The sequence below is a fragment of the Stappia sp. G46H5W genome (genome assembly GCF_058448995.1).
Map to the genome: position 1 here is coordinate 836088 of NZ_JBZFLL010000002.1, position 57302 is coordinate 893389.

At 63.8% G+C, this 57302-nt stretch carries 56 protein-coding genes and 1 tRNA gene (2 of these 57 cut by a window edge); 31 read left to right on the plus strand and 26 right to left on the minus strand.

Annotated features, from left to right (window positions below; translation table 11 throughout):
- Positions 1–401, plus strand: the final stretch of a protein-coding gene (locus ACVJ6E_RS09535) for an O-acetylhomoserine aminocarboxypropyltransferase (RefSeq protein ID WP_120268041.1). The gene continues 883 nt to the left of window position 1, outside the view; the window shows 401 of its 1284 coding nt (coding positions 884–1284); its start codon lies off the left edge, out of view; it ends in the stop codon at positions 399–401.
- Between the two features lie 76 nt (positions 402–477).
- Here the strand turns inward: ACVJ6E_RS09535 and ACVJ6E_RS09540 are convergent, their stop codons facing one another.
- A complete protein-coding gene (locus ACVJ6E_RS09540; protein WP_491676434.1) occupies positions 478–1581 on the minus strand; it encodes a COX15/CtaA family protein in 1104 nt (367 codons plus the stop codon).
- Positions 1582–1801: 220 nt separating this feature from the next.
- Between ACVJ6E_RS09540 and ACVJ6E_RS09545 the strand changes: the two genes are divergently transcribed.
- Positions 1802–2020, plus strand: a complete 219-nt coding sequence (locus tag ACVJ6E_RS09545; protein WP_371811377.1) for a DUF2842 domain-containing protein — start codon at positions 1802–1804, stop codon at positions 2018–2020.
- Here ACVJ6E_RS09545 and ACVJ6E_RS09550 read toward each other — a convergent pair.
- Positions 1995–3005: a polysaccharide deacetylase family protein gene (locus ACVJ6E_RS09550; protein WP_199681039.1), complete on the minus strand. Its 1011-nt coding sequence runs from the start codon at positions 3003–3005 to the stop codon at positions 1995–1997. The genes ACVJ6E_RS09545 and ACVJ6E_RS09550 overlap by 26 nt on opposite strands.
- 286 nt (positions 3006–3291) lie before the next feature.
- Here ACVJ6E_RS09550 and ACVJ6E_RS09555 point away from each other — a divergent pair, with 286 nt between their 5' ends.
- On the plus strand, positions 3292–4446 hold the full coding sequence (locus ACVJ6E_RS09555; RefSeq protein WP_158592640.1) for a GNAT family N-acetyltransferase: 1155 nt from the start codon (positions 3292–3294) through the stop codon (positions 4444–4446).
- 99 nt (positions 4447–4545) lie between these two features.
- Here ACVJ6E_RS09555 and ACVJ6E_RS09560 read toward each other — a convergent pair whose 3' ends face one another.
- Entirely contained in the window at positions 4546–6774 is a 2229-nt protein-coding gene (locus ACVJ6E_RS09560) for an exopolysaccharide transport family protein (RefSeq protein WP_158592641.1), read from the minus strand.
- 170 nt (positions 6775–6944) lie between these two features.
- Between ACVJ6E_RS09560 and ACVJ6E_RS09565 the strand changes: the two genes are divergently transcribed.
- The 12 genes from ACVJ6E_RS09565 (at position 6945) to ACVJ6E_RS09620 (ending at position 18000) form a co-directional block, all read left to right on the plus strand.
- Positions 6945–7502 (plus strand): polysaccharide biosynthesis/export family protein, encoded by a 558-nt coding sequence (locus tag ACVJ6E_RS09565; RefSeq protein ID WP_120268045.1) that lies wholly within the window; start codon positions 6945–6947, stop codon positions 7500–7502.
- Between the two features lie 125 nt (positions 7503–7627).
- Complete coding sequence (locus tag ACVJ6E_RS09570; RefSeq protein WP_120268046.1) at positions 7628–8866, plus strand: glycosyltransferase; 1239 nt, start codon at positions 7628–7630, stop codon at positions 8864–8866.
- Positions 8863–10419, plus strand: a complete 1557-nt coding sequence (locus tag ACVJ6E_RS09575) for an undecaprenyl-phosphate glucose phosphotransferase (protein WP_371811376.1) — start codon at positions 8863–8865, stop codon at positions 10417–10419. The genes ACVJ6E_RS09570 and ACVJ6E_RS09575 overlap by 4 nt, the downstream gene beginning before the upstream one ends.
- Positions 10416–11684 (plus strand): O-antigen ligase family protein, encoded by a 1269-nt coding sequence (locus tag ACVJ6E_RS09580; RefSeq protein WP_120268047.1) that lies wholly within the window; start codon positions 10416–10418, stop codon positions 11682–11684. Before ACVJ6E_RS09575 ends, ACVJ6E_RS09580 begins: the two co-directional genes overlap by 4 nt.
- 72 nt (positions 11685–11756) lie before the next feature.
- Positions 11757–11833, plus strand: a tRNA-Pro gene (locus tag ACVJ6E_RS09585).
- Positions 11834–12040: 207 nt separating this feature from the next.
- Positions 12041–12781 (plus strand): DUF930 domain-containing protein, encoded by a 741-nt coding sequence (locus tag ACVJ6E_RS09590; RefSeq protein WP_147421834.1) that lies wholly within the window; start codon positions 12041–12043, stop codon positions 12779–12781.
- A gap of 110 nt (positions 12782–12891) precedes the next feature.
- Complete coding sequence (locus tag ACVJ6E_RS09595) at positions 12892–13182, plus strand: ribbon-helix-helix domain-containing protein (RefSeq protein WP_120268050.1); 291 nt, start codon at positions 12892–12894, stop codon at positions 13180–13182.
- 167 nt (positions 13183–13349) lie between these two features.
- Complete coding sequence (locus ACVJ6E_RS09600) at positions 13350–13745, plus strand: VOC family protein (protein WP_120268051.1); 396 nt, start codon at positions 13350–13352, stop codon at positions 13743–13745.
- Between the two features lie 30 nt (positions 13746–13775).
- Positions 13776–14300 carry a twin-arginine translocation signal domain-containing protein gene (locus ACVJ6E_RS09605; protein ID WP_120268052.1) on the plus strand — a complete coding sequence of 175 codons (525 nt, stop codon included), beginning with the start codon at positions 13776–13778 and terminating at the stop codon, positions 14298–14300.
- Positions 14301–14314: 14 nt separating this feature from the next.
- Positions 14315–15886, plus strand: coding sequence for a GMC family oxidoreductase (locus tag ACVJ6E_RS09610; protein WP_120268053.1), 1572 nt, complete (start codon positions 14315–14317; stop codon positions 15884–15886).
- A gap of 225 nt (positions 15887–16111) precedes the next feature.
- Positions 16112–17365, plus strand: a complete 1254-nt coding sequence (locus ACVJ6E_RS09615) for a PQQ-dependent sugar dehydrogenase (protein WP_120268054.1) — start codon at positions 16112–16114, stop codon at positions 17363–17365.
- Positions 17366–17367: 2 nt separating this feature from the next.
- The gene (locus ACVJ6E_RS09620; RefSeq protein WP_208996645.1) at positions 17368–18000 is read left to right on the plus strand and encodes a c-type cytochrome; all 633 of its coding nucleotides are present in this window, start codon (positions 17368–17370) and stop codon (positions 17998–18000) included.
- 24 nt (positions 18001–18024) lie between these two features.
- Here the strand turns inward: ACVJ6E_RS09620 and ACVJ6E_RS09625 are convergent, their stop codons facing one another.
- The 6 genes from ACVJ6E_RS09625 to ACVJ6E_RS09650 form a co-directional block, all read right to left on the minus strand.
- Entirely contained in the window at positions 18025–18681 is a 657-nt protein-coding gene (locus ACVJ6E_RS09625; RefSeq protein ID WP_120268055.1) for a MerR family transcriptional regulator, read from the minus strand.
- 27 nt (positions 18682–18708) lie between these two features.
- Positions 18709–19029, minus strand: coding sequence for an integration host factor subunit alpha (locus ACVJ6E_RS09630; RefSeq protein WP_120268056.1), 321 nt, complete (start codon positions 19027–19029; stop codon positions 18709–18711).
- A 170-nt stretch (positions 19030–19199) separates the two neighbouring features.
- Positions 19200–20171 (minus strand): beta-ketoacyl-ACP synthase III, encoded by a 972-nt coding sequence (locus tag ACVJ6E_RS09635; protein ID WP_185926494.1) that lies wholly within the window; start codon positions 20169–20171, stop codon positions 19200–19202.
- 2 nt (positions 20172–20173) lie between these two features.
- On the minus strand, positions 20174–21235 hold the full coding sequence (gene plsX, locus ACVJ6E_RS09640) for a phosphate acyltransferase PlsX (protein WP_120268058.1): 1062 nt from the start codon (positions 21233–21235) through the stop codon (positions 20174–20176).
- Positions 21236–21553: 318 nt separating this feature from the next.
- Complete coding sequence (locus tag ACVJ6E_RS09645) at positions 21554–22111, minus strand: DUF177 domain-containing protein (protein ID WP_120268059.1); 558 nt, start codon at positions 22109–22111, stop codon at positions 21554–21556.
- Positions 22112–22135: 24 nt separating this feature from the next.
- A complete protein-coding gene (locus ACVJ6E_RS09650) occupies positions 22136–22675 on the minus strand; it encodes a ubiquinol-cytochrome C chaperone family protein (protein WP_120268060.1) in 540 nt (179 codons plus the stop codon).
- Between the two features lie 141 nt (positions 22676–22816).
- Between ACVJ6E_RS09650 and ACVJ6E_RS09655 the strand changes: the two genes are divergently transcribed.
- Complete coding sequence (locus ACVJ6E_RS09655; protein WP_120268061.1) at positions 22817–23254, plus strand: outer membrane protein assembly factor BamE; 438 nt, start codon at positions 22817–22819, stop codon at positions 23252–23254.
- 142 nt (positions 23255–23396) lie between these two features.
- Here ACVJ6E_RS09655 and ACVJ6E_RS09660 read toward each other — a convergent pair whose 3' ends face one another.
- The 14 genes from ACVJ6E_RS09660 to ACVJ6E_RS09725 form a co-directional block, all read right to left on the minus strand.
- Positions 23397–25532 (minus strand): sodium-translocating pyrophosphatase, encoded by a 2136-nt coding sequence (locus tag ACVJ6E_RS09660; RefSeq protein WP_120268062.1) that lies wholly within the window; start codon positions 25530–25532, stop codon positions 23397–23399.
- A gap of 315 nt (positions 25533–25847) precedes the next feature.
- Complete coding sequence (nusB, locus tag ACVJ6E_RS09665) at positions 25848–26375, minus strand: transcription antitermination factor NusB (protein WP_120268063.1); 528 nt, start codon at positions 26373–26375, stop codon at positions 25848–25850.
- Positions 26376–26377: 2 nt separating this feature from the next.
- Entirely contained in the window at positions 26378–26824 is a 447-nt protein-coding gene (ribH, locus tag ACVJ6E_RS09670) for a 6,7-dimethyl-8-ribityllumazine synthase (RefSeq protein ID WP_120268064.1), read from the minus strand.
- A gap of 203 nt (positions 26825–27027) precedes the next feature.
- Positions 27028–27630 carry a riboflavin synthase gene (locus tag ACVJ6E_RS09675; protein WP_120268065.1) on the minus strand — a complete coding sequence of 201 codons (603 nt, stop codon included), beginning with the start codon at positions 27628–27630 and terminating at the stop codon, positions 27028–27030.
- Between the two features lies 1 nt (position 27631).
- Positions 27632–28756 (minus strand): bifunctional diaminohydroxyphosphoribosylaminopyrimidine deaminase/5-amino-6-(5-phosphoribosylamino)uracil reductase RibD, encoded by a 1125-nt coding sequence (ribD, locus tag ACVJ6E_RS09680; RefSeq protein ID WP_120268066.1) that lies wholly within the window; start codon positions 28754–28756, stop codon positions 27632–27634.
- Positions 28757–28775: 19 nt separating this feature from the next.
- Entirely contained in the window at positions 28776–29252 is a 477-nt protein-coding gene (gene nrdR / locus ACVJ6E_RS09685) for a transcriptional regulator NrdR (protein WP_067214791.1), read from the minus strand.
- An 85-nt stretch (positions 29253–29337) separates the two neighbouring features.
- Positions 29338–30648: a serine hydroxymethyltransferase gene (gene glyA / locus ACVJ6E_RS09690; RefSeq protein ID WP_120268382.1), complete on the minus strand. Its 1311-nt coding sequence runs from the start codon at positions 30646–30648 to the stop codon at positions 29338–29340.
- A gap of 187 nt (positions 30649–30835) precedes the next feature.
- The gene (locus tag ACVJ6E_RS09695) at positions 30836–31039 is read right to left on the minus strand and encodes a DUF6898 family protein (protein WP_209006189.1); all 204 of its coding nucleotides are present in this window, start codon (positions 31037–31039) and stop codon (positions 30836–30838) included.
- Between the two features lie 97 nt (positions 31040–31136).
- The gene (locus ACVJ6E_RS09700) at positions 31137–32456 is read right to left on the minus strand and encodes a L,D-transpeptidase family protein (protein ID WP_491676435.1); all 1320 of its coding nucleotides are present in this window, start codon (positions 32454–32456) and stop codon (positions 31137–31139) included.
- Positions 32457–32743: 287 nt separating this feature from the next.
- Positions 32744–33256, minus strand: coding sequence for a transcriptional regulator LdtR (ldtR, locus tag ACVJ6E_RS09705; RefSeq protein ID WP_120268067.1), 513 nt, complete (start codon positions 33254–33256; stop codon positions 32744–32746).
- A gap of 265 nt (positions 33257–33521) precedes the next feature.
- Positions 33522–34418, minus strand: coding sequence for a 3-hydroxyisobutyrate dehydrogenase (gene mmsB / locus ACVJ6E_RS09710; protein ID WP_120268068.1), 897 nt, complete (start codon positions 34416–34418; stop codon positions 33522–33524).
- A gap of 123 nt (positions 34419–34541) precedes the next feature.
- Positions 34542–34952 (minus strand): DUF6163 family protein, encoded by a 411-nt coding sequence (locus ACVJ6E_RS09715; protein ID WP_120268069.1) that lies wholly within the window; start codon positions 34950–34952, stop codon positions 34542–34544.
- A 51-nt stretch (positions 34953–35003) separates the two neighbouring features.
- Entirely contained in the window at positions 35004–36065 is a 1062-nt protein-coding gene (locus ACVJ6E_RS09720; RefSeq protein ID WP_120268070.1) for an enoyl-CoA hydratase/isomerase family protein, read from the minus strand.
- An 84-nt stretch (positions 36066–36149) separates the two neighbouring features.
- Positions 36150–37289 (minus strand): isobutyryl-CoA dehydrogenase, encoded by a 1140-nt coding sequence (locus tag ACVJ6E_RS09725; protein ID WP_120268071.1) that lies wholly within the window; start codon positions 37287–37289, stop codon positions 36150–36152.
- A 271-nt stretch (positions 37290–37560) separates the two neighbouring features.
- On the opposite strand from ACVJ6E_RS09725, the gene hemB reads away from it, so the two are divergent.
- Positions 37561–38529 carry a porphobilinogen synthase gene (hemB, locus tag ACVJ6E_RS09730; RefSeq protein WP_491676444.1) on the plus strand — a complete coding sequence of 323 codons (969 nt, stop codon included), beginning with the start codon at positions 37561–37563 and terminating at the stop codon, positions 38527–38529.
- 27 nt (positions 38530–38556) lie between these two features.
- Here hemB and ACVJ6E_RS09735 read toward each other — a convergent pair whose 3' ends face one another.
- Positions 38557–39951, minus strand: a complete 1395-nt coding sequence (locus ACVJ6E_RS09735) for an aminotransferase-like domain-containing protein (protein ID WP_120268073.1) — start codon at positions 39949–39951, stop codon at positions 38557–38559.
- Positions 39952–40052: 101 nt separating this feature from the next.
- Here ACVJ6E_RS09735 and ACVJ6E_RS09740 point away from each other — a divergent pair, with 101 nt between their 5' ends.
- The 5 genes from ACVJ6E_RS09740 to ACVJ6E_RS09760 all read left to right on the plus strand — a co-directional run bounded on the left by ACVJ6E_RS09740 (position 40053) and on the right by ACVJ6E_RS09760 (position 45313).
- Positions 40053–40673 (plus strand): LysE family translocator, encoded by a 621-nt coding sequence (locus ACVJ6E_RS09740; RefSeq protein ID WP_120268074.1) that lies wholly within the window; start codon positions 40053–40055, stop codon positions 40671–40673.
- 42 nt (positions 40674–40715) lie between these two features.
- Positions 40716–41939, plus strand: coding sequence for a threonine ammonia-lyase (locus ACVJ6E_RS09745; protein WP_120268075.1), 1224 nt, complete (start codon positions 40716–40718; stop codon positions 41937–41939).
- An 87-nt stretch (positions 41940–42026) separates the two neighbouring features.
- Positions 42027–42521 (plus strand): RDD family protein, encoded by a 495-nt coding sequence (locus ACVJ6E_RS09750; protein ID WP_491676436.1) that lies wholly within the window; start codon positions 42027–42029, stop codon positions 42519–42521.
- 160 nt (positions 42522–42681) lie between these two features.
- Positions 42682–44517 (plus strand): SLC13 family permease, encoded by a 1836-nt coding sequence (locus ACVJ6E_RS09755; RefSeq protein ID WP_185925069.1) that lies wholly within the window; start codon positions 42682–42684, stop codon positions 44515–44517.
- A 25-nt stretch (positions 44518–44542) separates the two neighbouring features.
- Complete coding sequence (locus ACVJ6E_RS09760) at positions 44543–45313, plus strand: arginyltransferase (RefSeq protein ID WP_120268077.1); 771 nt, start codon at positions 44543–44545, stop codon at positions 45311–45313.
- Between the two features lie 10 nt (positions 45314–45323).
- Here the strand turns inward: ACVJ6E_RS09760 and ACVJ6E_RS09765 are convergent, their stop codons facing one another.
- Positions 45324–45980 carry a uracil-DNA glycosylase gene (locus ACVJ6E_RS09765; RefSeq protein ID WP_491676437.1) on the minus strand — a complete coding sequence of 219 codons (657 nt, stop codon included), beginning with the start codon at positions 45978–45980 and terminating at the stop codon, positions 45324–45326.
- Between the two features lie 7 nt (positions 45981–45987).
- Positions 45988–46581, minus strand: a complete 594-nt coding sequence (locus ACVJ6E_RS09770; RefSeq protein ID WP_120268078.1) for a LabA-like NYN domain-containing protein — start codon at positions 46579–46581, stop codon at positions 45988–45990.
- Between the two features lie 453 nt (positions 46582–47034).
- Between ACVJ6E_RS09770 and rpoZ the strand changes: the two genes are divergently transcribed.
- The 9 genes from rpoZ to parC all read left to right on the plus strand — a co-directional run.
- Positions 47035–47442, plus strand: a complete 408-nt coding sequence (gene rpoZ, locus ACVJ6E_RS09775) for a DNA-directed RNA polymerase subunit omega (RefSeq protein ID WP_120268079.1) — start codon at positions 47035–47037, stop codon at positions 47440–47442.
- 115 nt (positions 47443–47557) lie between these two features.
- Complete coding sequence (locus ACVJ6E_RS09780) at positions 47558–49771, plus strand: RelA/SpoT family protein (RefSeq protein WP_120268080.1); 2214 nt, start codon at positions 47558–47560, stop codon at positions 49769–49771.
- Positions 49772–49820: 49 nt separating this feature from the next.
- Positions 49821–50414, plus strand: coding sequence for a DUF2062 domain-containing protein (locus tag ACVJ6E_RS09785; protein WP_120268081.1), 594 nt, complete (start codon positions 49821–49823; stop codon positions 50412–50414).
- Positions 50415–50532: 118 nt separating this feature from the next.
- Positions 50533–51282, plus strand: a complete 750-nt coding sequence (locus ACVJ6E_RS09790; RefSeq protein WP_120268082.1) for a pyridoxine 5'-phosphate synthase — start codon at positions 50533–50535, stop codon at positions 51280–51282.
- A gap of 225 nt (positions 51283–51507) precedes the next feature.
- On the plus strand, positions 51508–52260 hold the full coding sequence (gene lepB, locus ACVJ6E_RS09795) for a signal peptidase I (RefSeq protein WP_067214747.1): 753 nt from the start codon (positions 51508–51510) through the stop codon (positions 52258–52260).
- A gap of 24 nt (positions 52261–52284) precedes the next feature.
- Positions 52285–53001, plus strand: a complete 717-nt coding sequence (gene rnc, locus ACVJ6E_RS09800; RefSeq protein ID WP_120268083.1) for a ribonuclease III — start codon at positions 52285–52287, stop codon at positions 52999–53001.
- A gap of 35 nt (positions 53002–53036) precedes the next feature.
- Positions 53037–53951, plus strand: coding sequence for a GTPase Era (gene era, locus ACVJ6E_RS09805; protein WP_120268387.1), 915 nt, complete (start codon positions 53037–53039; stop codon positions 53949–53951).
- Between the two features lie 763 nt (positions 53952–54714).
- A complete protein-coding gene (gene recO, locus ACVJ6E_RS09810) occupies positions 54715–55497 on the plus strand; it encodes a DNA repair protein RecO (RefSeq protein ID WP_120268084.1) in 783 nt (260 codons plus the stop codon).
- Between the two features lie 63 nt (positions 55498–55560).
- On the plus strand, positions 55561–57302 hold the 5' portion of the coding sequence (parC, locus tag ACVJ6E_RS09815; protein ID WP_120268085.1) for a DNA topoisomerase IV subunit A. Its footprint extends 508 nt past the window's final position; 1742 of the gene's 2250 nt are visible here — the first part of the coding sequence; its start codon is at positions 55561–55563; the stop codon falls past the right edge of the window.

Consider the following 57302-nt stretch of genomic DNA (forward strand, 5'->3'; position numbering starts at 1 on the left):
TGCAGCGCCACAGCGACAACGCGCTGAAGGTGGCCCAGCATCTGGCCAGCCACGACAAGGTGGCATGGGTCTCCTATGCAGGCCTGCCGGGCGATGCGAACCACGCCAGGCAGCAGAAATACATGCCGAAGGGCGCGGGTGCCGTCTTCACGTTCGGCGTCAAGGGGGGCTATGAGGCCGGCGTTGCGCTTGTGTCGAACTGCCAGATCCTGTCGCATCTCGCCAATATCGGCGACACGCGCTCGCTGATCATCCACCCGGCATCCACCACCCACCGTCAGCTCACCGACGAGCAGAAGACGGCGGCAGGTGCCGGTCCGGATGTGGTGCGCCTTTCGATCGGCCTCGAGGATGCAGAAGACATCATCGCCGATCTCGACCAGGCGCTGGCCACGGTTTGAGCGAACGTCGCTTCCCAGAAACGAAAAAGCCGGGCATCACGCCCGGCTTTTTTTGTGGCTGTGTCGATTGGTTGCGTCAGGAGCGAGCGGGCTCGGCGAAGCGTACCCGCGCCCAGAACTCAACGACCGCCATCATCACGATCACGATGAAGCCCTGATGGGAGAGCGCCAGCCAGAATGGCACGTGACCGAGCAGCGTGCCGATGCCGATCAGCATCTGGACGAAGAGGATCGCCACGACGGCATGCGCTGCCCCTCGCAGATGGCGCGCGGCCTCGCTCCGATAGACCGCCCACATGGCCCAGAGCGCAAAGCCGACGATCAGATAGGCGGTCATGCGATGCTGGAACTGGACCGTCAGAACGTTCTCGAAGTGATTGATCCAGGCCGGAACCATGGTCCACAGGCCCGAGGGAATGAACTGTCCGTCCATCAGCGGCCATGTGTTGAAGGACAGGCCCGCCTTGAGGCCGGCGACCAGCCCGCCGAGAAAGATCTGCAGCACAAGCAGGCCGAGCATGAGCTTTGCCGTCCCCGAGAACGGACGCGATGCCTGCGGGCTCGCCGAGGCGCGATCAGCCGGGATCAACGCGAGATATCGGGCCAGGGCGAAGAGATAGATGAAGATCAGGCAGGCCAGCGTCAGGTGCGTTGCAAGGCGATACTGGCTGACATCGACGCGCTCGGCGAGGCCCGATACCACCATCCACCAGCCGACCACGCCCTGCATGCCCCCGAGCACGAATCCGCCGACGAGCCAGGGCAGCAGCCATCGCTCGATCCGCCCGCGCCACCAGAACCAGACAAGCGGTACGAAGAACGCAAGGCCGATGACGCGACCCAGCAGGCGATGCCCCCATTCCCACCAGAAGATGAACTTGAACTCCTCAAGCGACATCCCCTTGTTGATCAGCTGGTACTCGGGGATCTGGCGGTATTTCTCCAGCTCCTCCTCCCACTCTGCGACGGAAAGCGGAGGGATGACGCCGTGGATCGGCTTCCACTCGGTGATCGACAGGCCGCTGTCGGTGAGGCGGGTTGCACCGCCGACCACGATCATGGCGAAAATCAGCACGCAGATCGCGTAGAGCCAGAAACGAATGGCCTTCCGGTCGGAGGCGATACGAGCGGTGGCATCGTCCAGCGGAGCGGAGAGCGGGGCTGCCATCGTGTCGGACATGGGGAGTTACCGTGCCGTGATATGGGAGGCGGCACAGAGCGTGCCGCAAGCCTGAGCGGGGTTATAGGCACGGGGCGCGGAAGACAAGGGCTTGACGAGCGGGGGCGCTGTGACACATGCACTCATGCGACGCTGACAAGAGCGAACCCTACCCGCTCAATGTCGAGAGGCGGGCACAATGCCCCTGCCCCACCGGTCCGGAGACGAGATGCGAAACCCCGTGCGTAAATTCATCGGCATGTTGGTGCTGGTCATCTTCGTGATCTCATACGCTTTTACGGCGATGGTGATCGGCGACATGACGTTGCAACACTCGTCGCGCGTTGTGCAGCTGCTATATTTCGGTATCGCAGGCATTGCCTGGACGATTCCGGCCGGCGCCATCATCTGGTGGATGGAGCACGGCTTCCGGATCAGCCGCAGGCGGGATGCGGATTGATCGTGTCCCGAAGGCGGCGCGCCGCATTATAGACCGGGAACGGCGCACCGGTCAGGTATTGCGAAACGATCGCCGCGCTCTGGAAATAGCCGTTGAGCGAGATGCGCGGCAGGGCCATCGGCTCCAGGTCCGGGGACAGAACGCCGGGACGGGTCGTGACGGCAGCAGCAAAGCCGAGCTCGCGGATTACCTCCATCGACTGGACATTGACCGCCGCCTCGTACCCATAGGGATAGGCGAAGACGCAGGGGTGAACGCCGAGCTCCTGTTCGAGACGTTCCAGCCCCTTGGCAACATCCCGTCGCATGCGATCGCGCGTCAGGCGCGCCAGCGCATAATGATCGTGGGTATGCGCCCCGACCGAAAACAGCGGGTCGCGCAGCATGTCGCGCAATTCGTCCCAGCTCAGGATCAGCTCCTCTGCAAGTCCTGGCAGGTCGACCCCGTGGATGGTTGCCAGCCGGCGCAGTTCCAGGCGCTGGGAATCTTCACCAAGATCCCGCGTGAACCAGTGCAGGAGGTGACAGAACACCTTCTCCTTGTCCGCGTCGGTGCGGGCGGAAAAGCGGCGCATGCTGGCGCCCACCGGCACCTCCACTTCATCCGCCGTCGTGACGATCCTCTCGAGCGCTTCCCACCAGATCTCAGAACTGCGATCGGCAAAGCCCGAGGTCACGAAAATGGTGAAAGGCGCCGAATGGCGCTTCAGCACCGGCCAGGCATGAACGAGATTGTCGCGGTACCCGTCGTCGAAGGTCAGCGCGGCGAAGCGCTTGCCGTCGTAGTTCGGCTCGCGCATGCGTTTGACGGCTGTCTCCAGGGAGACGATCTCCATGCCCGCGGAGCGGATCTGCCGGATCGTGCGGTCGAGAAATTCAGGTGTGATTGTGAGATGGGCATTGGGGGCAAAGCCCTTCGGCGCCTCGGCCGGCCGTACGCTGTGCAGTGTGAAAATGACGCCCCGGCCGCCGGTGAATGGCGACAACAGACGGCCCACCCCGCTCCAGTGCAAGAGCTTGCAGCCTCCAGCCAATAGGTGACGCCGCAGATCCATCTTCTCAAAATGCCTCTTTCCGGCGAATACGTACCGGTTTTTTCAACTGGGGGAAGCATATCGACGTTTTCTTTAGAACTCCTTGCTAGTCAGGTCGACAATCGAACGAGTGGCAATCAGGTCAACAACGACGAGAGCATGGCGGATGGGGAACGCAATGATCAGGTCGGTCGGACTGTTCCGGTCGGATGACTGGGATACGATGGACATTGAAGCGATGAGGCTGGATGCCATGCTCGAAAATGGCGAGTTCGCCGTACGCACGCATCGCAACCCGGCGGATGCCGCCTGCGCCTGGCGCCATCTGGAGGAGAACGCCTTCGGCACGCTGTTCACCAGCTACGAGTGGCTCGCCTCCTGGTATGAGCATGTGGGGCGCCCACGCGGCATCGAGGCGGTCATTGTCGTCGGGGAGATCGAGGGCGAGCCCGCGTTCCTGCTGCCGCTCGCCGTGATGAAGGCATGTGGCGGCGCCGTTCGGCTCGGCCGATTCCTCGGTGACTTTCACGGCAACCAGAACAGCGGTCTCTGGCGGCGGGATGTCTTTGCCGGCATTCACGGCAAGAGCCTGCGCAAGGCGTTGCTGCGCATCGGGCGCGAGCACCGTATCGATCTCTTCGACCTCAAATACGTTCCGGCCACCATGGATGATCGCGTCCATCCGCTGATCGACCGGCATGCCACCGAGAGCCTGAACGCGGTTCACGCCTTTCCGCTGCAGTCCGATTTTGAGGCGCTCTACAAGGAGCGCCGCAGCGCCAGTGCCCGCAAGAAGCTGCGGGTGAAGGAAAAGAAGCTCGCGGAACTGGGCGGTCTCGTCTGGCGCAAGGCAGCGGACGAGGAAACGGCCCTGCACTTCCTGGACACGCTGGTTTCGCAGCGCAGTGCACGCCAAGCCTCGCAAGGCATCCCCAACGTTTTCGAGCCGACCGACGTTCGAGGCTTTCTCACAGACCAACTGCGGGGCGCGATCCGCGATCACTCCGAGCATGTCACCATCCACGCGCTGGAAGCGGGAGGACGCATCCGCGCGACCTACCTTTGCGGCGTGCAGTATGGCCGATACCACGCCTATACCAACAGCATCGACGAAGAGGTGGCGGCCTGCAGCCCCGGCGACATCCTGCTGAATCATGTGATTGCGGATGCCTGCCGGCTTGGGGCCCACACCTTCGATTTCGGCCTTGGAGCGGAGCGCTACAAGACCGCATGGGCCGACAAGGAAGTGCTGATGGATGTGGAGATCCCGGTTACGCTCACAGGGCACCTTGCGCAGCGCGGGATCAAGCAGGTGCGCAATCTCAAGCGCCAGATCCGCAACACGCCGGCGCTCTGGCAGGTGGTTCGCGCCATGCGCAAGCTGAAGGGCTAAGCAGCCGTCCAAGCGGTTCATCCAACAAGAAAGGCCAGGCGAAACGCCTGGCCTTTCTTGTTTTGGAGCCTGGTTCCAGGCAGCTTTCCCGTTACGGGATCAGGCCGCCATGTCGGCCCAGCCTGTCCCGCTGCCCTTGGTTCCGTCATTCACCGTCTCGACGATCACCGGCGCGCCGGTCTGATCTTCAAGCATGCGCATGGCGTCCTCCATCTCCGGATCGGCGGGGGATCCGCCCGACGCCACCACGACCTGATCGGCCATCGCCAGGATCTGGGCGCTGATCAGCGAATCGTCGATCAGCCCGAGGTCGAAGAACACCTGATCGTAGGTGTGATCGATCGCCTCCATCAGCATCTCGAACCGTTCGTTCTGGGCGAGCTCGTCATCTATCGCGCGGCGTCCGGCCTCGATCACATGAGCGCGGGACGCCGCATCCCGGTAAATGACGCCGGCGAAAGAGGCCGTTCCGTCCAGCAGTTCCGCAAAGCCGGGAACGGCCTCCGGGTCGGCAAGGTCAGGCCGCACCTCGAGAAACAACGGCATCACGCCCTCTTCTGCGGCGGCGCGGACAAGACGGAACGTCACGCTCTGCGAGATCTCGTCGCTGTCGACGCTGAGCACCGCGACACGGCGCGGACGCGTCGCCGAGGGCGCCGCGGCAGGTCCATCGAGCCCGGAGACGGGGGGCGTTGCCACTGCCTCGGCATCCTGCAGCGTGTCGTCTTCGACATCGGTCGAAGCCGCCGTTGCGGCCTGAGCAGAAACGGGAGCAGACCATCCATAGGAGAACGTCGAGGCGCCGGCGCGGTATGTCGGAAGGCCCGCAGCTTCGGCGGACGGCCGTGCGCCGCTGCCCACGTGCGAAGGGGCGGCAACCGGATTTGCAGTTTCTCCGGTCTCGATCACGCGAGTGACGAACGCGCGCCCCGAGACGAAAACACCGAGAATGACGGCAATGGCCGAGAGCATGAGCGACACGAATGCGGCGATAGCAACGGTTTGCGGCACCTTGGGAGAGAACGGCTCCAGTGGAACCGTCGCCCGGGAGATGACGCGCGCATCGGCGCCGATGGCGGTGGCATTGCGCCGAGTGTCCGCCTCGCGGTAGCGGGTCATCAACTGGTCGAGCTGGGTCGCCTTGACCGCCGCCTCCCGCTCCAGATCCCGCAGACGCACCTGATCGTCGTTCGACCGTGCCGCGCGGGTCTTCAGCTGTTCCAGCGTCGCCTGTAGAGAAGCCACCCGCTCCTGCTGGATACCTGCCTCGTTCTCAAGGCCCGCGGCCACGCGCCCGGCTTCCTGGCGGATCTGCCGTTCGAAATCGTCGAGCTGCGACCGCAACGCGCGAATCTGAGGATGGTTGGGAAGCAGCGTCGTCGACAATTCGGCGATACGAGCCTGCAGCTCCACCTGGCGTTCGCGCAGGCGCTGGATCAGCTGCGAATTCAGCACGTCCTGCATTCCGTCGAGCGACCCGCCACCGGCAAGCTGGCTGCGGATCAGCTTGGCCCGCGCCTCGGCCTGGGACTGGGCCGCGCGGGCATCAGACAGTTGAGTGCCGATCTCGCCGAGCTGCTGGCGATCAAGCGTCTGGTTGTCGGCTCCCAACAGGAGGTCGTTCTTCGAGCGGAAATCCTCCGCGCGCTTTTGCGCCGCCTGGACCTCCTCGCGCAGACGCTCGATCTGCGGCTCAAGAGAGGCCGCAGCGATATCGGTCGTCTCGCGCTTCACCGACGACTGCAGATCCAGATATTCCTCGACAACCGCATTGGCGACCCGGGCAGCGAGTTCAGGATCGCGGGAGACATAGCGAACAGAGATGACGCGCGAGCCGTCGACGCGAAAAACCTCGAGATTGTCATAGAAGACCTTGAGGACCCGCTCTTCGCGGGTGTTGCTGTCGCCGTCCCGCATCAGCCCGAGCGCAACGAACATCTCGCGGACCAGGCTGCTGGAGCCGGCCTCGAACTCCGGAACGCTGGCAAGATCCAGCCGCTGAGCGACGCGCCGCATCAGGTCGCGCGACTGCAGCAGCTCGACCTGGCTGGCGACGCCCTCGGTGTCGAGCAACGCCCTCTCCTCTTCCGCCCCGCGCACGTCGCCGGGATAGACGATGTTGGAAGTCTCGATCAGCACTTTCGATTCGGCGCGGTAGCGCGCGGGAACGAACTGGAGAATGACGAATGTCAGGATCACCGCCCCGACGACGAGCGGCACGATCCAGCGGAGCGAACGACGCAATGCCGTAAGGATCGCCGAAAGGTCGATCTCGACGCGCTCGTCGACGCCGGGCGGGCGGACGTCAGGTGCGTGCGGCTGATTCATGCTCGCTACTCCGGAAGGATGTCTGCGAGGATGATGACGATTCATGGTAAGCGGAGAGTTAACCTCCGGTCGATACCGTAAACCTGAAAGACGACACCGAAGCCGCCGGGATTCACCGCAAGTTAACCACGTTGCGGAAAAGAATGGCGCAATCGCTTCAGGAGATCGGAATGTTCACGCGCCTCATCGCCGTCCTCTGCCTGGCTCTGACGGTCGCCGCCTGCAGCGGATACCGCCAGCCCCCCACGGCATTCCACGACATTCTCACCAAACCCTACCGTCTTGATTCCAGTGACGTGCTGCGAGTGATCGTGTTCGGTCAGCAGGACCTCAACAACACCTATACGGTGGACCAGGCCGGCTATATCGCGATGCCGCTCATCGGCAGCGTCGCAGCGCGTGGCCTGACGGTTCGCGAACTCGAAGCACAGATCACAAACCGCTTGAAAAACGGGTACTTGCGCGATCCGGACGTGTCCGTAGAGGTCGCCACCTACCGCCCGGTCTTCGTCATGGGCGAAGTCAGCAATGCAGGCCAGTACCCTTATGTCGCAGGCATGACCGCCCAGAACGCGATCGCCACCGCCGGCGGCTTTACGCCTCGCGGGCAGCAGAACTCGGTCGACATCACGCGCCAGATCAATGGCGAGGTGATCAGCGGCCGCGTGCCGATCACCGACCCCGTCCGGCCCGGCGACACGATCTATGTCCGGGAGCGATTCTTCTAATCATCGCGCGATCTTCGCAGCCTTCGCGGATTAACCAGCGACTCATCCCTGTCTGCTAACGTTCTTCAAGCGTGACCTGGAAGATAATCCAGGCGCGCTGAAGCGTTGAGCCAGGGAGTTTCCAGATGACCGCCGCGCCCTTGCGCATCGTTCACATCGTTCGCGCCCCGATCGGCGGCATCTTTCGGCACATCTCGGATCTGGCGCTGGCCCAGACACGTGCCGGCCACCAGGTCGGAGTGATCTGCGACGCTTCCACCGGCGGCGCCTTCGAGGCCGAGGCCATCGCCCGGCTCGCTCCGCAACTCGCCCTCGGCATTGCACGCTTTCCGATGCGCCGGCAGGTTACCCCCGCCGACCTTGGTGCAGCCTTTTCTCTTTTCCGCCACGTGCGCGACCTGAAGCCGGACGTCCTGCATGGCCATGGCGCCAAGGGCGGCGTTTTTGCGCGTGCGATCGGCACCTTTCTGCGGCTTCGCGGGCGCAAGGTCACGCGAATCTACTGCCCGCACGGCGGCAGCCTCCACTACGATCCGCAGCGCATCGAGGGGCGAATCTATTTCGCGCTGGAGCGGTTGCAGGAGCGGTTCACCGACGGGCTCGTCTTCGTTTCCGACTACGAGTACTCTGCGTACGAATCGAAGGTCGCACAACCGAAGGTCGCAGCCCGCGTCGTCTATAACGGATTGGCCCCCGAGGAATTCTCCGAAGTACCGCCCCAGGCAGATGCGGCCGACTTCATGTTCATCGGCATGCTTCGCGACCTGAAGGGACCCGATCTTTTCATCCAGGCGCTGGCACAGCTGGAAAGAACCTATGGGATGACGGCACGCGCGCATATCGTCGGCGAAGGCGAAGATCGTCCGCGCTACGAAGCGATGGTGCGCGAATTCGGCCTGGAGCAGCGTGTCACGTTCCTCGGGGCCAAGCCCGCACGCGATGCCTTCCGTCAGGCACGCTGCGTCGTGGTGCCCTCCCGTGCGGAGGCCATGCCCTATATCGTTCTGGAAACGGTGGCTGCAAAAGTGCCTTTGATCGCAACACGTGTGGGCGGCATTCCCGAGATCTTCGGCCGCTATGCCGACAAGCTGGTAACGCCCGGCAATGTGGACGAACTGGCCGCGGCCATGGCCGCCGCCTTCAGCGACCCGGACGCCATGCGCCGGCGGGCGGAAGGGCAGCGCAAATGCCTTTCGGAAACGTTCAATGTCGAACTGATGAACGACCGCATCACCTCGCTCTATCTGGAAACACGAGGCGCAAAGCGGCAGGACAAGGCTGGACGGAGCCCGGAGACGTCGACGCTGGTATCTGCCAGCGCGTTGGCGAACCGGGAAGCCGGATCGCCGGGCAGGCATGAATGAAGGAGGCAAAGGACGTGCCCCCGCACCACACCGCGCAGCTTCTGCACAACGTCATGCCCAGCAGCGCCGAGAGCGATGCTGAAAACTCCGCGCAGCTGAACAACAGCAAGCTGTCTCCGCTGGCCATCAAGATCGCCAACGGTCTGCAGACCTCGGTCATCTCGCCGAGCGTTCTGGGCGGCACCGTGCGCCTTGCCGACCTGGCCATCGTCAGCGCCTTCGGCTTCGCGTCCCTGCATTCTGGAGGCGTGCCGCTCGCGTCTTCCACTGCGCTGTTGCCGGTCGGCACCGCACTGCTGCTGTCCTCTGCCTTCTTCCAGGCCTCGGACTGCTACCAGATCCCGTTGATGCGCAACATGGTGGCGCAGGCCGCGCGCATGACCATCGCCTGGACCCTGGTCTTCGTCACCTTGTTCATGGCCAAGACTTTCGGCAACGTCATGCGCGGCCTGCCGGGGGATCTTCTAATCATCTGGTACGGGTTCGGCCTTGCAACGCTGCTGACGGCCCGCACGCTTGTCACGATCTTCGTGCGCAAATGGACGCGCGAGGGCCGGCTGGAACGCCGGGCCGTGATCGTCGGCGGCGGTCAGGTGGCAGCCGATTTCATTCACGAGATCGAGCGCCAGCCCAACAATGATATTCGCATCTGCGGTCTGTTCGACGACCGCAAGGGCGACCGCTCGCCCGACATCGTCGCCGGCTACCCCAAGCTCGGGACGGTAAGCGACCTGGTGGAGTTCGCCCGCATCGCGCGCATCGACATGCTGATCGTGACGATCCCGCTGCGCGCGGAAAAGCGGCTGCTCGACTTCCTGAAGACGCTCTGGGTGTTGCCGGTCGACATCCGACTGTCGGCCCATACCGACAAGCTCACGTTTCGCGACCGCGCCTCGTCCTTCATCGGCACCGTGCCGATCGTCGATGTGGTGCACAAGCCGCTGGCCGACTGGGACAGCATCGCCAAGCGTGCCTTCGACCTGACTGTCGCCAGCCTGATGCTCGTGCTGCTGTCGCCGGTGATGATCGCGACCGCCCTGGCGGTGAAGCTGGACAGCAAGGGACCCGCCCTCTTCCGCCAGAAGCGCTACGGCTTCAACAACGAAGTCATCGAGGTTCTCAAGTTCCGCTCGATGTATCACGAGATGGCGGATCCGGGCGCGAAGAAGGTGGTGACCCGCAACGACCCGCGCGTCACCCGTGTCGGCCGCTTCATCCGCCGTTCGTCGCTGGACGAGCTGCCGCAGCTCTTCAACGTGCTGAAGGGCGACCTGTCGCTGGTCGGGCCGCGTCCGCATGCGGTCAATGCCCACACCAACGAGAAGCTCTGGGACGAGGTCGTCGACGGCTACTTCGCACGCCACAAGGTAAAGCCGGGTGTCACCGGATGGGCCCAGATCAATGGCTGGCGCGGCGAAGTGGACACGCCTGAGAAGATCCAGAAGCGCGTAGAGTACGACGTCTACTACATCGAGAACTGGTCGATCCTGTTCGACCTCAGGATCCTGCTGGCAACGCCGTTTGCCCTGTTCAAGTCGGAGAACGCCTATTGAGTGCGGCCACCCATAGCGGGTTTGCCGGTGGTGCGGGCCTGCGGGTCGACACGCGCCTCATCGGTACGCTCGCATTGTGGGTGGTCACGTTTCTCGGCGGTTTCGTGCTTCGCGAGCCAGCGCCCTACGAGCTTGCGATGGTCGTGGTGCTCTCCGGCTGGCTGCTCTCCGGCCCGAGGTTTTCCCCCGCCGTTGGCCCTCTGCTGCTGCTGGTGGTCCTGTTCATCTGCGGAGGCCTCATGGCGACGCTGATGTCGGACGATTTCGGCGAGGCGATCATGTACATCGCCGTGACCGGCTTTCTGGCCCTGACCGCCGTCTTCTTCGCTGCCGTGACCGCCAGCGATCCGACACGCCTTGCGACCATCGCCAATGCCTACACGGCCAGTGCCGTCATCGTCGCGATTCTCGGCATCGGTGGGTATTTCGGTGTCCTTCCCGGTAGCCTTTTCACTCTCTATGGCCGCGCCAAGGGCACGTTCCAGGACCCGAACGTCTTCGGCCCGTTCCTGGTGCTACCCTGGGCAGTCGCACTGCATGCGGTGCTGACCCGTCCGTTGAACCGCTCCCTGATCGCCCTTTCCGTCCTCGCGGTGCTCAGCTTCGGCATCCTGCTCAGCTTTTCGCGCGCAGCCTGGGGCCTTGCGGCCTTTTCGGGAGCCGGGCTCTACGTGATCCTATTCTCGATGACCCAGGACCGCGGCGAGCGCAGCCGGCTGATCCTCATCGGTATCGCCGGCGCCCTGGCGCTGCTGGCCATGATCGCCGTCGCGCTGTCGGTCGATTCCATCTCCGGTATGCTGCTGCAGCGTGCCAAGCTGGTGCAGGACTACGACACAGCACGCCTAGGTCGCTTCGCACGCTACTCGCTCGGCTTCCAGATGGTGCTCGACAATCCCTTCGGGCTCGGCCCCCTGCAGTTCCGCAACTTCTTTCCTGAGGACGAGCACAACACCTATCTGAAGGCGTTCACCACCTATGGCTGGCTTGGCGGCGTTGCCTATCTATCGCTCGTCGCCTTCACCGCCATCCGCCTCTTTCCGCTGATCTTCCAGCGGCGCCCCTGGACCTGGGCGGCGCAATGCGTGTTCGTTGTCCTGCTCGGGCATATGCTGATGTCGGCGATCATCGACACTGACCGCTGGCGCCATCTCTACCTTCTGTATGGCCTCGCCTGGGGACTTATCGCCTGCGAATACGCCTGGAGAAGCTCGGCCGGGCGCCGTCTCTCCACAGCCGGTGCACGGGTCGCGCATCAGCGGTGAGTGCAGGGCCTTAAGCGCTTGCGTGCCTCTTGCGAAGCGGATAGGAAGTACGGGCTCGCGTCAGCGGGCAGTCGGGCAGTAGCGCAGCCTGGTAGCGCACTTCACTGGGGGTGAAGGGGTCGTCGGTTCAAATCCGGCCTGCCCGACCATTTTTTTGCAATCCAGCCGATTGCACGACACGCCTGCAGCGGCCGGGATCCTGGCGAGCGCGCGGTGTGAAGCCAAATATTCCGGGATCTCCTGACAGTTCAGCGTCAACCGACGGCCACACGGGCGCCTTTCAGGCTCTGCTTGCGGACCGCTGCGCCGATGCCGACTGCCCGCCAGACAGCCGCTGGCACCCGGTGGGCCTCGCATTGTCGCTGGCTCTGCATGTCTCTGCCGTCCTTATCCTGATCCTCTTTGCCGATCCGCCGAAGCCTTTCGGCGTTGCCGGCGATGATGCGATTGAGGTCGTTCTGGTCTCGGCACGCGTGCGGGCGGTGCCGCAGCAAGGCGACCCCGCAGCACAGCAGCCATCATTGCCCCGACCTGTGCCCCCGAGGGACGAGCCAGAGCCGCAATCACCGGCGCCCCCCATCGCGCGCCCGGAGCCGGCGGTGCGTGCCGAAACGCCCCCCGAGCCTCGCGTGCCCGCAAGCCCGCCCTCCCCGTCCGGCAAGACGACCGATCGGCTGAGCCTGGCCCCTTCGCGCAAGCGCGAAATGGTCGAGGCCCGGACGCTCTACACCTCGCGGCTTCGAGACACGGCGCTCGGCCGCGCGTCGCTCGCCGACCTGGCGCTGGCCGATCCCGAAGAGCGGATATTCCAGCTATGCACCTACGAAGCCGTCGAGCAGCTGCGGCGCGAACACCCCGCACGGCGATTCGACTATGCCATTGCGGAAGCGCGCGAGGAGGCCACGCTGTCCGGGCTCAAACTCGAGGCCAAGGGAGCCGCGATCCAGGGGCGCGACCGCTGGTACGACCTGGCGTTTCGCTGCGAGGTTGCGAGCGACCTGATGGGGGTGACGGCCTTCTCCTATCTGCTCGGCGCGGAAATCACCCGCCCAGAGCGCGACGACCTAGACCTCCCCACAGGCGGCCCGGTCCACTGAGCACCCTGCAGCTTGTGCTGAGGTCTACTTGTGCAAGGCGCGAACGGCGCTACCATACCCGTCAAGGATCGGGAGAAGACAATTCCGGCCGACACGTGGGAGGAACGCATATGTGCCATCTCTTTGCCGGGCAGGACCCGGGCGACTACGAGCCCGAAACGCGCCGACTGCGACTGAATGGACAAAGCACCAGCATCCGGCTGGAGCGCTCGTTCTGGGAAATCATCGACGAGATCGCGCAGAGCGAAGGCGTCAGTACGCCGGCTTTCATCTCGAAACTCCACTCCGAAGTGCTGGAACTGCGCGGAGAGACGCGCAATTTCACGTCTCTCCTGCGCTGTGCCTGCCTCGTGCGCCTGCGGCAGACCCTGCCACAGCTGCATCTGGAGGCGGCTGAGTAAAAAAACGACTGTAGTAAAACTTTACTACCCGCGAAGTGAACACCGGACGCATCCTTTCTCCATCGGAAGAACTGGGCACCCCCATCTGACCGCGGTCTTGCGGCAGAAAATGTCCGATTGAAGAAACCTGCCGGCACCACCGTCAGGACTGATCCGGGAGAATACTCGTGGCGAAATGTATACACGCGATGGTCCGCGTGATCGATGAAGTGCGTTCAGTCGACTTCTACAAGACCGCTTTCGGCCTCGACATCGCCGACAGGTTCGAGTTCGACGACTTCATTCTCATCTATCTCAGAAACGACGACGCGGATTTCGAGGTCGAGCTGACGGTCAACAAGGGGCGCACCGAGCCCTATGACCTGGGCAACGGCTACGGGCACCTCGCCTTCTGTGTCGACGACCTCGATGCGGAACACGCCCGCTTCGAACAGGCGGGGCTCGCTCCGCGCAAGATCGTGGAGTTCAACCGCGACGGCGCGCTGCTGGCCCGTTTCTTCTTCGTTCAGGATCCGGACGGCTACCAGATCGAGGTGCTACAGCGCCACGGCCGTTATCGCTGAACGGGGCAACCGTTTCGGGAGGGAGGAAAAATGACCGAAACACTGACCCACAGGAACATGACCAGACGGCAATTGCTGGCGCGCAGCGCGGCAGCAGGCGCAGCGTTCGTCATCGGACCGGGCTTCTTCGCCGCCAGCAACGCGACATGGGCAATGGAGGTCGCCCATCTGAAGCCGCAGACCATGGCGACGCTCGTGCAGATGGCGCGCGACATCTACCCGCACGACCGCATTCCCGACGAACACTACGTGGCGGCGGTCAAGGGATATGACGCGGCCGACAAGGCGCAAATGGTCGAGGCGGGCATCGCCGCCCTCGATGCGGCGGCCCAGGGCAAGGGCCACGCGGGATATCTCGCCGTGGGCTGGGAGCGCGAGCGCGCCGACATCCTGCGCACGATGGAGGAGAGCGCTTTCTTCCAGGCCGTCCGTGGTGGACTGGTGACCGGGCTCTACAACCAGAAGGCCGTCTGGCCGCTGTTCGGATACGAGGGAGAGAGCTACTCGCAGGGCGGGTACATCGACCGCGGTTTCGACGACATCAACTGGCTCTGAGGGAGGAGACTGTCATGGCCGCACCATTCGACCTGAATGACGACAGCGTCGTCGTGGTCATCGGGACAGGCGCCGGCGGCGGTGTCCTGGCCAACGAATTGGCCCAGAAGGGCGTCAGCGTGGTGGCGCTGGAAGCCGGCGGGCGATACCTGCCGGAAGATTACATCAACGACGAGTGGGAGAGCTTCGGACAGCTGGCCTGGCTTGATCCGCGCTCGACCTCCGGCGACTGGCGCGTCGCCAAGGACTTTTCCGGCCTGCCGGCCTGGATCGTCAAGGCGGTCGGCGGCACCACCACACACTGGGCGGGCGCCTCGCTGCGGTTCCAGCCGCACGAGTTCAAGACCCGCACCACCTACGGCAACGTGCAGGGCGCCAACCTTCTCGACTGGCCGATCGATCTCGCCGAGATGGAGCCCTGGTACGAGAAGGCGGAGGAGAAGCTGGGCGTCACGCGCACCGGCGGCCGTGAGGGACTGCCCGGCAACAACAACTTCAAGGTGCTCGAGGCAGGCGCCCGCAAGCTCGGCTACAAGGAAGTCCATACCGGACGAATGGCCATCAACTCGGCCGAACGCGATGATCGCTACGCCTGCCAGCAGACCGGCTTCTGCTTCCAGGGGTGCAAGTGGGGCGCCAAGTGGTCGGCCGCGTATACGGACATTCCGCGCGGCGAGGCCACCGGCAATCTCGAGGTGCGCGAGCGCGCGCATGTGCTGCGTATCGAACACGACGCGGCCGGCAAGGTGACAGGCGTGCTCTACGCCGACAAGGACGGCAACCAGCACCTGCAAAAGGCCCGCGTGGTCTGCGTAGCGGGCAATTCGATCGAGAGCCCCCGCCTGCTGCTCAACTCCGCCTCCAACCTGTTTCCGGACGGGCTGGCCAACTCCTCCGGCCAGGTAGGGCGCAACTACATGCGTCACATGACCGGCTCGGTCTATGCGGTGTTCGACAAGCCAGTGCGCATGTGGCGGGGCACGACCATGGCCGGCATCGTGCAGGACGAGGCGCGGCACGACCCTTCCCGCGGGTTCGTCGGCGGCTACGAGCTGGAGACCCTGTCGTTGGGACTGCCGTTCATGGCGGCGTTCCTCGATCCCGGCGCCTGGGGGCGCGAATTCACCACGGCGCTGGACTCCTACGAGAACATGGCCGGGCTCTGGATCGTCGGCGAAGACATGCCCCAGGAGACCAACCGGATCACCCTGAACCACGATCTCAAGGACCAGTACGGGCTGCCGGCACCGAACGTGCACTTCACCGACCATCCCAACGACATCGCGATGCGCAACCATGCCTACAAGCAGGGCATCGCGATATACGAGGCGGTCGGTGCAACACGCACATTCCCGACCCCGCCCTATCCCTCCACCCACAATCTCGGCACCAACCGGATGTCGGAGAACCCGAGGGATGGCGTGGTCAATCGTTGGGGCCGGGCCCATGACGTGCCGAACCTCTACGTATCGGACGGCAGCCAGTTCACCACGGGCGCGGCGGAAAACCCGACGCTGACGATCGTGGCTCTGGCTATCCGCCAGGCGGACCACATCGCCTCGGAGATGTCGCGCGGCACGCTCTAGCTCGCGCCGGCACATTCGGAAGGCGGCTCGGCGTGTAACCTGAGCTGCCTCCCGGAATGATTGCACAATTTATCATATGTATGATTTTATATCTCCCACTCACCTGCCCGGATGAGGCTCTCCTTCCTCAGGGGAACCGCATCCGGGATCTTTGTGAGCACCAATCGGGGCGAAGATCCCGAACCCCGCAGCCGTGGAGGCGGCTGCCTATTCCGGAGGAAACCCATGAAGACTTTCCTGCTTGCAAGCATCGGCCTGCTGGCCGCGACATCCCTTGCCGCCGCGCAGGCGCCGGTGCCGGACAACCTCGAAAAACTGTCGAACTTCCAAAGCACCGGCACCACGGAATTCACCTTCGTGGAGCAGAGCGGCGCCTATGCCGACGGCATTCGCGAAACCTTGAAGCGCATCAAGCTTCCGGCCGGGTTCAAGATCGATCTCTACGCCGTGGTGCCCGACGCGCGCCATATGGCCGTCGGCCCGCAGGGCATTGTCACCTTCGTCGGCACGCGCAAGGACAAGGTCTGGGCCGTGACCGACCGCAACAAGGACCGGGTCGCCGACGAGGTGAAGAACTTCGCCCCGTCTTTGAAGTTCGCGATCCCGAACGGTCCCTGCTTCTCGAAGGACGGCTTCCTCTATATCGCCGAGCAGAACCGAGTTCTGGTCTATCCGGCCGCCGAGTTCTTCTACGAGAGCCCGGACGTTGCCGCCTTCAACGTCGTCAAGCAGGGCGAGCTCGTCCCGGCAACGGAGGAGAGCTACAATCACACCGCCCGGGTGTGCAAGATCGGCCCCGACGGCAAGCTCTACATCTCGCTGGGCCAGCCGTTCAACGTGGCGCCTGCCGAAAAGCTGGACCTCTACAAGGAGCACGGCATCGGCGGCATGATCCGCATCAACACCGACGGAACCGGGCGTGAGGTCTACACCTACGGCATTCGCAACTCGGTCGGCCACGACTTCCATCCCGAAACCGGCGAGCTTTGGTTCACCGACAACCAGGTGGACGGCATGGGCGATGACATCCCGCCGGGCGAGATCAACCGTCAGACGGCAGCCGGGCAGCATTTCGGACATCCCTGGTATGGCGGCGGCAGCGTGCGCACCAACGAGTATGCCGGCCAGGAAGTGCCGGTCGACGTGGTAATGCCTGCGGTCGAGACCGTGGCCCATGCGGCGGATCTCGGCATGTCCTTCTACACGGGCCGTCAGTTCCCGGAGAAGTACAAGAACGCGATCTTCTCCGCCCAGCACGGCTCGTGGAACCGGACGGAACCGGTCGGCGCCCGCGTGATGGTGACCTTCATCGACGGCGAGGGCAACGCAACCACCGAACCCTTCGCCGAGGGCTGGATCGACGAGAACGGCGAATATCTCGGCCGGCCGGTCGATGTCGCGCAGTTGCGGGACGGTTCGATCCTGGTGTCCGACGACCTTGCCGGAGCCCTGTACCGCATCTCCTACGAAGGGAACTGAGCATGAAACGATCGGCGATGGCGCTGGCCTGTGCAGCGCTTCTCGCAGGTCCGGGCCTGGGCGGGATTGGTCCCGTCCAGGTGCTCGGTTCCTCCCCTGCCCTTGCCGAGACCGTCAAGGGCGATCCGGCGGCCGGGCGAAAACGCGCAGGCATGTGCCGGACCTGCCACGGCCTCGACGGGATGGCGCGCATTCCGATCGCACCGCATATCGGCGGCGAGCCGCAGGCCTATCTGCGCGCGCAGCTCGAAGCATTCCGGGACGGCCGGCGCGTGCACGAGATGATGAGCGTGGTGGCCAAGTCGCTCGACGATACCGCGATTGCAGATCTCGCAGCGTGGTACGGATCGCACCAGGCCAGCGCAAAGCTGCCGGCGGGCGCCTCAGCGGAGGCGGCACCAGCACAATGCAGCGACTGTCACGGGGAAGCCGGTATCGGGCAAATGGAGGACGTGCCGAACCTGGCGGGTGAAAGCGCGATCTACATAGACACGCAGCTCAAGGCCTTTCGCCTCGGCAAGCGCAAGCACGAGGTGATGTCGGCTGTGGCAGCGGACCTGACGGATGAAGATATCCGCGCCTTTGCCGACTGGTACGCAGCGGTGAAACTGGAGATCGCGCCGCCAGCACAATAGACGCGGAGGCGGGCTCGCCTCAGCCTAACGCGCCTGATCGAGGATCCGCTTGCACTCCAGAAGCTCGAACAGCGTTGCCTGCAACCGGCGAATATCGTCCTTGGAAAGGTTGCCGGACGGCCCCTCGGCCCTGTCTCCCAGCAGTCTCTCCATCAGCCGGAAGCCGGCGCGCGCCTGGGGCATGTCTGCGGGAGATACGCCATCGGCGATGATCCCCCGCGGCAGCGGTTCAGCATCGTCTTCATCGGCGGAAAATTGCGGCTCGGCCTTGTGGGTTGCTCGCGGATCGTCCTCGGCGGCGATCTGCGGCCGGGCCTGCGCGGCGCGCGGCGGCGGCGCAGCCTCGGCTTCATCCTCGCTCACCTGCTGTGCGGCGAGAGCAGCCAGAGCAATCCCGTCCTCGCGCCAGACCTGCATGACGAAACGAGGGCCCTGTTCCTTCAGGATCCGCTGCACGCCCTTGATCGTGTAGCCCTCGCCATAAAGGAGATGGCGGATGCCGCGCAGCAAATCGATGTCGTCCGGGCGATAGTAACGCCGACCGCCGCCGCGCTTCAGCGGGCGGATCTGCGAGAAACGGGTTTCCCAGAAACGCAGGACATGCTGAGGCAGATCGAGGTCGTCCGCGACCTCGCTGATCGTGCGAAAAGCGTCAGGGCTTTTTTCGACCGTAGCTGAAATGGTGCTTCATCGTCCTTTGGCGCTGTCTCAGTCGCCGTTCTCGGACGCTCCCATCATGGTCTCGTTGATGCGCTTCTTGAGCACGTTCGACGGTTTGAAAACCATCACCCGGCGGGGAAGGATCGGGACCTCCTCGCCTGTCTTCGGATTCCGGCCGATACGCTCACCCTTCGAGCGGACGACGAAAGACCCGAAGGAAGAAAGCTTCACCGACTCCCCCGCTACGAGGCAATCCGCGATCTCCGACAGGACCTTTTCGACGAGCTCTGAGGATTCCGATCTGGAAAGGCCGACTTTCTGGTAAACCGCCTCACAAAGATCGGCGCGCGTTACTGTCCTGCCGCTCATAGTCCCTCCTTGGCCGAACCTCGTGGCTCGACGGTGTCAGGGATTGTTTTCTTTGACCCTTCGGGGCCCACCGAACCCGCTCAACAGCCTATTGGCTCGCGCGCACACGGTCAACAGTCTGACGGGGCTGCAGTTCGTAAAAGTGCACAGGGCTCAAGCCTTTGCGCAGGTTACCAGCGCAGCAGTGACGCACCCCAGGTGAAGCCACCGCCCATTGCCTCGAGCATGATCAGATCGCCGCGGCGGACGCGGCCATCGCGCACCGCCTGATCCAGGGCCAGCGGAATCGAAGCTGCCGAGGTATTGCCGTGATCCTCGAGGGTCACGACGATCTTCTCCGGATCGATACCGAGCTTCTTGGCGCTCGCGTCGATGATGCGGCGGTTGGCCTGATGGGGCACGAACCAGTCGAGCGCCTCAGCATCCGTGCCGGTTGCCTCGAAGGCCGCCTCCACCACGTCGGTGATCATCGAGACGGCGTGACGGAACACTTCCTTGCCCTGCATGCGCAGATGGCCGACGGTCTGGGTCGACGACGGTCCGCCGTCCACATATAGCTTGTCGCGATGGGCACCGTCGGAGCGCAGATGCGAGGTCAGCACGCCGCGATCGGCCGTGGTCCCCTGGCCCTCGCCTGCCTCCAGAACGATGGCGCCGGCGCCGTCGCCGAACAGCACGCAGGTCGTGCGGTCTTCCCAGTCGAGAATGCGGGAGAAGGTCTCCGCGCCGATCACCAGCGCGCGCCGGGCCATGCCGCCGCGCAGATAGGCATCGGCTGTCGCCAGGGCGTAGACGAAGCCAGAGCACACCGCATGGACGTCGAAAGCGAAGCCGCCGGAAATTCCCAGCTTGTGCTGCACGGTAACGGCGCTTGCCGGGAAAGTGTTGTCAGGCGTGGCGGTGGCGAGGATGATCAGATCGATGTCGGTCGGCTGGCACCCGGCCGCCTCAAGCGCCTTGCGCGCGGCAGCGACGGCAAGATCGGAGGTAAACTCCCCCTCAGCCGCGATGTGGCGCGCATGAATACCCGTGCGCTGGACAATCCACTCGTCCGAAGTATCCACCATCTTGGCCAGATCGTCGTTGGTGAGCCTGCGGGCAGGAAGATAGCTGCCGGTCCCCAGAACGATGGATCGCTTCACTGTCACTTATCACCTTCCGATCCGTCGCGCGGCTCGAACCGGCCGCGATGGTAACTCTTCAGATCCTGAGAAATCTTGTTCATCAGGTCGTTACGGGCCATGTCGTAAGCCAGTTCGACAGCGGCTGCAAAGCCTTCCGCATCGGTCCCGCCATGGCTCTTGATGACAATCCCGTTCAGGCCGAGAAACACCCCGCCGTTGACCTTGCGCGGATCCATCTTCTCGCGAAGACGGTCGAAGGCGTCCTTGGCCAAAAGGTATCCCAGCTTCGCGCGCCAGGTCCGGTTCATCGCCGAGCGCAAATAGCTGCCGATCTGGCGGGCGGTTCCCTCTGCCGTCTTCAGCGCGATATTGCCGGCAAAGCCTTCGGTCACCACCACGTCGACGACACCCTTGCCGAGGTCATCGCCCTCGACGAAACCGGCATAGGTCAGCGAACGCAGGTTGGCCTCGCGCAGGAGCCGGCCGGCGGTGCGCACCTCCTCCAGGCCTTTCACCTCCTCGACGCCGATATTCAGCAGGCCGACGGTCGGGCGCTCGATCGAAAAGAGGATGCGGGCCATGGCGCCGCCGAGCAGCGCGAAATCGATGAGCTGCTGCGCATCTGCGCCGATGGTGGCGCCGACGTCGAGCACGATGGATTCGCCGCGCATGGTCGGCCAGATCGCCGCGATGGCCGGCCTTTCGATGTTAGCCATGGTGCGCAGGCAGAACTTCGACATGGCCATCAGCGCGCCGGTGTTTCCGGCGGAAACCGCAACATCCGCATGGCCGGTCTTCACCGCCTCGATGGCGCGCCACATGCTCGACTTCCAGCGTCCCTGGCGCAGAGCCTGACTGGGCTTTGCGTCCATCGCGACGGAGACCTCGCAATGATGCAGGGTCGAGGCCTCGCGCAGGCGCGGATGCGCCTGCAGCAGCGGTGCTACGATGTCCGAGTTGCCGTAGATGGAAAAGCTGATGTCGGGGCGCCGCTCAAGCGCCAACGCAGCGCCGGGTATGACGACTTCCGCCCCCCTGTCGCCGCCCATTGCATCCAGCGAGATTCGAACCGTCTGAGCCATTGTCCGTGTCTTCTGGATCGGCGCGCGCGTCTCGTCCACTCGAGCGCGAGACACTGCCGATCGGCACTGCTGTCCCGAATTCTCCAGCCCTCGACCAGGGCCGGGACGGCCGTCATGCCGCCATCTTCTTCTGTCGCCTGCGCCGCCCGTCGGGTCGTCTCACAAGGTCCCGCATCTCACCGATGGAGGGCGCCAGCGCGGGTTTCGACAACGAACGGCCAGCACATCCCCATCATTTGAAGCGTTGGGAACATACCCGTTTACAACGGCGAGACAACAGCTTTCTGGCAATCCGCCACGGCGGCCGGACGCCTGTACTCACTCATCGCGCTTGCGAAAGCGCTCGAGAACGGCGAAGGGCGATGGCGGCTTGTCATCCGCCTCGTCGTCATTGCCATCGCCGTAGCCGTCCGGCAGTTCGGCGCCCGGTGCGCGCGGGAACGGATCGAGTGCAAGAGCAAGCTGCTCGCACAGGATGGCCCCCAGATCGATCCTGCTGCCCTCCAGCAGGTCCGGCGGATCCTCGGCAAAGGCGTCCACATCGATCTCGCCGTCCTCGGCAACGCCGGCAAGGGCGTCCGCATCAGGATCGAAACGCATCGAGAAGGTCTCGTCGATCACCTGCTCGACCGGAGCCAGCGTAACGACACAGGTCTGCGTGGCCCGCGCCTTCAGCGCGCCTTCCACAGCGACGCCCTCGCGCCGCCATCTGCGAAGCTCGAACCGACCCAGGACATCGGAAAGCCCGACCAGCGAGTAGGCCTCGGCAATGCGCTGCAACTGCGCAGCGTCCGGGCGCAATTCCACGACGAGCGGCTTCACGGTCAGGTGCTGGACGTCCTGCCGGTGCGAAAAGGGAAATTCTGCAAGGGTCATGTCGGTCTCTGTCTGCCTCCTGCTTCAGCCGATGTCCGTCGGCTCGCCAGGCCAGACGGGCCCGTTTTTGATGATAGCCGAGGCGTCCTGCCGTGCCAGCTCGTCGGCGGCGCCGCGCAGGTAGCGGGCGATGGCATGTGCGGCGGCCGCATCGGGCGCTTCGGCAAACACATTGCGATCGACGACGCTCTCGAGCTGCTGGAGGCCGTCGGACGCCAGGGCTTCGGCAACAGCACCAGCGCGCCCGTAGAAGGCCTCGGCCATCTTCTTCACCTTCTTCGGCACCCCCAGATCGCCAACGCCCATTTCGCGAAGCGACCCGTCCATATCGGCAAAAAAAGTGTCGAAAAGCTGCTGGGAGAAGTCGGCTGCGACATCCCCCTCGCCTCTGAGCCGATTGAGAACCAGAATCATGTGCAGCATGATCATTTCGAAGCGGCCATCGACCGTGTCGGGCACATTGTACCGCTTGTAGAGCCAAGGCTGCCGCGCCTGCGCCACGATCGCAGTGTATGCGGCGAGCACTTCCGGACGCTGACGCCGGCGAAAGAGACCGAAGACCATGTGTTGCCTCGCTTGGACGAAGGTTGCCAAGTGGCCTAACGCAGGTTAGGGACTTTGCCAAGGATGCGCGGAGCGACAAAAACGGCACGCGGCTGCCTTCCGGCCGTGACAGCTGCCAGAAAGCAACAGGATACGCTTCACATGAAGACATGGATTCGCGGAGCAGTGCTGGTGGGCGTCCTGGCGCTGCCGCTGGCCGGTTGCTTCACCACCACCATCAACCATGGCCACGTCATCCGGCCGGAGCGGGTGCGCGACATCCAGGTGGGATCGAGTCGCGAACAGGTGGAGCTGCTGCTCGGCTCTCCCTCGACCTCCTCGCGGCTCGACGGCGAGGCCTACTATTATATCTCGCAGGTCAAGGAGACGACCGCGTTCCTCACGCCCGAAACCGTGGAACAGCGTGTTGTCGCCGTCTATTTCGACGAGGACGGCTTTGTCCGCGACACGGCCTATTACAGCCTGGAAGACGGCAAGGTCGTCGACATCCTCAGCCGCAAGACCCGCACGGGCGGTGCCGATTACGGCTTCCTGTCGCAGATCCTGCGCGGGGCGCAAAATCCGAGCCTCAACCTTTAGCAGACGCGGGCCAGCCTGCTCGGCTCCTGCCAGACACAACGAAAACGCCCGCAGCCAAGGCTGCGGGCGTTTTGCATTCTCGAAAGGCTGACGGTTCGCGTACAGAGGGCGCCGCCAGCAGACGGCGCCCCAGGCCGCAACGTCAGCTGTGTGCGAGCACGGCCAGCAGCAACAGCGCGATGATGTTGGTGATCTTGATCATCGGGTTGACCGCCGGGCCGGCGGTGTCCTTGTAAGGATCGCCTACTGTATCGCCGGTGACCGAGGCCTTGTGTGCCTCGGACCCCTTCATGTGCTTGACGCCGTCCTTGTCGACGAAGCCGTCCTCGAACGACTTCTTCGCGTTGTCCCAGGCTCCGCCACCGGCAGTCATGGAGATGGCGACGAAGAGACCGGTGACGATGACGCCGAGCAGCATCGCGCCGACGGCGGCAAAGCCCTGCGCCTTGCCCGCGATGGCGGTGATCACGAAGAACACCACGATCGGGGACAGGACCGGCATCATCGACGGGATGATCATCTCGCGGATCGCCGCCTTGGTCAGCATGTCGACGGCGCGGCCGTAATCCGGCTTCTCCGTGCCTTCCATGATGCCCGGCTTTTCACGGAACTGCCGACGCACCTCCTCCACCACCGAACCGGCGGCGCGCCCAACGGCCGTCATCGAAATGCCGCCGAAGAGGTAGGGAAGCAGACCGCCGAAGAGCAGGCCAACCACCACGTAGGGGTTGGACAGGGAGAAATCCACCACGACCCCGTCGAAATAGGACCCGGGCGTCGCGTTGGCCGCGAAGTACTTCAGGTCCTCGGTATAGGCCGCGAAGAGCACCAGGGCGCCAAGACCGGCCGAGCCGATCGCATATCCCTTGGTGACCGCCTTGGTGGTGTTGCCGACGGCGTCGAGCGCATCGGTGGTCACCCGGACCTCGCTCGGCAGGCCGGCCATTTCGGCAATGCCGCCGGCATTGTCGGTCACCGGGCCGAAGGCGTCGAGCGCGACCACCATGCCGGCGAGCGCCAGCATCGTCGTCACTGCGATGGCGATGCCGAAGAGCCCCGCCAGATTGAAGGCGCCAAGGATGCCCGCGATGATCACGAGGGCAGGAAGCGCCGTCGCCTCGAGCGAGATGGCCAGACCCTGGATGACGTTGGTGCCATGGCCGGTGACCGAGGCCTGGGCGATGGAGCGCACCGGCCGATAGTCGGTGCCGGTATAGTATTCCGTCACCCAGATGATCAGGCCGGTGACCACCAGGCCGAGCAGGCCGCAGTAGAACAAGTGCCGGCCGGAGAAGGTCAGCCCGCCTGAGGTGGTGAACTCGGTGGAAAAGCCCAGCCAGAAGAACATGATGCCGAACAGCGCCACTGCCGATAGGACGGCTGTGGCGACGAAGCCCTTGTAGAGGGCGCCCATGATCGAGTTGTTGCTGCCGAGTTTGACGAAGAACGTGCCGATGATCGAGGTCACGACACAGGCACCGCCGATCACCAGCGGCAGGAGCATCAGTTCGAGCGCGGCCGCGCCGGTGAAGAAGATCGATGCGAGCACCATGGTGGCAACGACCGTCACCGCGTAGGTCTCGAACAGGTCAGCTGCCATGCCGGCGCAATCGCCGACATTGTCGCCGACATTGTCGGCGATGGTCGCCGGGTTGCGCGGATCGTCTTCCGGAATACCGGCCTCGACCTTGCCGACGAGATCGCCGCCGACATCCGCTCCCTTGGTGAAGATGCCGCCGCCGAGGCGGGCGAAGATCGAAATCAGCGAGGCGCCGAAACCAAGCGCGACCAGCGCGTCGATGACCACGCGGCTCTGAGCGTCGTAGTTGAGCACGCCGGTGAGAATGGCGAAGTAGACGGCAACACCCAGCAGGGCGAGGCCCGCGACCAGCATGCCCGTGACGGCGCCGGCCTTGAAGGCAATCTCGAGACCTGCGGCCAGCGAGGTGCTGGCGGCCTGCGCGGTACGGACGTTGGCGCGCACCGAGACGTGCATGCCGATATATCCCGCGGCGGCAGACAGGATCGCGCCGATGGCGAAGCCGATGGCGACCAGGATGCCGAGCAGCCAGAAAACCAACGCGAAGATGACTACGCCGGCAATGGCGATGGTCGTGTACTGACGGTTGAGATAGGCCTGCGCGCCTTCCTGGATCGCACCGGCGATTTCCTGCATACGGGCATTGCCGGCATCGGCAGCCATGACAGACTGAATGGCCCACACACCGTATGCAACGGACAGCAGACCACACAAAATTACTATTACGAGCTCGAGCATTCTTCCCCCCAATGAAGGACGCGGAAGGACCTTTCCTTGGATTGTTATGCGGTCCTGCGGGAAGAACGGTATCTGTCCTGTGCGTCCCGTCAAGGACGAGTTTCCACCCTGTCGGAAGGACAGGCCCTGCTTTCAGCCGCAAATGCGGGGAGCGGCGTCAGGTCGAAACGGACTTTCTAACGCTGCGGAAACAAGGTCGCGGAGGCGAGGGCACGACGATTTTCCGCTAGGGAAGATTCACGTGTAAAACCAAAGAAAAAGCCACGGCGAATCGCCGTGGCTGCTTCACTCCAATACCGGGGCGGAAAACGGGACTCAGTCCTCCTTTTCCACCTCCTCCGGCTTGGCGGGGCTGTCGAATTCGCTGCTGCGGAACTCACGTGCCAGCTTGTCGAGCACACCGTTGACCATGCGCGGCTCTTCCACCTCGTAGAAGGCCCGGGCAACGTCGATATATTCGCTGATCACGACACGGGCCGGCACGTCCTTGCGACGCATCAGCTCGAAGGCACCGGCGCGCAGGATCGCGCGCAGCGTCGTGTCGATACGACGGAGCGGCCAACCGGCCACCAGAGAGCGATGAATCACCGGGTCGAGGTACCGCTGCTCCGCAACGACGCCCTTCACGAGATCGCGGAACCACGATGCGTCCGCCTCGCGATACTGCTCGCCGTCAAGCTCCGCGCCCAGGCGAAACGCCTCGAACTCGGCCAGCACATCGGCAAGGCTCGAGCCGCCGACATCCATCTGATAAAGTGCCTGGACGGCAGACAGCCGCGCCGCCCCGCGCTTGTTGGCAGGGCGGACAACTGGCTCCGTCCGGGCTTCGTTGTCTTCAGTCATTGTCAGATTCCGAAACGGTCCCTGATCGCGATCATGTCGAGCGCAGCCTGCGCAGCGGCACCGCCCTTGTTCTTCTTCGCCGGGTCGGCGCGGGCCCAGGCCTGCTCGCCGTTCTCGACCGTGAGAATGCCGTTGCCGAGCGGAAGCGCCGCATCGATGGTCAGTTCCATCACCGCACGGGCCGACTCGTTGGCGACGATGTCGTAATGCGAGGTCTCGCCGCGGATGACGCAGCCGAGCAGCACGAAGCCGTCATAGTCTGCGGTCCCTGCCTCCATGGCTGCGAGCGCCATGGCGAGAGCGGCCGGAATCTCGAGCACGCCGGGCACGGAGACGCGGGTGACGTCTGCGCCCTGCCCTTCGAGGACTTCCATGGCGCCGGCAACCAGAGCGTCGGCAATGTCGTCGTAGAAGCGGGCGTCGATGATCAGGATGCGAGGGGTCGTCATGTCGCTCTCTTCGCTTTCATGTCATGGCAAGCCGGGAGCCGGACGCGCGCGATGCGGCAAAACGGACCGGCTGCACTGCCGGAGGAGCCGGCAACAAGGTGCCGGTAGGAACCATGCCGGGCCGCTTTTGTCCAGCGCCGATTGTCAACCCCCCCATGCCCGCACCGGGCATCTGAAGCGATTTCGAGGGACCGGTGAGCCGCTCAGCGATACTCGGCGAGCCGGGCCGCGTAGCGCGCCATCATGTCGACTTCGAGGTTGATGCGGTCACCGGCTTTGCGCTCGCCCCAGGTGGTGACCGACAACGTATGCGGAATGAGGAACACCGTGAACGTGTCGCCATCCACCTCGTTGACCGTCAGCGAGGTGCCATGCAAGGCAACACCACCCTTCTTGGCGATGAACGCGGCACAGTCGGCCGGGGCGCGGAAGCGGAAGAACACCGAATCCGGATGATCGACCCTTTCCAGGATCTCTGCCGTTCCGTCCACATGCCCCTGGACGATGTGGCCGCCGAGCTCGTCGCCGATCTTCAGCGAACGCTCTAGATTGACGCGGTCGCCCGCCTTCCAGCAGCCAACGGTCGTCAGCCTCAGGGTCTCGGCCGCCGACTCGATCTCGAACCAGTTGTCTCCACCGTCCCTGCCCTTGGCCGTGACGGTGTGGCACACGCCGTCGCAGGCGATGGAAGCGCCGATGTCGATCCCGTCCGGATCATAGGCGGTGAGAATGCGCGTGCGCAGGCCGGCCGGAATGGCCTCAACCGACGAGATGCGCCCCATGTCCGTGACGATACCGGTGAACATGTCAGCTCCTTTCGCGGACAAAATGGGTCATCGTGTCGGCTCCGACCCGGCGGGTGCCGACATTGCGGAACCGGACACTGGCGGTGACCATGTCCGCACCGCGCGAACCGAAGGGCAATATGCCGCCCTCACCGATCACGAGACTGCTTTGCGAGATGATGACCTCGTCGGCAAGGTCCGTATCCAGGAAGGCGCGCGCAACAGTGGAGCCGCCCTCAACCATCAGCTTGGTGATTCCCCGCTGGCCGAGCGCCCTCACCGCCGTGCGCGGATCGATCGGCTCGCCCTTCGCCCGCGCCAAGCGGATCACCGTGCAACCGGCTACCGTCAGCGCCTCCACCTTGTCCGGATCGGCATCGGCGGCGACAAGCAGCCAGAGCGGGATCTCGCCTGCTGTCTGGACGAGCTTGCTATCCAGAGGAAGCCGCGCATTCGTATCAAGAATGATGCGCACCGGGGAGCGATGGGCAAGGCCGGGAAGCCGGCAATTGAGAGAAGGGTCGTCGGCGAGTGCCGTGCCGATACCGACGAGAATTCCATCGCACTCGGCGCGCAGGATGTGGACACGGCGGAACACGTCCTCGCCGGTGATGGCGATCTGTCCTGCACCGCGCCGGCCAATGAATCCGTCGCGCGACACCGCAAGCTTGAGGACCACGAGCGGACGGCCGCGCGTCAGCCGGCTGACATGACCGGCGTGGAGGGCGCTGCACAGTTCCTCGCGCACCCCGGAGCGCACCTCGACGCCGGCAGCCTCCAGCATCGCCACACCTCGGCCCGAGACGCGCGGGTTGGGATCGAGCAGGCCGATCACGACCCTTCGGATGCCTGCCTGCGCCAACGCCACGCAGCACGGGCCGGTCCGCCCCTGGTGGGAACAGGGCTCAAGGGTGACATAGCAGGTGGCCCCGCGTGCTGCCTCGCCCGCCTGTGCCAGCGCGACGACTTCCGCATGCGGTCCGCCGGGCGGGCGGGTGTAGCCGCGGCCGACCACGACGGGGCCGTCGCCGTCATCGCGCACGATTAGGGCGCCGACTGCGGGATTGGGCCATACGCGGCCGAGCGCACGCCGCGCATAGGATGCGGCGGCGGCCATGAAACGATCGTCGTGCCAGCTGTCCGGCATGGTCAGGTATGTCCGAGGGTCAGGTCTCGTCGAAGGCCGCAGCGTCCGGCCCGCTCATCTCGTCAAGAAGCGCCTCGAAGTCCTTGGCTTCCCGGAAATTCTTGTAGACGGAAGCAAAGCGCACATAGGCAACGTCGTCGATCACCTTCAACCCTTCCATGACCAGGTTGCCGATGTCGCTCGCCTTGATGTCGCTCTCTCCCGAACTTTCGAGCTGGCGAACGATGCCGCTCACCATCCGCTCCAGACGCTCCGGCTCCACCGGGCGCTTGCGCGTGGCGATGCGGACCGACTGCATCAGCTTGTCTCGGTCGAAGGGTACACGGCGACCGCTGCGCTTGATCACCGTTAGCTCGCGCAACTGCACGCGCTCGAAAGTGGTGAAGCGACCGCCACAGGCGGTGCAGATCCGGCGACGGCGGATTGCGGTGTTGTCCTCCGTGGGACGCGAGTCCTTCACCTGGGTGTCGTCACAACCGCAATAGGGGCACTTCATGCGCTTTGGGCTCCGGACCAGTGAGCCGCCCTCACGGCGGCCCACAAGACTGGGTGCCGATGCGCCGTAGCGCATCGGCCTGCAATCAAAGGTTCGGGTAGATCGGGAAGCGATCGGTCAGCGCGATCACCTTTTCCTTCACCCGAGCTTCCACCTCGGCATTGCCATCGTCGCTGTTGCTGCTACGCAGACCGTCCAGCACCTCGACGATCAGCCGGCCGATCTCGCGGAATTCGCCCTGACCGAAACCGCGGGTCGTTCCGGCCGGAGTGCCGAGACGAATGCCCGAAGTGACGAAGGGCTTCTCCGGGTCGAACGGAATGCCGTTCTTGTTGCAGGTGATGTTGGCCCGGCCAAGAGCCGCCTCGGCGCGCTTGCCGGTGGCGTTCTTCGGGCGCAGGTCAACAAGCATCAGGTGGTTGTCGGTACCGCCGGACACGATGTCGAGCCCCTGCTCCTGCAGGCTGGCGGCAAGCGCCTTGGCGTTGGCGACAACGGCCTGGGCGTAGGTCTTGAACTCGGGCTGCAGCGCCTCGCCGAGGGCAACGGCCTTGGCGGCGATGACATGCATCAGCGGACCGCCCTGCAGGCCCGGGAAGACCGCCGAGTTGATCTTCTTGGCGATGGCCTCGTCATTGGTCAGGATGAGACCGCCGCGCGGGCCGCGCAGCGACTTGTGCGTGGTGGTGGTCACCACATGCGCATGCGGCAGCGGCGAAGGATGTGCACCACCGGCGACCAGACCGGCGATGTGCGCCATGTCGACCATGAAATAGGCGCCGACGGAATCGGCGATCTCGCGAAGACGCTTCCAGTCCCAGGTACGGGAGTAGGCCGTGCCGCCGCCGATGATCAGCTTCGGCTTGTGCTGCTCGGCGAGGCGCGCGATCTCGTCCATGTCCAGCATGTGATCGTCCTGACGCACGCCGTAAGACACGACGTTGAACCACTTGCCGGACATGTTGACCGGCGAGCCGTGGGTCAGGTGACCGCCCGAATTGAGATCGAGGCCCATGAACGTGTCGCCCGGCTGCAGCAGCGCCAGGAACACGGCCTGGTTCATCTGGCTGCCGGAATTCGGCTGCACATTGGCGAACTGGGCGCCGAACAGCTTCTTGGCACGCTCGATAGCCAGCGACTCGACAACGTCGACATACTCGCAGCCGCCATAGTAGCGCTTGCCCGGGTAGCCTTCGGCGTACTTGTTGGTGAGGATCGTGCCCTGCGCCTCGAGGACCGCCAGAGAAACGATGTTCTCGGATGCGATCAGCTCGATCTCGTGGCGCTGGCGACCCAGTTCGCTGGTGATCGCAGCGTTGATCTCCGGATCCGCATCGGCAAGCGAGCGCGTGAAGAAGTTCGGATAAATCGCCGTGTCGAGCGAGGTGTCAGTCATCGACATCGTCGGTCCCCTCTAGCAGTCCTGAAGTGAGATCAATCGCGCATGGCGACCATTGGCGCCGTCGGAACAATGCCGGACCGGCCAGACCAAAAGGTCACGCCAGATAGCACAGCCACTCGCGGGAACCAAGGCCCATTGCCCCGGCCGCGACATCTCGCCAGCCTGGTTCCGCACAGTGCGATCAGCGGGCGGGCGTCTCTTCGGCGAGGCGCCTCATCAGCTTACGCAAGGCCAGTTGCTGGAGGTCGGCCTGGGAGGCCTGCACCGGGCCAAGCACGATGACCTCGATACCGGTCGCAGCGTCGATCGCCGTCACCTTGACCTGTCGGCCGACAGGATAGAACTCGAAATAGACCTCGCCTTTCGGCTGCCTTCCAATGGTCACGACACCATCCGTCCGACACTCGCAAGACTGTACCACCGGGAAAAAGCGGGCCCGCGCCGAGGCGACCCGCTCTTGTCCCGATGCGACAGTCTGTCGATCACTGCAGGGAAGCGCTTCCGACCGTGGCCTCGCTCATGAGCACGCCGTCGCGATTGTAGATGTCCTCGCGGAAGTGGATCACGCCTTCTGCGGTCGCCCAAGCGGTGACGTAGGACATGTAGATCGGGATCTTGGTGCCCAACTTGACGTCCTCGCGAGCACCGGAGCGGATCGTCTCGTCGACGCGGGCACGACTCCAGTCGGAGGTCGTGCTTTCCAGCAGCCAGGTGATCAGCTCGCGCACGTTCTGCACGCGCACGCAACCGGACGAGTGGAACCGGTAGTCGGAGCCGAACAGCGATTTCGACGGCGTATCGTGCAGATAGACCTGATGCGAGTTGTGGAAGTTGATGCGCACCGAACCGAGCGAATTGATCTCGCCCGGCTCCTGGCGGAACTGATACTGGGTCGCCTCGTCGGTGTTCCAGTTGATCTGCTGCCAGGCGAGCTCGTTGCCCTTCCAGTCGAAGATCCGGATGCGGTTCTTCTCCAGATACGCCGGGTCCTGGTTCATCTTCGGAATCAGGTCCTTGCGGATGATCGAGACGGGCACCGTCCAGTAGGGATTGAAGTTGAGCTCGTAGATCGAGGAATTGAGAATCGGCGTCTGGCGGTCGATCTTGCCGACGACGGCGGTGTGGCGCGAACGCACGCGGCCGTTCTCTACCGCCTCGATCTCGGCCGCCGGAATGTTGACCATCACATAGCGATCACCCAGGAAGCCGGACATGGAGCGCAGCCGCACCAGGTTGGTCTCGAGCTGGGACAGCCGCACATCGGCGGGAACGTTCATCGCAACCAGCGTGGTCTGTCCGACCACACCGTCCGGCGTCAGGCCATGGCGCAGCTGGAAGCGACGCACGGCAGCGTCGACATAGGAATCGAACGTGTCGGAAAGACCAGCGGTCTGCTCGAGGTCGCCGGAGACCATCAGGCGGCGGCGCAGCGACAGCACATGCTCGTCGCGCATACCCAGACGCATCGCCTTCCGGCTGCTCGTCACAGGCTGCCAGCCGCCCTGCTGCACGATCATCGAATAGCGCTGGATCGCGGTCTCGACATAGGTCGCGGTGTCGGGAGACAGGGTCGGGAAGGAAGATTCGACCGCCTGCAGACTGCGCATCGTCGTATCGAACTGGTCGTTCCATTCGACACGCTGCTGTTCGAGCCTCATCTGCACGGGCGCCGGCTGCGCGAGCGCATTGTTCCCGATCGCGACGGACGCGAAAAGGCCGGTCAATGCGAGTGCGGCGCCGCGCGCTCCGGCCCTAAGGCCGAGCAGGCGCCCATCGAAGAGGTCGGTTGCTGCAAATCCCACCGTATCGACTCCAGTCCCAGGTCAAGCTCAGAAAGGTCTCGTCAGGGATACGCGGCCGGCATTAACAAATGCTCACAGCCGTCGACAAAGGAGACCCGCCCCGGCCCGACGCGGCAATACTCTGCCCGGACCACGCTTCATCCATAGCGAATGACGCAACGGTTCCTAAGCCATCCCATTATGGCGCATTCATGTCGCGGCGCCAAAAAGTCCAGACGCAGCGAAGCCGCCTCGCGCGATCTGCACGAGGCGGCTTCGATGAAGACGGACCGGGAGTTCCCCGAAAATCAGAGACGATAGAGGATCTGATCGGTCCAGAAGCGCTCAAGGCGGCGCAGCGAACGGTTGAGAACCTTGAAGTCGTCGGCTCCGATTTCGCCGACCTGCTCGACCGACAGCATGTGCCGCTCGTACAGCGCGCTCACCTTCTCCGCGACATCCTTGCCCTTCGCCGTCAGGCTGACACGGACCGAACGGCGGTCGGTGCGCGAGCGCTGGTGATGGATGAAGCCCATGTCGACAAGCTTCTTGAGGTTGTAGGACACGTTCGAGCCGAGGTAGTAGCCGCGGGTCCGCAGTTCACCAGCGGTCAATTCCGCATCGCCGATGTTGAACAGCAGCAGCGCCTGCACGCTGTTCACATCCGCGCGGCCCTCGCGGTCGAACTCATCCTTGATCACATCGAGCAGTCGCCGATGCAGACGCTCGACCAGCGTCAAAGCTTCCAGGTAGAGCGGCTTGATGTCATCGCTCTCTTCAGCCTGCAACGCGACGTCGACTGCCTTCTTTGCGGTCATCATTTGTTTGCGCCTCATGTATTGTTAGCGGTGCGTTTTTTGTCACCTTGAGACTGACAATACGCGACGGTCTCTAAAATCCGCTTAAAAAGGAGACTAAATCTCCGGTTAACGCGCAAATGCGATGCAGGACGCAACGAAATACAGTCTGTTAACGATATTTTCTGGCGAAGGTCAGGGTTTTCAGGGCCGCTTCAAGCAAGCAAGGCGCGAAACGGTCTCCCGCTTCGCGCCTTCCAGTGTCGTTAGTGTCCAGCGTATGGACGATTCACTCTCCGGTCTTGCCGCGCAGGAACCGGACGATGCCGGAAAAGTCCGTGTTTGCGTCGCCGCCATTACAAAAAAGATTGTACAGGGCTGCAGCCTCGGCGCCGAGCGGCGTGGACGCGCCGCTGGCATGCGCGGCCTCCTGCGCCAGCTTGAGATCCTTCAGCATCATCGCTGCGGCGAAGCCCGGCTGGTAGTCGCGGTTGGCCGGCGAGGTCGGCACCGGCCCCGGCACCGGGCAATAGGTCGTCAACGACCAGCACTGACCGGACGCGGTAGAGGAAATGTCGAACAGCTTCTGCGCGTCGAGACCGAGACGCTCGGCAAGGACGAACGCCTCGCAGGTACCGATCATCGAAATGCCCAGCAGCATGTTGTTGCAGATCTTCGCCGCCTGGCCTGTGCCGGCGCCGCCGGCGTGGACGATGGTCTTGCCCATCACGTCCAGATAGGGGCGAGCGGCCTCGAACGCGGCATCCGGGCCGCCGACCATGAAGGTGAGCGTGCCGGCCGCAGCGCCGCCGACACCGCCGGAAACCGGCGCATCGACCATCGGCATGCCGGCCTTCTCGGCCGCCGCTGCAACAGCGCGCGCGCTCTCCACGTCGATGGTCGAGCTGTCGATAAGCAGCGTACCCGGGCGGGCATGAGCCAGAATGCCATCTTCGCCGGCATAGACCTTGCGAACGTGGGCTCCCGCCGGAAGCATCGACACAATCACGTCGGCGTCGGATGCCAACTCCGCCAGATTGTCCGCCGTCTTGCCGCCCACCTCGACGAGGCGCGCCTTGGCCTCGGCCGACAAATCGAGGCCGCGCACCTCGTGTCCCGCCTTGACGAGATTGGCGGCCATCGGACCACCCATGTTTCCAAGCCCGATAAACCCGACCTTTGCCATAAGCATTTCTCCCTTTTCCGCCCCGACGGCGGCACTGTCACTCCCACCCGCGAAATCATGCGGGCACATCGTGTCCAACGAACCGGAGCCGGCCTCCCTGCCCCGGGCCGCAATCTTGCGCGATCAGCGTCGCTGCTCTCTCTCGCTGAGGTAGAGCAGGATGAGATAGATCGCGATGGTCGTCAGATAGAAGGCGATCTCGTAGGGGCGCCGACCGAAGATGTCGGCAAACAGCGTGTGCATCACCACCTGGGTGAGAGCGCGGGTCAGCCACATTACCGTGCCCCAGGACACGGTCAGCCAGAGGCCGATGGCCGCGACCAGATCCAGAACGCCGAAGAAGACCGTTGCCGCCTGCCATTCGACGGGCATTTCCCAGAACCACTGGCCGCGCCAGGGGGACATGCCGACGATGCGCGCCCAGTGAATGAGGCCGCTGAAGATCAACAGGATGGCGATTGCCCGCAAGTACCACACGAGCGTCACAGACCAGGCCGGCCTGTTCTTCAGGTAATCCAGAAACAGCGTGGTCATGACGAGCCTTTCCGCTCCACCGGCTCGCCCTGGCGAGCCCGGCAGATCACATCACACGTCGAGATCACCACCGACGGGCATCTCGAAGTGCGCCAGAATGTCCGCCTCGGTCACATCGGCCAGATCGGCCGGCGACCACTTCGGGGCATTGTCCTTGTCGACAATCACCGCGCGCACGCCCTCGTAGAAGTCGGCGCCCTGGAGGATGTGGCAGACGATGCGGTACTCGAGGCGCATGCACTCCTCGAAGTCGAGGGTCGCACCGCGGCGGAGCTGTTGGAACGCAAGCATCACGCTGGTCGGCGACTTGGACCGAATTGCGGCCGCCAGGTCCCCGGCCCAGGCGGCATTCGGGTCGCCCGCCTTTGCGGCGAGCTCATCGAGCGCCTGCAGGATCTCGGCAACAGAACCCCGACCGAAAACCTCAGAAATCGTGGCTGCACGCGCGGCAAGCGGGGCCTCGCCAGCGTCGTGACAGGCTGCATAGCGAGCAATCGTGCCGTCGATATCGTCGGTTTCGGTGAGCTCGGCGGCCAGAGCTTCCATGTCGCCGGAGGCGATGCCATGGGTCAGGATGCCGGACCACAGGGCGTCCGCCTGCTTGAGCCGCCCGGCCGAAAGGGCTGCCATCATTCCGCTTTCCTGCGGCATGCGCGGCAGGAACCACGAACCGCCGACATCGGGAAAGAAACCGATGCCGGTTTCGGGCATGGCGAAAGTGGTGCGCTCCGTGCCGACGCGGTGGCTGCCGTGGACGGACACGCCGACGCCGCCGCCCATCACGATCCCGTCGATGAGGGCGATATAGGGCTTGGGGAAGCGCTTGACGCGGACGTTGAGACGGTACTCGTCGCCGAAGAACTCAGCCCGCGTCGGATCGCCCGACATTCCCTGATCGTAGATCTTGCGGATGTCGCCGCCGGCGCAAAACGCGCGATCGCCCGCTCCGCGCACGATCACATGGTGCACGGCGTCGTCGGTCGCCCAACGCTCCAGCTGGTCGATCATCTCCAGCACCATGCCGCGCGTCAGCGCATTGAGCGCCTTGGGACGGTTCAGTGTCACAACGCCGGCACGGCCGATCCGCTCAAACAGGATCTCGGGTTCGCTCATCAAGTATCCTCAACAAATTCGCCAGAACTCTCATCTTATTCCAAACGGCGAAGGAACATTGCGCGCAAGAATACGGCCGTCCCGTCAATCCTTCAGAAGGTCCCTGGCGATGATCACACGCATGATCTCGTTGGTACCTTCCAGAATCTGATGCACGCGGACGTCACGCAGATAACGCTCCACCGGATAGTCACGCAGATAGCCGTAACCACCATGCAATTGCAACGCCTCGTTGACGACGGAGAAGCCCACATCGGTCGCCATTCGCTTGGCCATTGCGGCCATCCGGGTCGCATCCGGCGTCTTCGCATCGACCAGCGTGGCGGCCTTGTGGAGCAACAGGCGAGCGGCCTCCAGCTCCGTCGCCATGTCCGCCAGACGGAATTGCAGCGCCTGGAATTCGGCCAGCGGACGGCCGAACTGCCGGCGCTCCTTGAGATAGGCGATGGAGCGATCGAGACAGCTCTGCGCCGCGCCGAGCGAGCAGGCGCCGATGTTGAGGCGCCCGCCGTCGAGGCCCGCCATGGCGATGCGGAAGCCCTCGCCTTCCTCGCCGATCCGGTTCGCCACCGGCACCCGGCAATCGGAGAAGTTCACCTGGGCGGTCGGCTGGCTCTTCCAGCCAAGCTTGATTTCCTGAGCGCCGAAGCTGAGGCCCGGCGTGTCCTTCTCGACCACGAGACAGGAGATGCCCTTCGGCCCCTCCCCGCCGGTGCGCACCATCACCACATAGACGTCAGACGCGCCGCCGCCGGAGATGAACGCCTTGGAGCCGTTGAGAACGTAGTGATCGCCGTCGAGCGCAGCGCGGGTGCGCAGGCTCGCCGCATCCGACCCGGATCCCGGTTCCGTCAGGCAGTAGCTTGCGAACCGCGCCATCGAGCACAGATCGGGCAGGAACCGCTCGCGCTGCTCCTGCGAGCCGAAGCGGTCGATCATCCAGGCGGCCATGTTGTGGATCGAAATATAGGCCGCCGTCGAGGTGCAGCCGGCTGCCAGCTCCTCGAAGATCACCGCCGCGTCGAGCCGCCCGAGACCCGAACCGCCGACGTCGTCTCCGACATAGATCCCGCCGAAGCCGAGCTCGGCCGCCTTGCGGAGCGTCTCCACCGGAAAGAACGAGTTCTCGTCCCACTCCTTGGCGTGAGGCTCCATCTCGTCGCGCGCGAACTGGCGAGCGACATCCTGAAACGCACGCTGGTCTTCCCCGAGCGCAAAATCCATTGTCAGCCTCCTCCCAGAGCCGTGTCGCGGCACGAGGCCGCACAGCCCCGGTCTTCCCGACGGTAGATTGCTGGATTATCCAGCCCCTTGGCCTGCGTCAATCCGGCCAAGGGTTGCAGCCTCCGGCAGGCTTCCGATTGGCACCGTCACAGTGGTAGGGTCCGACCAACCCGATCAACACCCCTGCAGGGAAGTTCAGATGACCGCTCACCATCGCTCCAACCCGACCACCAAGGCCCACGATGTCGACAGTATCGTCGGGGGGCGTCGCATGCGCCGCAACCGCCGCACGGACTGGTCGCGCCGGATGGTGCGCGAGAACACGCTGACGGTGGACGATCTGATCTGGCCGCTGTTCCTGACCGAAGGAACCGGCGTCGAGCAGCCGGTCGCTTCCATGCCCGGCGTCATGCGCTACAGCGTCGACAATATCGCCCGCCAGGTAGAAGAAGCCGCCGATCTCGGCATTCCGGCGATCGCACTCTTCCCCAACACCGATCCCTCGCTGCGCGATGCCGACGGTTCGGAAGCTCTCAACCCGGAAAACCTGATTTGCCGCGCCTGCCGCGCCATCAAGGACACCGGCCTGCCGATCGGCATCGTCACCGATGTGGCGCTCGATCCCTATACCAGCCACGGCCATGACGGCCTGATGAAGGGCGAGACGATCCTGAACGACGAGACGGTGGCCCAGCTGGTGGCACAGGCGCTGCTGCAGGCCGAGTCCGGGGCCGACGTCATTGCTCCGTCCGACATGATGGACGGACGTATCGGCGCGATCCGTGCCGGTCTGGATGCCGCTGGCTATCGGGACGTCCAGATCATGTCTTACGCGGCGAAATACGCGTCCGCCTTCTACGGTCCGTTCCGCGACGCGGTCGGCACCAACACGACGCTGGTCGGCGACAAGCGCACCTACCAGATGGACCCGGCCAACAGCGACGAAGCGCTGCATGAAGTCGCGCTGGACCTGGAGGAAGGCGCAGACATGATCATGGTAAAGCCCGGCCTGCCCTATCTCGATATCATTCGCCGGGTGAAGGATACGTTCGAGCGTCCGACCTTTGCCTACCAGGTGTCCGGCGAATACGCGATGATCATGGCCGCAGCCGGCAATGGCTGGCTCGATGGCGAGCGCGCCATGATGGAGAGCCTGATGGCCTTCAAGCGCGCCGGGGCGGACGGCGTGCTGACCTATTTCGCGCCGCGCGCGGCACGAAAGCTCAAGGGCCTAGACTGACCCGGCTGCGCCTCGGCACAACGCGCCTCAGGGTAAAATCTGAGGCCCGCGCGGCGGGCGCGCCATGAGGCTCGCAAGATCCTCCAGCGCCCGCCGACAGACATCCTCGCCGGCAACGCTGCCAAGACACAGGCGCACCGCCTCCGGTGCGCCGCGCGGCTCGACCGCAAAGAAGCGCGCCGGCGCCACACGCACGCCGAGCGCTTCCGCCTCTGCCGCAAAAGCGTCGGCAGTCCATCCACCCTCAAGGTTCAGCCAGGCAAGCCCGCCCCGCAGCGCCTCCGGCTTCAACTGCGGGAAGAGTTCGTGCGCGACTGCAGCACGCGCCGCGATGCCCCTTCGTATCCGCGCCAGCCGGGTCTCGAACCCGTCATTGGAGAGGATGTGGGCCGCGACCCGCGTCAGAAGTGGCGACACCATCAGGCTGAGCGCGTTCTTCACCGCGAGGATCTGACGGGCAAGCGGCCTCGGCGCCGCAACGAAGCCGACGCGCAGGATCGGCGCCACGCATTTGGAAAGGCCGGTAACGAGTACCGTGCTGTCGGGAAGAATGCCTGATACGCCGATGCGCGTGCCCTCCTCAGCCAGAAAGTCGTAGATCCGGTCCTCGACCACCACCACGCCATGACGTGCGGCAACCTCGGCGAGTTCCTCGCAGCGCCGAGCGGACATCCGTCGTCCGGTCGGATTCTGCGTCGACGGCATGAGAAAGACGCAGGCGATGTTGGAGCGCCGGCACAAGGCCTCGAACGCCTCCGGATCCATACCCTCGTCATCCATCCTCACAGGATGGAGGCGCGCGCGGGCAGCGCTCGCCGCGCTGATTACGCCCGGATAGGTCAGCGTGTCGCAGGCGATCCCGCCGCCATTTTCGGTCAACGCCAGAAAGGTGGAGGCAATCGCCGCCTGGGCGCCGGCCGTCACGACGATCCCCTCGGCACTCAGCTCTCCGCCCTGCCGACCGAGAAAGCGCGCCGCGATGCCCCGGATTTCCCCGTCCTCTCCGGCTGTGAGATAGGCAAGAGGCATCTCGCCGCGGGCGAGCTCCGCCTGAGCCACAGCCAGGGCTTCACCGATGAGGGGCGAGGCATCCTCGATGAGGAAGCTGTTGACCGCCAGATCGGCGATCCCTCCGGCAAGCCCGGCACCGGATTGGGGAAAGGCCAGTTTTCTGTCGCCGGCTGTAATGAATGTGCCGCGCCCCACTTCTCCATGCGCGAGACCGGCAAGTTCCAGTGCCCGATAGGCGCGCGCGACGGTCCCCGGTGCGCAACCGAGCTTCCACGCAGCTTCCCTAATCGGCGGAAGGCGGTCACCGGCGGCGAGAACACCGCGCTCGACGCACGAGCGCAGATGCGCCTCGAGCGAGCGCACGGTGACCGGTTCGTCGAGGCCGGAGGGAATGTCGGGCAATATTGTCATAAGAACAATGTTACGATTGTAACACGCATTGTTTCAAGCCAATTCTGCCGGCGAAACACAATCCGCGACCGCGCCGGTCGCCCTGATGAAGTCGCTGCCAGATGCCCTCCGATCTCCTGATGCCGATCGCCCAGTTCGGGCTGCTTGCCCTTTTCGTCTCCGCCATGGTCGGCTCTCCCGGCCCCGCAAACATGGCCCTGATGGCGAACGGCATCTCCTTCGGCGCGCGCCCTGCCGTCCCGTTCATGCTCGGTCAGATGTCTGGTTTCCAGGTCATCTACTGGCTGAACGTCGCCGGGCTCTTCGCGCTGCTGAAGAGCGCTCCGGAGATCTTCGAGGTCCTTCGGCTTCTGTGCCTCGGGTACATCCTTTATCTCGCCTGGGTGATCGTCCGCAGCCCGGTGCGCGGAGGCGTCAAAGCCGACCGCATCCCCGGCTACGGCCGCGGCTTCTGGGTGCATCCGCTGAATCCGAAAGCCTATGCGATGCAGATCGCCGGCATCAGCCAGTTCGTCTCTGCAGAGCGCTACTTCGCGGATGCGCTGGTCCTGTCGCTGACCTTTCTGTGCCTCGGCGGCTGCCTGAACGGCTTGTGGCTGCTCGCCGGAAGCTGGCTACGCAGCAATGCTGGTGGCACCAGACTGCTCAACGCCCTGCGCATCGCTCTGGCCGGACTGATGGTCGGCTCCACCATCCTGAGCTTGCAAATGATCCCTGCTTGATGGCAGTTGAGCGGACCTTTTCCGCAGTGCCAGGCCCTTCCGATGCAGGTTTCCCTCGATACGATCACCCAGGCCGCAACGCTTATCGAGGGGGCGGTAATGCGGACCCCGTGCTTGCCCGCCCCGAAACTGTCCCAGCTGACGGGCGCCGAGGTCTTCGTCAAATACGAGAACCTACAGGTCACCAATGCGTTCAAGGAGCGCGGCGCCCTGGTGAAGCTGTCGTCGCTCTCGGAGAGCGAACGCAGGCGAGGTGTCATCGCCATGTCGGCCGGCAATCACGCACAGGCCGTCGCCTATCACGCCGCCCGCCTCGGCATTCCCGCCACCATCGTGATGCCGGAGCCAACTCCTTTCGTGAAGGTGGCCGCAACGCGCAGCTATGGGGCGCGCGTGGTGCTGGCAGGCGAGGTTCTGGCCGATGCGCAGGCCGAGGCCGAACGCCTTGCCGAAGAAGACGGCCTCGTCTGGGTCCATCCTTATGACGATGCCGCGATCATTTCCGGTCAGGGAACGATCGCGCTGGAAATGCTAGACGACCAGCCCGACCTCGACTGTCTCGTCGTTCCTGTCGGTGGCGGCGGACTGATCTCCGGCATGGCAGTCGCGGCGAAGGCGCGAAAACCCAGCATCGAGATCGTCGGGGTCGAGGCAGCGCTTTACCCTTCGATGATCGGGGCCTTGCGCGGAGAAGCCGTCACCTGCGGCGGGGCGACCCTTGCCGAGGGCATCGCCGTCAAGAATGTCGGGCGCCTGACGCTTGAGATCGTTCGCGAGACCGTGGACGACATTCTGCTCGTCGACGAAGCCACGCTGGAGCGTGCAGTCAACGCCTATCTGACCCGGCAGAAGACGATGGCGGAGGGCGCGGGCGCTGCCGGCCTCGCCGCCCTCCTCGCCTATCCGGATCGGTTTACGGGAAAACGCGTCGGCCTCGTGCTGTGCGGTGGCAATATCGACCCTCGGCTGCTCTCCTCGATCATGGTGCGCGAGCTCGCGCGCGAGGGACGGCTCTTGTCGATTCGCATCACTACCGCAGATCGGCCGGGCATCCTCGGCGAGATCTCGACACTTATCGGCCGGCTTGGCGGCAACATCCTGGAGGTTTCCCACCATCGGCTGTTTCTCAACGTGCCGGCCAAGGGCACGACGCTGGACGTCACGATGGAGACCTACGACACCGACCACGCGGGCAAGATCCTGTCCGCGCTGGAAAAGGCCGGACACTCGGTGCGCACGCTCGATCTTGGAGAATCGCGCATCTGACACGGCGTTGCTTGGCACGTTTCCTGCGGCATTTGACATGGACAGTGATCGTCACCACCTGCAATGTCAGCAAGGAGCAACGAGCGCATGCAGGACCGGAACGCACAGGGCATCGACGAGATGAACGAGGCACGCAGCACACACGGGCTCGACCCGCGCCTGTTCGACAGCGTGCGGACCAACCGGATCGTCGCGTTTCTGATCGATGCCGCGGTCATCATCGCGCTGACACTGGCCGGCGGCCTGCTCCTGCTGTTTCTCGGCCTGTTCACGTTCGGCCTCGGCTGGCTGCTGTTTCCTATTCTGGGCCCTGGAGTGGCCCTCGCCTATGTGGGCTTCACCCTGGGCGGGCCGCACAGCGCAACTCCCGGCATGCGCGCCATGGGGCTGACGATGCGGATGCTGGACGGCCGCAGGCCGGATATCCTGATCGCGGCCATCCACGCGTTGTTTTTCTGGTTCTCCGTCAGTCTTCTGACGCCGCTCGTTCTTCTGGTCAGCTTCTTCAATGCGGAGAAGCGCCTGCTGCACGACATCGTTCTCGGGGTCGCGGTCGTGAACCGCGGACGCGCAACGGATTGACCGGAATTTCCTGCCCGCAAGCAAAACCATTTCAGGCGACGAGCGGTGGATGACCCCTTTGCCGCTTTGCTTAAGCCCCTCGGCCCGTTAAAAAAGCACATGGCGCACGCTGCGCCGCACGCGCCCGTGCGCGTCCCGACCGAGGAGATGGGCCCGACGCATGCTGCTTGCCGATCCCGCGATGCTGCTGACCTTCGTGGTGATCGTGATCACCGTCGTATTGTATGCGATGGAACGCCTCGCGCTGGAGGTCGTGGCGCTCGGCTCCGTCGTTGCCTTTCTGCTGATCTTCTCGTTTTTCCAGCCGGCTGACCCGTCCGTCACGATCGGCGCGTCCGAACTCCTTTCGGGCTTCGCCAATCCCGCCCTCGTCACCGTGACCTGCCTGCTGATCGTCGGCCAGGGCCTGTTCCAGACAGACGCGCTGGAAAAGCCCGCCAAGATCATCGTCGACGCCACGCGAAAGCGGCCGGTGCTGGCAGCCATGCCGATCCTGATCGCCGTGGCGGTGATCAGCGGCTTCCTGAACAATACCCCCGTCGTGGTGATGTTCCTGCCCATCCTGTCGGCAGTCGCGGCAGCCCAAGGCAAGCCGGCCGGCCGCCTGCTGATGCCGCTCTCCTTCATCGCCATTCTCGGCGGCATGACGACGCTGATCGGTTCGTCCACGAACCTTCTGGTGGCCGACGTCGCCGCCCGTACGAGCGACGTCCGGCTCGGCTTCTTCAGCTTCACCGGCATCGGCGTCATCCTGGCGAGCGTCGGCATTCTCTACGTGCTGTTCGTCATGCCGTTCCTGCTGAAGCCTCGCCGCTCCATGGCCGAGGAAATGCAGGTCTCGTCCGGCAAGCAGTTCATTGCGCAGATCAGCATCACCGCCGGACATCCGCTCGAGGGCGTCACCTCTGTCGCCGGCCTGTTCCCGGCCCTCAAGGACATGACCGTACGGCTGGTGCAGCGCGGCGAACGCCCGATCCTGCCACCGTTCGAGAATGTCACCTTGATGCCCGGCGACACCGTGATCGTCGCCGCCACCCGCAACGCCCTCACGACCGCCCTGTCGCAGCGCCGCCCACTGATGGCGACGGAAAGCGACGAGCCCTCGGACATCGAGACATCCGCGCCGCAGCGCTCGCTCACCCTGGCAGAGGTGGTGGTTGCACCCGCCTCGCGCCTGTCCGGCCGCACGATTGCCCAAAGCGGCTTTCACAGCGAGACGGATTGCGTGGTGATGGGCGTGCAGCGCCGCTCCCGCATGCCGCGCATGGCAATGACCGAGATCCGCCTGGAGCCCGGCGACGTGCTGCTGGTGGCGGGTCAGTCCACCTCCATCCAGAAGCTGCGGACGAACCGCGACGTTCTCCTGCTCGACTGGTCGGCGGCCGAGCTGCCGCCACGACGCCTGGCACCGAGAGCGCTGGCGATCTTTGCCATCATGGTGATCGTGAGCGCCGCCGGCATCGTTCCGATCGTTACCGCATCGATCGCGGCGACCTTCGCAATGGTGATGTCCGGCTGCCTCAACGTGCGGCAGGCGCTGCGCGCCGTCGACAGCCGGATCTTCATGCTGATCGGCGCATCGATTGCCGCTGCGACCTCGCTCGAGGTCACCGGCGGAGCCAAGACCATCGCTGATCTTCTCGTCATGGTGCTGGACGGCCAGCCACCGATGATCATGCTCTCGGCTCTCTTCCTGCTCGTGATGCTGCTGACCAACGTGCTGTCGAACAACGCGACTGCCGTCCTGTTTACACCGATTGCGGTGAACATGGCGGTTCAGAGCGGCATGCCGGTGGAAGCCTTCGTGACCTGCGTGATCTTCGCCGCGAACTGTTCCTTTGCAACGCCGATCGGTTACCAGACAAACCTGATCGTGATGGGGCCCGGCCACTATCGGTTTTCGGACTTCATCGTCGCCGGAACGCCACTCGCCTTGCTCCTATGGCTGACTTTCACTTTTGTCGCGCCCATATATTATGGATTCTCGATGCTCTGAGACGCGCTGAGCGGGAAGGACGCACTTGACGCGACATCCGACCGACACACCGCAATTCTATCTGACGGCGCCCTCGCCCTGTCCCTACCTGCCCGGCAAGCAGGAACGGAAGGTCTTCACACATCTTGTGGGATCGCGGGCGCAGGTGCTGAATGACGTTCTGACGCAGGGCGGGTTCCGGCGGAGCCAGAATATCGCCTATCGGCCAGCCTGCGAAAATTGCCGCGCCTGCATCTCGATCCGGGTGCGAGTCGACGATTTTCGCTGGACCCGCTCGTTCCGCCGTCTGTGGAAGCGCAATGCCGATATCATCGGCTCGACCAGCGAGCCTGCGCCCTCCTCCCAGCAATATGACCTCTTCCGCCGCTATCTGGATGCACGCCATGCCAATGGCGGCATGTCGGACATGACCGTTCTCGATTACGCGATGATGATCGAGGACACGCATGTCGAGACCATGCTGGTGGAGTATCGAAAGCGCGGCCCCGACACGTTCCTCAACGGCCGTGGCACGGGGCCGTTGCTCGCCGTAGCGCTGACCGACCGGCTGAGCGATGGCCTGTCGATGGTCTATTCCTTCTTCGACCCGGAAGCGCAGAGCCGCAGTCTCGGCACCCACCTCATTCTCGATCACATCGAGCGGGCCCGGGCGCTCGGGCTGCCTTACGTCTATCTTGGATACTGGGTGAAGGGCTCGCCGAAGATGGACTACAAGGCCCGCTACCAGCCGCAGGACCACCTGGGCCCGCGCGGCTGGTTTCCCGCATCTGCCCCCGACGACGATCCGGCCGACTGACGGGCGCCCGTCAGGATCCGCGGGCGTCCACGTGGGCGCGCACGGCGGTGAAGACATCGCGGAACATTTCCCGCGTAAGCCTGCCCGTGTTCGTGTTGTAGCGGGAACAGTGATAGCTGTCGAATAGCGTGAGGTGCGGGCTCAGCTCATGCCGGACATTGTGTCCGAAGGCATGGGCAGCGCGGCGCATGCCCAGGGCCGACAGCGTCGCATCGTGGGCGATGCGGCCTAAAGCCACCACCGCGACCAACGAAGGCAGCGTTTCGATCGTCTGCGTCAGATAAGGCAGGCAAGTCCGGATTTCCGGTCCAGTCGGCTTGTTCTCGGGCGGCACGCAGCGCACGGCATTGGTGATGGCCGCATCGATCAGTTCGAGACTGTCATCGGGGCGGGCTTCGTACTGGCCGCGCGCGAAGCCGAAATCGACAAGCGTCTCGTAGAGCAGGTCGCCGGCATAGTCGCCGGTGAAGGGGCGCCCCGTACGGTTCGCCCCTCTCAGCCCCGGCGCCAGCCCGACGATCAGAAGACGCGGATCAGGAGCCGCGAATGTCCGGACAGGTGCGTTGTACCAGTCCGGCTGCGCCGCCCTGTGCGTCTCGCGAAACGCCACGAGCCGCGGACAGGACGGACAATCCCTTGCCGGGTTGGGCAGATGAAGCACGTTCACCGGCCTCTCAATAATCGTCGTCTTCGTCTTCTTCCACGTCGTTGCGACGCGGAGCAGGACGCGGCGTGCGCTCTGCCGGATCGCGACCGACCTTCTTGGTCAGCGTGGCGAGATCGATGAAGTGATCCGCCTGGCGCCGCAGGTCATCGGCAATCATCGGCGGCTGGGTCTGCAAGGTGGACACGACGCTGACCTTGCGTCCCTTGCGCTGCAGTGCCTCGACCAGCGGCCGGAAATCGCCATCGCCGGAGAACAGCACGATATGGTCGACATGCTCGACGATCTCCATGGCATCGACAGCCAGTTCGATGTCCATGTTGCCCTTGATCTTGCGGCGGCCGGCCGAGTCGACAAACTCCTTCACCGGCTTGGTCACAACCTTATAGCCGTTGTAATCAAGCCAGTCGATCAAAGGACGAATCGACGAATATTCCTGATCTTCAATCAGTGCGGTATAATAATATGCTCTCAGGAGATATCCGGTCTTCTGGAATTCCTGAAGAAGCATCTTGTAGTCGATATCAAACCCGATGCTGCGCGCAGTGGAATACAAATTGGCGCCATCGATAAACAACGCCACCTTCTCTCGCGGGTCGAACATTTCGTAGAATACCTTTCGTTGCAATGCAGGACGATCGACGGCCCCGGAAAGAAAACGCCATCCGGGAAAATATCTAGAGTTGCCTCTCAACACGGGTTCGCCCACCGCGTTATGAGATTAAGGCATCACTCCACACCGTTTTCGGATCGACCTACAAGCCGGATTTCCATCCGGTTTCCGTGCCCAAGAGATGCAATCCTGCAAGCATCCCATTGTTTTTGCTTTGGGCGGCACACTTGACCGCCTTTGAGTATTTCCACCTACACCATTTTACCACGCAACGGCAACTGAGCTTTGGCAGCTTTCGCGAAGGAGTCTACAGGAAATCATGGCGAAATTAGAAACGTGATTAAAAAACAAAACTGTAGCGTGACATCGCGCAAGGCTTGCGTCTTGCGGTGCAACACAGTACATATCGCCGCTTGCTGATAACAGTTTAAATGGAGCATACCCATGGCACGCGTGACAGTCGAAGACTGCATCGACAAGGTCGAGAACCGCTTCGAACTGGTGCTGCTTGCGAGCCATCGGGCGCGGATGATCTCGAACGGTTCGCCGCTGACTATCGATCGCGACAACGACAAGAACCCTGTCGTGGCGCTGCGCGAGGTCGCCGAACAGACCGTCAGCCCCGAAGATCTGAAGGAAGATCTGATCCACTCGCTGCAGAAGTATGTCGAGGTGGACGAGCCGGAGGCCGATGCCGTGCCGATGGTTCCGAACACGTCTTCGCAGAATCAGGGCGGCACCGAGGTCAACGCGGTGGACGACAGCTCGGTCGAATTCGACCGCATGTCCGAAGAAGACCTGCTGCGCGGCCTCGAAGGCCTTGTTCCGCCGGAGCGCAAGGACGATATCTGAACGGAGACGTCCGGCGGCACCCGGCCGCCGCACGACGTCGTGCGGTCGTCCTGTCGCGGCGTCCCCTGGGACAGCGGCACCGGCCGGCCGCACCGATGTGTGAGGCGTTTCCGCAATGATGCGGCAATACGAGCTGGTCGAGAAAGTCCAGCGGTACAATCCGAACGCCGACGAGGCGCTGCTCAACAAGGCCTATGTCTATGCCATGCAGAAGCATGGCAGCCAGAAGCGCGCCTCGGGTGACCCCTACTTCTCCCACCCTCTCGAAGTCGCCGCGATCCTGACCGATCTGCGGCTCGACGACGCGACCGTTGCCGTTGCCCTGCTCCACGACACGATCGAGGACACGACGGCAACCCGCGACGAGATCGACCGGTTGTTCGGCCCGGAAATCGGCAAGCTCGTCGACGGTCTCACCAAGATCAAACGCCTCGATCTGGCCTCCAAGAAAGCCAAGCAGGCGGAGAACTTCCGCAAGCTGCTGCTCGCCATCGCCGATGATGTGCGGGTCCTGCTGGTGAAGCTTGCGGACCGCCTGCACAACATGCGCACGCTCCATCACATGCCGGAGCACAAGCGCGGGCGGATCGCCGAAGAGACGATGGAAATCTATGCGCCGCTCGCCGGGCGCATGGGCATGCACGACATGCGGGAGGAACTGGAGGACATCGCCTTCAGGACACTCAACCCGGATGCGTTCGCGACAATCACGGACCGGCTGACGGCGCTGCGCGAGAAGAACAAGAGCCTGATCACCGACATCGAGCACGACCTGATGTCGCGGCTGGAGGAGCGCGGGATCGCGGCCCTCGTCAAGGGACGCGAGAAGCGGCCCTATTCGATCTTCCGCAAGATGCAGTCGAAGTCGATCGCCTTCGAGCAGCTCTCCGACATCTACGGCTTCCGCGTCGTCGTCGGGACCGTGGAGGCCTGTTACCGGGTCCTGGGCGTCGTGCACACGACCTGGCCGGCCGTGCCCGGCCGCTTCAAGGACTATCTGTCGACGCCCAAGCAGAACGACTACCGCTCGATCCACACGACGGTCGTCGGCCCGAGCCGCCAGCGCGTGGAACTGCAGATCCGCACCACGGCGATGGACCGCGTCGCCGAGTACGGCATCGCCGCACATGCGCTCTACAAGGATGGCGAACTCGGCGGACGAAACATCAACAAGCTCAACGACGAAAGCCGCGCTTACGAGTGGCTGCGCCGCACCATCGAGCTTCTGTCACAGGGCGACACGCCGGAAGAGTTCCTGGAGAACACCAAGCTCGAACTCTTCCATGATCAGGTGTTCTGCTTCACTCCCAAGGGCAGGCTGATCGCCCTGCCCCGCGGCGCAACGCCCATCGATTTCGCCTATGCGGTTCACACGGACATCGGCAACACCTGCGTCGGCGCCAAGGTCAACGGCCAGATCATGCCGCTGGTTACCGAGCTTCGGAACGGCGACGAAGTCGACATTATCCGCAGCCAGGCGCAGACCCCGCCTCCGGCCTGGGAAACGATCGCGGTCACCGGCAAGGCGCGCGCGGCCATTCGCCGTGCCACACGCGAGAACGCCCGCCAGCAATACGGCTCGCTTGGCCAGCATATTCTGGAACGGGCCTTCCGCCGCGCCGGACATGCCTTCAGCGAGGAGCGGCTCGAAGGAGCCCTGCCGTCGTTGGGGTATGGCAGCCTTGCAGACCTGCTGGCCGCGGTCGGCCGAGGAGAAATTCGCGCCCACGAGATCGTCTCGGCACTGCATCCGGACTATCAGGACGACCGCCTGCCCAACCAGCTTCAGGCGGGCGAGCCCGGCTGGTTCGACCTGGAAGCCGGCAGCGGCATGAAGTTCCGCATTCCGGATGGAGAAGAGACGCGAAACGGCGCCAGCCCGCTCCCCATTCGCGGCCTGTCCGGGGACCTTCCCGTCTCTTTCGCGCCCGACGGCGGCGCGGTGCCGGGAGATCGCATCGTCGGCATCCTTACACCCGGCGTCGGCGTCACCATATATCCGATACAGTCGCCTGCCCTGCAGGCGTTCGAGGACGAGACGGACCGCTGGCTGGATGTCCGCTGGGACATGGCCGGAGACAAGCGCGAGCGCTTCCCGGCCCGGATCAATGTGTCGGCGCTGAATGAGCCGGGTTCACTTGCCACCATTGCCGCGGCCATCGCGGAGCTGGGTGGCAATATCGACAATCTGAAAATGCTGCGGCGGGCTGCTGATTTTCACGAAATCCTTATCGATCTTGAGGTATGGGATTTGAAGCACCTGAACCGCATCATGAATCAGCTCAGGACACAGGCGAATGTGTCCAGCGTGACGCGCGAGATCGGTTGACCTGCTCCACCCTTGCCGACGGGCAGACAGAAGGAATTGAAGACCAGGCATGCTTTTCAAACGCCGTGACAAGCCGACCCATCTCGAGCGTTTGCGCGTTGCCGTGTGGCCTCGCCACAGTTTTGCGCGCTCTGCCCGCTACTTTTCAAAGCGGGTGTTGCGGCTGACTGCGAGCCCGCACGCCATTGCCATGGGATTTGCCGCCGGCGCTTTCGCCTCGATCACTCCCTTCATCGGTCTTCACTTCCTGCTCAGCTTTGTCATCGCCTTCATCGTCGGCGGCAACATGGTGGCGGCAGCGCTCGGCACCGTGGTCGGAAACCCGCTGACCTTTCCGTTCATCTGGGCCTCGACCTACAAGGTCGGGTCCATGATCATCTACGGCGAGGCAAAGGAGCTCGACCATCGCGCCATCGACAAGCATCTGGACGGTGGCTTCCTGGAAAAGTCGCTCGACACGCTTCTGCCCCTGATCAAGCCGATGCTGGTGGGAGCTGTCCCCCTCGGCCTGCTCACGGCGACATTCTTCTATTTTCTGGTGTTCTACAGCGTCCGCGCCTACCAGCGCACGCGCCGCCAGAAGCTCTCCTCCCGCAAACTCCCCGGCGCCGTAAAGGGAGCTGCTCGCGACGCCGACGCGTGAGGCTTGCAAGCCCGCCATCGCATGACGGTTTACCGTTGAAGGCTGGACGTCGAAGCCACATAGTGGCGCTCCATCGCCTTCCTCCGGCTCTCCCAGCCGGCCTTCCCGGGAGCTCTTCATGACCAGCAAGCGCCTGCGTCTTGGCGTGAACATCGATCACGTCGCAACGATCCGCAACGCCCGCGGCGGCCGCTTCCCCGACCCCATTCGTGCAGCACATCTTGCGGCCAAGGCCGGTGCGGACGGCATCACCGCGCATTTGCGCGAGGATCGCCGCCACATCTCCGACCACGACATCGCCCGGCTCAGCCACGAGATCGACCTGCCGCTCAACTTCGAGATGGCGGCCACCGACGAGATGCTGAAGATCGCCCTCGAAGCGCGCCCGCATGCCGCGTGCATCGTGCCGGAAAAGCGCGAGGAGCGCACGACGGAAGGTGGGCTCGATGCCCGCGGTCAGCATGACCATCTCAAGCCAATCATTGCCGCACTTCGCGACAACGGTACGCGCGTGTCGCTGTTCATCGAAGCAGACAAGGCACAGCTGGATGCTGCCGCCTCACTGGGCGCACCTGTGGTGGAACTGCATACCGGCCGGTACTGCGACCTGCACAATGACGGCGATGCGGAGGGCGCTGCACGTGAGCTCGTGCGCATCCGCGAGGCGGCTCAGCACGGCGCATCGATCGGCCTTGAGGTTCATGCCGGCCATGGCCTTGCCTTCGACACGGTCGAAGGCGTCGCCGCCATCCCGCAGATTGCCGAACTCAACATCGGTCACTTTCTGGTCGGGGAAGCAATCTTCATCGGGCTGGAGGCCGCGATCGGCGAGATGCGCCGCCTGATGGACAAGGCAAGAGGCGACTGACCCGCAACCGGTGCGGCTTGTTCGCGCCGCGTTCATCGCTCCGCAACACGAATGCCTTTGCATTGCGTCAATTCGGGCGAGCCGGTACAAGCCTTGGAGACAAGGCGGAATCCTCTCCCCGAACCTGGACGGTCTTCAGCGGAAGCCCGACTCGGGCGAGATTGCATGCCAAAAGTGCTGCAGCCGGCAGGCCGGCACCGGACAGTGACCGTCACGAAGGAAAAAATGAGCGTGTCCGACGAAAACAAGAGCAAGGAAGGCGGCCTTTACGAGACAGTGAAGGTGCTTGTACAGGCGCTTCTGCTGGCCCTGGTGGTGCGGACGCTGCTGTTCCAGCCGTTCAATATCCCCTCCGGCTCGATGATGGATACGTTGCTGGTCGGCGACTACCTGTTCGTGTCCAAATACAGCTACGGCTATTCGCAATATTCGTTTCCCTACGGGCTCGTTCCGATCGAGGGCCGCATCTGGGCGGCCGAGCCTGAGCGCGGCGACGTTGCCGTCTTCAAGCTGCCGAAAGACACGTCCGTCGACTACATCAAGCGGGTGATCGGCCTGCCGGGCGATGAAATCCAGATGATCGACGGCGTGCTGCACATCAACGGCACGGCGGTCGAGCGCACGCAGATCGACGACTTCATCACGACCGACCAGTTCGGCAACGTGCGGCGCGTGCCGCGTTTCCGCGAGACGCTGCCGAACGGCGTATCCTATGACACGCTCGACCTGACGCCCCGGGGCACCTGGGACAATACCGGCGTCTACAAGGTCCCGCCGGGACACTATTTCATGATGGGCGACAACCGCGACAACTCGACCGACAGCCGCGTCCTGTCCGCGGTCGGCTACGTTCCGTTCGAGAATTTCGTCGGCCGTGCCGAGATGCTGTTCTTCTCGGTCGACGAAGACGCCTCCGCCTGGATGTTCTGGAAGTGGCCCTGGACCGTTCGCGGCAGCCGGCTGTTCAAGTTGCTTTGAGCCAGGTGGCCTAGAGATCCGAACATGACCTCCGATGTCCAGAAAAAGGCGGAGGCGCAACTGCAGAAGCGCCTCGGCCATGATTTTCGTAACAGCGAACTCCTGACGCGCGCCCTCACCCATGGCAGCGCCACCGCGCGCAGCGGGCCGGCCACCAGCTATCAGCGGCTGGAGTTCCTCGGCGACCGGGTGCTTGGGCTTGCCGTCGCCACCATGCTGCACCGGAGCTTCCCCAAGGCCGAGGAAGGCGAGTTGGCGCGGCGGCTGAACCAACTGGTGCGCAAGGAAACCTGCGCGGAAGTCGCCAGGGACCTGAAACTCGGCGACGCCATCCGCCTCGGTGAGAGCGAAGCGCAGACCGGCGGCAAGCGCAAGATGGCAATCCTTGCCGACGTCTGCGAGGCGGTGATTGCAGCAGTCTATCTGGACGGCGGCCTCGAGGCGGCGCAAACTCTGATCGAGGAGCACTGGGGACCGCGCATGACCGGCTACAACGGGCCGCTGCGCGATGCCAAGACCATGCTGCAGGAATGGGCGCAAGGTCGCGGCAAGGCCGCCCCGCGCTACATCATGACGGAGCGCAGCGGTCCCGACCATGCGCCCAGCTTCACCGTGCAGGTGGAGATCGACGGATACCAGCCGGCGACAGGCACCGGCGGATCAAAACGGCTCGCGGAACAGCGGGCGGCAGAGACGGCTCTCCTGCGGGAAGGCGTCTGGACGGAGACAGATATCAAGTGAGCACCAGCGACCAGGCCCCGACCGAGGGCACCGGCATGCCCCCCGAGACGAACGAGACCGCCACCAGGGCCGGTTTCGTTGCGCTGATCGGGGCACCGAATGCCGGCAAGTCGACCCTGCTCAACGCCCTTGTCGGCGTGAAGGTCTCCATCGTGACCCACAAGGTCCAGACCACGCGCGCCCTCGTGCGCGGCATCGCGATGCACGAGGCTTCGCAGGTGATCTTCGTCGACACGCCGGGCATTTTCCGCCCGAAGCGCCGACTGGAACGCGCCATGGTCGACACGGCCTGGGGCGGCGCGCGCGAGGCTGATGTGGTCGCCCTGCTGATCGATGCGCGCAAGGGCATCGACGATCAGGTCACCGGCATCCTGGAGCGGCTTGCGGACGTGAAGCTGCCGAAGCTCCTGATCCTCAACAAGGTCGACGTCACCAGGCGCGAGAAACTGCTGGCGCTGGCGCAGAAGGCCAACGAGATCGTCCAGTTCGACAAGACCTTCATGGTATCGGCCGTGACGGGATCGGGCCTCGACGACCTGATGGAGGATCTGGCCGAGCGCGTTCCGCCGGGGCCCTGGCTCTATCCCGAGGACCAGGCGTCGGACCTGCCGATGCGGATGCTGGCGGCCGAGATCACCCGAGAAAAGCTGTTCCTGCGCCTGCACCAGGAACTGCCCTACATGTCGACGGTGGAAACCGAAGCCTGGCAGCAGCGCAAGGATGGATCGGTCCGCATCGAACAGACCATCTATGTCGAGCGCGACAGCCAGAAGATGATCGTGCTTGGCCAGGGCGGGCGCACCATCAAGGCGATTTCGCAGGCCGCCCGGGGCGAGATCGCAGAGGCCGCCGGCTGCCCGGTCCACCTGTTCCTTTTCGTCAAGGTACGCGAGAACTGGTCGGATGACCCCGAGCGCTACCGCGAAATGGGCCTTGAGTTCCCCCGGTAAAGCATACGAACCGTATCGCGAGCCTCTGGAGTTTACGCCTTCAGAGCTCGTAAAAAGAGCAGCTGATGGAACCGCAGCCCCCGAAGAGCCTGATTTTAACGATCATCCAAGTCTTATTTTGTTACTTGTCGCTACAATTTATAATTGACTTAGCATTAAATATAATTTTTGGAAAATCCATATTCGCGCTAATTTATCAGGCATCCGGCATCTCACAAGGCCTTCTTGGAGACGCCGACACCTCCACGCTGAAATTTTTCTACTTTACGAGCGTCGCAATAACGTCTGCTTGTTGGATCACGCTTTTTGCGAGCCGATTTCTCCGACCCGCCGGCGTATTCATCATGCCGTATGGCTTCGAGATTTTAATGACCCTTGGATTAATACTTATTAATATATTCATACTATCATGCATATCTAATCTGGAATCGATGAATTACGCTTCATGGGATCGAAATCCCGAGATATCTCGTCTTCTGCTCTATGGATCTGGTACATTTGGTTCGTTGATGATGACATACGGCTGGCTTGGATTTGTTCATTTGGCTTTCTGGGGCAGTGAGAAGGAGAGGAATTATTGGGACGTGATGATGCGTGCTTACGCGTTCATGAAACTCCCACACGAAAAATAGGAACCCGAGCAATACCCTCTACCGGTCGGCATCGCTCGCGGCGCTGCCGGTTTGCCGTCTTTGCATCACCCGTTTGCCTCGGGTAATCCTTGCTCCTGTCCCTGCCCCCGGCAACGAGAACCGCAACAGAGATGGAATGGAGCGCTGACGGCATCATCCTGGCGACGAGGAAACACGGCGAAAGCAGCCTGATCCTCGAAGCGATGACGCGCGAGCGCGGCCGGCATCTGGGCCTCGTGCGCGGCGGGCGCAGCCGGCGCATGCAGGCAGCGCTGCAACCGGGAAACCGCGTCGGCCTCGTCTGGCGGGCCCGTCTCGACGATCACCTCGGCCTCTATGCCATCGAGCCGCTGGAGCTGCGCGCCGCCCAGCTGATGACCAGCTCGACCGGCGTCTACGGCATCCAGGCGCTTGCGGCCCTGCTGCACTTCCTTCCCGAGCGCGATCCGCATCCGCAGCTTCACGACGGGCTCGAGGCGATCATCGCCCATCTGCACGAGCCACTGGTCGCCGGCGCGCTGATGGTGCATTTCGAGCTTCAGGTCCTTGCCGAACTCGGCTTCGGGCTGGACCTGACGGAATGCGCGGCAACGGGACGCATTGATGACCTGATCTACGTGTCGCCGAAATCGGGACGCGCGGTCTGCCGCGAGGCGGGACTTCCCTACGCCCCTCGCCTGCTGCCCCTGCCGCCATTTCTTGCACCAGAAGCCTCCCCCTCGCGCGTGGACAGTATGCCTTCCGAGCTTGCAGGCCGGCTTCCGGATCGAAAGGCGCTGGAGGATGCCTTTCGCCTCACCGGCCACTTTCTCGACCGACATGTTCTCGCCCCGCGCTTGCTTCAGATGTCGCCGGCGCGCGACGGGTTCGTGGAAGCCGTCAAGCGCCATCTCCAAGAGGCGGAAAGCGGCTGAAAACAGCCATTGACGGCGCCTCGCGCATTGCTTCGGACCGCGAATGCCTGTAGCGAATAGGGCATGGAAAATGAGCCGATTCAGCCAGGTGGTATCGAGCCTGTCGATCTTCGCGAAGCGCTGGAGGAGCGTTACCTCTCCTACGCGCTGTCGACCATCACCCATCGTGCATTGCCGGATGTGCGCGACGGGCTGAAGCCCGTCCACCGTCGTCTCCTCTACGCGATGCGGCTGCTGAAGCTCGATCCCAATGCCGGCTTCAAGAAGTGCGCCCGCGTCGTCGGCGACGTGATGGGTAAGTACCACCCGCATGGCGACCAGGCGATCTACGATGCGCTGGTCCGTCTGGCTCAGGACTTTGCCGTCCGCTATCCGATGGTCGACGGCCAGGGCAACTTCGGCAATATCGACGGCGATAGCGCGGCGGCCATGCGCTATACCGAAGCGCGCCTCACCGACATCGCGATGCGCACGCTCGACGGGCTGGACGAGGACGCGGTCGACTTCCGCGAAACCTATGACGGGCTCGACAAGGAACCCATTGTCCTGCCGGGTGGGTTTCCCAACCTGCTGGCCAATGGCGCGGCCGGCATTGCCGTCGGTATGGCGACCTCCATTCCGCCGCACAATATCGGCGAGCTATGTGCTGCCGCGCAGCATCTGATCAAGACACCAAGCGCCTCGACCGAGGAACTGCTGCAGTTCGTGCAGGGGCCGGACTTCCCGACCGGCGGCATTCTGGTCAAGAGCGATGCCGCCTACCTGGAGGCCTACGAGACCGGCCGCGGCGGCTTTCGCGTGCGCGCCCGCTGGGAGGTCGAGGATCTCGGCCGTGGCACCTGGCAGGTGGTGGTCACCGAGATCCCCTATCAGGTCCAGAAGTCGCGGCTCATCGAAAAGATCGCGGAGCTGCTGCAGGCCCGCAAGCTGCCGCTGCTGGACGACGTGCGCGACGAGTCCGCCGAGGATGTCCGCCTTGTCCTCGTCCCGCGCAGCAAGAACGTCGATGCAGCGCTGCTGATGGAATCGCTGTTCAAGCTGACCGATCTGGAAAGCCGCTTCTCGCTCAACATGAATGTCCTGTCGGGCGGCCGCATTCCCATGGTCATGGGGATCAAGCAGGCCCTGCAGGAATGGCTCGATCACCGCAAGGATGTCTTGGTGCGCCGGTCGCAGCACCGTTTGGCGCAGATCGAGCATCGTCTGGAAGTGCTGGGCGGCTATCTCATCGCCTATCTCAACCTGGACGAGGTGATCCGCATCATCCGCGAGGAGGACGATGCCAAAGCCTCGCTGAGGGCGACATTCGACCTGTCGGACGTCCAGGCGGAAGCTATCCTCAACATGCGCCTGCGCTCTCTGCGCAAGCTCGAGGAAATCGAGATCCGCAAGGAGCACGACAAGCTCACGGCGGAGCGCGACGAGTTGCTGACGCTGCTCGGATCGGAAGCCCGCCAGTGGACCAGGATCGGCAAGCAGATCGCCGAAATGGCCAAGGCCTATGGCCCCGAAACGCCGCTCGGCAAGCGCCGCACAACCTTCGGCGACGCCCCCGAACACGACCTGACGGACATCCATCAGGCGATGATCGAGAAGGAGCCGATTACCGTCGTCATCTCGCAGAAGGGCTGGATCCGCGCCCTCAAGGGGCACCAGAGCGACCTGTCGTCCCTGTCGTTCAAGCAGGATGACAGCCTGAAGCTGCACCTCTTGGCGGAGACCACGGACAAGCTTCTCGTTTTCACGACCGGCGGCAAGTTCTTCACCCTCGGCGCCGACAAGCTGCCGGGGGGGCGCGGCCATGG

Coding starts and splice junctions, on each gene's coding strand:
- ACVJ6E_RS09735 (WP_120268073.1), bottom strand. CDS start 39,951: ATGACAATATTGCCCGACATTCCCTCCGGCCTCGACGAACCGGTCACC.
- ACVJ6E_RS09660 (WP_120268062.1), bottom strand. CDS start 25,532: ATGCTCGAGCTCGTAATAGTAATTTTGTGTGGTCTGCTGTCCGTTGCA.
- ribD (WP_120268066.1), bottom strand. CDS start 28,756: ATGCCGGACAGCTGGCACGACGATCGTTTCATGGCCGCCGCCGCATCC.
- nrdR (WP_067214791.1), bottom strand. CDS start 29,252: ATGAAGTGCCCCTATTGCGGTTGTGACGACACCCAGGTGAAGGACTCG.
- ACVJ6E_RS09620 (WP_208996645.1), top strand. CDS start 17,368: ATGAAACGATCGGCGATGGCGCTGGCCTGTGCAGCGCTTCTCGCAGGT.
- ACVJ6E_RS09610 (WP_120268053.1), top strand. CDS start 14,315: ATGGCCGCACCATTCGACCTGAATGACGACAGCGTCGTCGTGGTCATC.
- ACVJ6E_RS09630 (WP_120268056.1), bottom strand. CDS start 19,029: ATGAGCGGCAGGACAGTAACGCGCGCCGATCTTTGTGAGGCGGTTTAC.
- ACVJ6E_RS09575 (WP_371811376.1), top strand. CDS start 8,863: ATGAAGGAGGCAAAGGACGTGCCCCCGCACCACACCGCGCAGCTTCTG.
- hemB (WP_491676444.1), top strand. CDS start 37,561: ATGCGCCGCAACCGCCGCACGGACTGGTCGCGCCGGATGGTGCGCGAG.
- ldtR (WP_120268067.1), bottom strand. CDS start 33,256: ATGATGACCGCAAAGAAGGCAGTCGACGTCGCGTTGCAGGCTGAAGAG.
- nusB (WP_120268063.1), bottom strand. CDS start 26,375: ATGACTGAAGACAACGAAGCCCGGACGGAGCCAGTTGTCCGCCCTGCC.
- ACVJ6E_RS09560 (WP_158592641.1), bottom strand. CDS start 6,774: ATGAATCAGCCGCACGCACCTGACGTCCGCCCGCCCGGCGTCGACGAG.
- ACVJ6E_RS09750 (WP_491676436.1), top strand. CDS start 42,027: ATGCAGGACCGGAACGCACAGGGCATCGACGAGATGAACGAGGCACGC.
- ACVJ6E_RS09645 (WP_120268059.1), bottom strand. CDS start 22,111: ATGACCCTTGCAGAATTTCCCTTTTCGCACCGGCAGGACGTCCAGCAC.
- ACVJ6E_RS09655 (WP_120268061.1), top strand. CDS start 22,817: ATGAAGACATGGATTCGCGGAGCAGTGCTGGTGGGCGTCCTGGCGCTG.
- ACVJ6E_RS09570 (WP_120268046.1), top strand. CDS start 7,628: ATGACCGCCGCGCCCTTGCGCATCGTTCACATCGTTCGCGCCCCGATC.
- ACVJ6E_RS09720 (WP_120268070.1), bottom strand. CDS start 36,065: ATGAGCGAACCCGAGATCCTGTTTGAGCGGATCGGCCGTGCCGGCGTT.
- ACVJ6E_RS09745 (WP_120268075.1), top strand. CDS start 40,716: ATGCAGGTTTCCCTCGATACGATCACCCAGGCCGCAACGCTTATCGAG.
- rnc (WP_120268083.1), top strand. CDS start 52,285: ATGACCTCCGATGTCCAGAAAAAGGCGGAGGCGCAACTGCAGAAGCGC.
- ACVJ6E_RS09770 (WP_120268078.1), bottom strand. CDS start 46,581: ATGTTCGACCCGCGAGAGAAGGTGGCGTTGTTTATCGATGGCGCCAAT.
- ACVJ6E_RS09755 (WP_185925069.1), top strand. CDS start 42,682: ATGCTGCTTGCCGATCCCGCGATGCTGCTGACCTTCGTGGTGATCGTG.
- glyA (WP_120268382.1), bottom strand. CDS start 30,648: ATGACTGACACCTCGCTCGACACGGCGATTTATCCGAACTTCTTCACG.
- ACVJ6E_RS09780 (WP_120268080.1), top strand. CDS start 47,558: ATGATGCGGCAATACGAGCTGGTCGAGAAAGTCCAGCGGTACAATCCG.
- rpoZ (WP_120268079.1), top strand. CDS start 47,035: ATGGCACGCGTGACAGTCGAAGACTGCATCGACAAGGTCGAGAACCGC.
- ACVJ6E_RS09790 (WP_120268082.1), top strand. CDS start 50,533: ATGACCAGCAAGCGCCTGCGTCTTGGCGTGAACATCGATCACGTCGCA.
- ACVJ6E_RS09715 (WP_120268069.1), bottom strand. CDS start 34,952: ATGACCACGCTGTTTCTGGATTACCTGAAGAACAGGCCGGCCTGGTCT.
- ACVJ6E_RS09605 (WP_120268052.1), top strand. CDS start 13,776: ATGACCGAAACACTGACCCACAGGAACATGACCAGACGGCAATTGCTG.
- ACVJ6E_RS09540 (WP_491676434.1), bottom strand. CDS start 1,581: ATGTCCGACACGATGGCAGCCCCGCTCTCCGCTCCGCTGGACGATGCC.
- ACVJ6E_RS09725 (WP_120268071.1), bottom strand. CDS start 37,289: ATGGATTTTGCGCTCGGGGAAGACCAGCGTGCGTTTCAGGATGTCGCT.
- era (WP_120268387.1), top strand. CDS start 53,037: ATGCCCCCCGAGACGAACGAGACCGCCACCAGGGCCGGTTTCGTTGCG.
- ACVJ6E_RS09675 (WP_120268065.1), bottom strand. CDS start 27,630: ATGTTCACCGGTATCGTCACGGACATGGGGCGCATCTCGTCGGTTGAG.
- recO (WP_120268084.1), top strand. CDS start 54,715: ATGGAATGGAGCGCTGACGGCATCATCCTGGCGACGAGGAAACACGGC.
- ACVJ6E_RS09555 (WP_158592640.1), top strand. CDS start 3,292: ATGAGGCTGGATGCCATGCTCGAAAATGGCGAGTTCGCCGTACGCACG.
- mmsB (WP_120268068.1), bottom strand. CDS start 34,418: ATGGCAAAGGTCGGGTTTATCGGGCTTGGAAACATGGGTGGTCCGATG.
- lepB (WP_067214747.1), top strand. CDS start 51,508: ATGAGCGTGTCCGACGAAAACAAGAGCAAGGAAGGCGGCCTTTACGAG.
- ACVJ6E_RS09565 (WP_120268045.1), top strand. CDS start 6,945: ATGTTCACGCGCCTCATCGCCGTCCTCTGCCTGGCTCTGACGGTCGCC.
- ribH (WP_120268064.1), bottom strand. CDS start 26,824: ATGACGACCCCTCGCATCCTGATCATCGACGCCCGCTTCTACGACGAC.
- ACVJ6E_RS09740 (WP_120268074.1), top strand. CDS start 40,053: ATGCCCTCCGATCTCCTGATGCCGATCGCCCAGTTCGGGCTGCTTGCC.
- ACVJ6E_RS09595 (WP_120268050.1), top strand. CDS start 12,892: ATGTGCCATCTCTTTGCCGGGCAGGACCCGGGCGACTACGAGCCCGAA.
- ACVJ6E_RS09650 (WP_120268060.1), bottom strand. CDS start 22,675: ATGGTCTTCGGTCTCTTTCGCCGGCGTCAGCGTCCGGAAGTGCTCGCC.
- ACVJ6E_RS09615 (WP_120268054.1), top strand. CDS start 16,112: ATGAAGACTTTCCTGCTTGCAAGCATCGGCCTGCTGGCCGCGACATCC.
- ACVJ6E_RS09785 (WP_120268081.1), top strand. CDS start 49,821: ATGCTTTTCAAACGCCGTGACAAGCCGACCCATCTCGAGCGTTTGCGC.
- plsX (WP_120268058.1), bottom strand. CDS start 21,235: ATGGCTCAGACGGTTCGAATCTCGCTGGATGCAATGGGCGGCGACAGG.